The sequence below is a fragment of the Streptomyces sp. NPDC001315 genome, assembly GCF_042896175.1.
Classification (GTDB): Bacteria; Actinomycetota; Actinomycetes; order Streptomycetales; family Streptomycetaceae; genus Streptomyces.
Window position 1 is genome coordinate 171,229 of sequence record NZ_JBIAWZ010000005.1, and the last position, 56,552, is coordinate 227,780.

Below are 56,552 nucleotides of genomic sequence, written 5' to 3' on the forward strand. Positions count from 1 at the left end.
GCTCCATGTCACCGGCGCGCAGCACGGCGTCCCGGTCGGGGACCGTCTCACCGAGCAGTTCCGAGACGGTCGTACCGTAGATACGGGCGAGCGCGAGCAGCATCGGCAGCGAGGGCTGGCGCTGCCCGGTCTCCAGACGGGAGAGATGGGCGGGCGACAGCCCGGCGGCGCGGGCCGCGGCCTCCAGAGTCAGGGCGGCCCGGCGGCGCAGGTCGCGCAGCTGAGGCGCGACGGCGGGCAGGGTCTCGGCCGGCCCGGGCATCGGCTCTGCGGTGGGCCCGGTCACCGGCCCGGGCCCGGCTTCGGAGGAGTTCATGCACTCCATTGAGCCCCAGCTTTGCCTCTCCGGCAAATTTATTGCCTCAGAGGCAAAGCACGGCTTTGGAAGCCTAACGGTTGGCGACCGCCTGCTTGATCAGCGTCTTGCTGAAGTCCCACATCAGACCGCCCCCGCTGTGGGCGTCGTCCATCACCTCGGTGAAGGCGTCGACGAACCGGTCCACCTCCCGCTCGCCGATGACCAGCGGCGGGATCAGCTTGATCACCTCCAGATGGTCCCCGGAGACCTGGGTGAGGATCCGGTGCCGTTGGAGCAGCGGGACGACCACCATCTGCGCGAACAGCCCCTTGCGCGCGGCCTGGAGCATGGTCCAGCGGCTGCGCAGCTTCAGCGACTTCGGCTTGCCGAACTCGATGCCGATCATCAGGCCCCGGCCGCGGACGTCGGCGAGCAGCTCGTACTTGTCGGTCAGCGCGGCGAGCCGGGACCTCAGCTGCTCCCCGGTGGCTCGGGCGTTCGCGACGATCTGCTCGTTCTCCATGACCGCCAGCACGGCGAGCCCGGCGGCCATCGCCTGGGCGTTGGATCCGAAGCTCGCCGAGTGGACCAGCACCCGGTCCATCGACGAGTAGACCTTCTTGAAGATCCAGTCCTTGCCGAGCGTGGCGCCCACCGGCACATAGCCGCCGGAGAGCGCCTTGGCCACGCACACCAGGTCCGGCTCGACGCCGTCCTCGTGCTGGTAGGCGTAGAAGTCGCCGGTCCGGCCCAGACCCGTCTGCACCTCGTCGGCGATGAGCAGCGCCTTGTGCCGGTGCAGCAGCTCCTGGGCGGCGCGCAGATAGCCGGGCGGGGCCTCGTGCACGCCCTTGCCCTGGATCGGCTCGACGACGAGGGCCGCCACGTCCCCCTTCTTCAGCTCCCGGGCCAGGGCGTCGAGATCGCCCAGCGGAACCGCCGTGTCGGGCAGCAGGGGCGAGAAGCCGTCCCGGAAGCCGGACTCGCCGTTCACGGACAGCGAGCCGGTGGTCAGCCCGTGGAAGGCGTGGTCGCAGTACAGGATCCGCGGCCTGCCGGTGGCGTACCGGGCGAACTTCAGCGCGGTCTCGACCGCCTCCGTTCCGCTGTTGCCGAAGAACACCCGGTCCAGGTGCGGGCTGTGCGCGAGCAGCTTCTCGGCCAGCAGCCCGGGCAGCGGCTGGCAGTCGAAGCGGGTGAGGTCGGCGAGGCCGGCGTCGAGGACGTCGTGCAGCGCCTTGCGGACGACGGGGTGGTGGCGCCCGAGGCCCATCACCCCGAACCCGGCGAGCATGTCCAGGTAGTCGTCACCGTCCGCGTCCCAGAAGTACGCGCCCTCGGCCCGCACGTAGACCTTGTCGAAGCCGATGGTGTGCAGCATGCGCGGGAGCTGGTGGTTGAGGTGCTTGGTGTGCAGCTCGTAGCGCTCGGCTCCGCGCTCGGCCAGCAGCGCGGCGAGGTCGAACTCCTCGGTCATTCGGGTTTCTCCTTGACTGCCAGGCTTGCGCTGATCCGTCCGGCGACCTCGACCGGCGTGAGGCCGATGTCGGCGAGCACCTCGCCGCGCTTGGCGTGCGCGAGGAACTGCTCCGGGATGCCGAACCGTCGTACCGGTACGTCCACGTCGGCGTCGCCCAGCGCCAGCGCGACCGCGGCGCCCACCCCGGCCGCACGGCTGTTGTCCTCGACGACGGCCACCAGACGGTGTTCGGCGGCGAGGCCCGGGAGCGCCGGGTCGACGGGCTTGACCCAGCGGGGGTCGACCACGGTGCAGCCGATGCCGCGGGCTTCGAGCAGCTCGGCGGCCTGGAGGCAGACCGGCGCCATGACACCGACGGCCACCAGCAGCACCTCGGGCGTCTCCGGGCCGCGGTGCAGGACGTCGATACCGCCCACATGACCGATCGCCGGAATCTGCGGCCCCACCGACTCCTTCGGGAAGCGGACCAGTGTCGGCGCGTCGTCCACGGCGACGGCCTCGCGCAGCTGGGCGCGCAACTGGTCGGCGTCGCGCGGCGCGGCGATCCTGAGGCCCGGGACGACCTGGAGGACGGACATGTCCCACATGCCGTTGTGCGAGGCGCCGTCGACGCCGGTGACGCCGGCCCGGTCCAGGACGAAGGTGACCCCGCAGCGGTGCAGCGCCACATCCATCAGCAGCTGGTCGAAGGCACGGTTGAGGAAGGTGGCGTAGACGGCGACCACGGGGTGCAGCCCGCCGGTCGCCAGGCCGGCCGCCGAGACGGCCGCGTGCTGCTCGGCGATGCCGACGTCCCACACCCGGTCCGGGAAGCGTGCGGCGAACTTGCCGAGGCCCACCGGGTGCAGCATGGCCGCGGTGATCGCCACGACGTCGTCCCGCTCCTCGCCGATCCTGACGATCTCGTCGCCGAACACCGAGGTCCAGGACGGCCCGCCGGACGGCGTGAGCGGCTCGCAGGTGAGCGGGTCCATCACGCCGACGGTGTGGAAGTGGTCCTCCTCGTGGGCGAGGGCGGGTTCGTAGCCACGTCCCTTCTCGGTGAGGCAGTGGACGAGGACCGGCCCGTGGAAGCGCTTGGCGCGGCGCAGCGCGGACTCGACGGCCTTGAGGTCGTGCCCGTCGATCGGTCCGACGTACTTCAGCCCCAGGTCCTCGAACATGCCCTGCGGCGCGAACGCGTCCTTGAATCCCTTCTTCGCGCCGTGCAGCGACTCGTAGAGCGTGTGCCCGACCACCGGGGTCCGCAGCAGTACGTCCTTCCCCCAGGCCAGGGCCTTCTCGTAGCCGTCGGTCGTGCGCAGGGTCGCCAGGTGGTTGGCGAGGCCACCTATGGTCGGGGCGTAGGACCGTTCGTTGTCGTTGACGACGATGATCAGCGGCCGGTCCCTGGCGGCAGCGATGTTGTTCAGCGCCTCCCAGGCCATGCCGCCGGTGAGCGCGCCGTCGCCGATGACCGCGACGACATGCCCCTTCTCCCCCTGCACCTGGCGGGCCTTGGCGAGGCCGTCCGCCCAGCCGAGCGCGGTGGAGGCGTGGCTGTTCTCGACGATGTCGTGCTCGGACTCCTCGCGCGAGGGATAGCCGGACAGTCCGCCCTTGCTGCGCAGCTTGGAGAAGTCCTGACGTCCTGTCAGCATCTTGTGTACGTAGCTCTGATGGCCGGTGTCCCAGACGATGCGGTCCACGGGTGACTCGAAGACCCGGTGGAGCGCGATGGACAGTTCCACCACCCCCAGGTTGGGCCCGAGGTGTCCGCCGGTCCTGGCGACCGCGTGCACCAGGAACTCCCTTATCTCTTCGGACAGTTCACCGAGTTCCGCCTCGGACAGCGCCTTAAGGTCGCGTGGTCCCCGGATGCTCTCCAGAATCGTCACGCTCGGGCCCCCTTCGGTCCGGCTGTTCAGCTCACGGTGACGGCCGGCTCCCCCGCCGCGACGCCGTCCTGCTCCATCTGCTCGGCGATCTTCATCGCCTCCTCGATGAGGGTCTCCACGATCTTCGACTCGGGGACGGTCTTGATGACCTCGCCCTTGACGAAGATCTGGCCCTTGCCGTTGCCGGAGGCGACCCCCAGATCCGCTTCCCGCGCCTCGCCGGGGCCGTTCACCACGCACCCCATGACCGCGACGCGCAACGGAACCTCCATGCCCTCGAGGCCCGCGGTGACCTCGTCGGCCAGCTTGTAGACGTCGACCTGGGCTCGGCCGCAGGACGGGCAGGAGACGATCTCCAGCCGCCGCTGCCGCAGGCCCAGGGACTCCAGGATCTGGATGCCGACCTTGACCTCCTCGACCGGCGGGGCGCTCAGCGACACCCTGATCGTGTCGCCCACGCCCTGCGACAACAGCGCGCCGAAGGCGACCGCCGACTTGATCGTGCCCTGGAAGGCCGGGCCCGCCTCCGTCACGCCCAGGTGCAGCGGATAGTCGCACTGCGCCGCCAGCTGCCGGTACGCCTCGACCATCACGACCGGGTCGTTGTGCTTGACGGAGATCTTGATGTCCCGGAAGTCGTGCTCCTCGAAGAGCGACGCCTCCCACAGCGCCGACTCCACCAGAGCCTCGGGGGTCGCCCTGCCGTACTTCTGGAGCAGGCGCCGGTCCAGCGAACCCGCGTTGACCCCGATACGGATCGGGGTGCCGTGGTCCTTCGCCGCCTTGGCGATCTCCTTCACCTTGTCGTCGAACTGCTTGATGTTGCCGGGGTTCACCCGCACCGCCGCGCACCCGGCCTCGATCGCCGCGAAGACGTACTTCGGCTGGAAGTGGATGTCCGCGATCACCGGGATCTGCGACTTGCGGGCGATGGTCGCGAGCGCGTCCGCGTCGTCCTGCGTAGGGCAGGCGACCCGGACGATCTGGCAGCCGGACGCGGTGAGTTCCGCGATCTGCTGCAGGGTGGCGCCGATGTCCGACGTACGCGTCGTCGTCATCGACTGCACCGACACAGGGGCCCCGCCCCCGACGGCCACCGGCCCGACCTGGATCCGCCGCGACAGACGCCGCTCGGCGATCGGCCGGGCCGGTACCTCGGGAACGCCCAAGGAGACGGCCGTCATGACGTCACTCCCGGTTTCCGGCGACCGTCTCGCGCATGGCGCGCAGCGACTCCTTCAGTGACCCCATGGTGGCGAGGACGGCGGTGGGCTCGTAGCCGCAGTGCGCCATGCAGTTGGCGCAGCGCGGGTCCTTGCCGCGGCCGTACTTGTCCCAGTCGGTGTCCTCGATCAGCTCGCGGTACGTCGGCACGTACCCGTCGCTCATCAGGTAGCAGGGACGCTGCCAGCCGAACAGCGAGTAGTTCGGGATCGCCCACGCGGTGCACGGGAAGTCGACCTTGCCCTCCAGGAAGTCCAGGAAGAGCGGGGAGTGGTTGAGCCGCCAACGCCTGCGGTTGCCGCCCGCGAAGGCCTTCTTGAACAGCTCGCGGGTCTGCTCCACGCCCAGGAAGTGCTCCTGGTCGGGCGCCTTCTCGTAGGCGTAGGCGGGCGAGATCATCATCTCGTCGACCTTCAGGTCGTCGTTGAGGAAGTTGAGCACCTCGATGATGGTCTGCGGAGTGTCGGTGTTGAAGAAGGTCGAGTTGGTGGTCACCCGGAAGCCGCGCCGCTTGGCCTCCTTGATGGCCTCCACGGCCTCGTCGAACACGCCCTCCTTCGCAACGGACTCGTCGTGCCGCTCACGCAGCCCGTCGATGTGCACGGCGAAGGCGAAGTAGGGAGAGGGCTTGAACTTGTCCATCTTCTTGCGCAGCAGCATGGCGTTGGTGCAGAGAAAGACGTACTTCCTCTTGGCCACCAACTGGCGCACGATCTCGTCGATCTGAGGGTGCATGAGAGGCTCGCCACCGGCGATGGACACCATGGGCGCACCCGATTCGAGCACCGCCCCGACGGCCTGAGCGACCGGCATGCGCTGCTTGAGCACGCCGGCCGGGTGCTGGATCTTGCCGCAGCCCTCGCACTTCAGGTTGCACGCGAAGAGCGGTTCCAACTCCACGATGAGGGGAAATTTGTCCCGCTTACGGAGCTTTTGTTCAGCCAAGTATGTAGCTACCTTGATGGACTGACGCAGCGGCATGGCCATCTGGCTCACCTCCGGGGGAGCAGCGAAGAACGGTGCCATTCAAAGAAAGCGGGAAGTACGGAACGAAGGACGCGGAAAGCTGATATTCCACCGCGCACCGTGCCGATCCGGACGAGTTCATGTTCAGGAGCGTCCACGACCACCCGTACGGCCGCAACCGGGCGCTCTCCCACCCGCACGGCGCTCAGGAGCGTGGCGGCCGACTCCATGTCGACCGCGATCGCGCCGGTCGCGAGCAGATCGGCCCGCTCCGGTCCGCGCACGACGTGGTCGGACCCGATGAGGGGCCCGACGTGGACGGTACGCCCGGGCAGGGTACGCACGAGTTCCTTGACGAGCAGGTCGGTCCCGACACACGGGACGTTTCCGCGCGGGTCCCGGGTCTCCTCGGCGACCACCAGGTCACCGGGGTGCATCCCCGGGGCGAGCCCCGCGCAGAAGCCGGTGGCCAGCACGGCGGCCTCGGCGAGCGACGGGTCGGCCAGGACCCGGGCGACCGAGCGTTCGGCCGCCCGGGGCCCCATGCCCGTACGCAGGACGGTGACCGGCCCGCCCACGCTGCGGTCACTCATGCGCAGGGCGAGGTGCTCGATGCCGAGCGCGCAGGCGATCAGCAGCGGGGCCGGGGCGGGCTTGGCGCTCATCAGCCCCCCTCGGCCCCGGAGAAGGGCTCCCCGTGCACGTACCGGCCGAGCGCGGTGAGCGGGAAGACCTGCCGGTAGAGGTGGTAGTTGATGGAGAAGTCCCAGGGGAAGCCGGTGCCGGTGAAGTACGGCTCGTCCCAGGAACCGTCCGCCCGCTGGGTGGTCGCGAGCCACTCGACGGCGCGCTCCACGGCCTTGGAGTTGCGCTCCCCCGCCGCGAGCAGCGCGAGCAGCGCCCACGCGGTCTGCGAGGCGGTGGAGGCGCCCTTGCCGCTCCACTCCTTGCTGTCCTGGTAGGAGCGCAGGTCCTCGCCCCAGCCGCCGTCGTCGTTCTGGACCGACTCCAGCCAGACCACGGCCCGCCGGATCGCCGGGTGCGAGGCGGGGAGGCCGGCGGCGGTCAGGGCGGGCACCACGGAGCCGGTGCCGTAGACGTAGTTGACGCCCCAGCGTCCGAACCACGAGCCGTCCGGCTCCTGTTCGGCCAGCAGCCACTGGATGCCGCGCCGGGTGCGCGGGTCGTGGGCCATGCCCTCGAACGCGAGCATCTCGACGACGTGCGCGGTGACGTCGGCGGACGGCGGGTCGATGACCTCGCCGAAGTCGCAGAACGGCAGCCGGTTGGGGAACGGGCTGGTGTTGTCGACGTCGAAGGCCCCCCACGCCCCGTTCTTCGACTGCATGCCGAGGTTCCAGCGCACTCCGCGCCCGATCGCCTTCTCGACGCGCTCGGGGTCGTGGTGCCTGATGCGGCGCAGCGCGAGGACGACCTCGGCGGTGTCGTCGATGTCGGGGTAGTTGTCGTTGTGGAACTCGAACGCCCAACCGCCCGGCGGGAGTCCGGGCCGCTTGACCGACCAGTCACCGGGCCGCACGATCTGCTCGCCGAGCATCCAGTCGGCGGCCTTGACGAGTTGCGGGTGGTCGGCGGGGAGCCCCGCGTCGGCGAGGGCGATGGCCGCCAGGCAGGTGTCCCACACCGGCGACTGGCAGGCCTCGATCATCCGGGCGCCGTCCTCGCGCCAGACGGCGAAGCGGTCCAGCGACTGAAGGCCCGCGCGCATCACGGGGTGTTCGAGGTCGTAGCCGAGCAGGTACAGCGCGATGACCGAGTACACGGCCGGCGGCTGGATGCCGCCCCAGCAGCCGTCGTTCTCCTGCCGCTCGATGATCCAGCGGGCCGACGCGTTCACGGCCGCCCTGCGCAGCCTGCGCGGCGCGACCTTGCGCAGCGCGTGCAGGGCCTTGTCGAGCCGCTGGAAGGCGCCGTCCCAACTCGCCACCGGCGCCAGGGGCTTGGGCGGGTTGGGGTGGGCGGGGTCGGTGTGCAGCTCGTCGAGCGGGAAGGGCGCGGGGCGCACCGGGCGCTTCGCGGAGACGATCGTCAGGGGGACGATGGTCTGCCGGGCCCAGCACCCGAAGTCGTAGATGTTGAGCGGCATCCACTTGGGGAAGTAGATGAGTTCCGGCGGGAGTTCGGGCAGGTCCTCCCACTTCCACCAGCCGAACAGGGCCAGCCAGATCCGGGTGAAGACCCGGGCGGCGGCGATGCCGCCCTGCTCGCGGATCCAGGCCGACGCCCTCGCCATGTGCGGTTCGTCCGGGGCGTCGCCGGCCAGGCGAAGGGCGACGTACGCCTCGATGGTGGTGGAGAGTTCGCCCGGGCCGCCGTAGAAGGAGGCCCAGGTGCCGTCCTCGCGCTGCTCGCCGCGGATGAAGAGTCCGGCCGCCCGGGTCGTCACCTCGTCGCCGATGCCCAGGAACTGGCGCAGCAGCAGGTCCTCGGCGTCCATCGTGACGTTCGTCTCGAGGTCGCCCTTCCACCAGCCTTCCGCGTCCTGCCGGGAGAGCAGGAAGTCGGTGGCGCGCTGCACCGCGCGTACGGCGGCTTCTTGTACCCCGGCCGCCTCGGAGGTGGTGATGTCGGTTTCGGTGGCCGCGGCAGCGCGGGGCGGGAGAGCCCCGGTGCTTCCGTCGGTCGTCGCTGTCATGGCTTCCCCTTCGTGCAGTCGTTCGAGTCGTGCTGCTGTGGGTCCGCCGTCGGCCGGTGTGCGACTGCTCGCACCACCGGCCGGCGACTACGCGAGGGCTGTTCGACCGATAATGATCATCTCTTTCGTACGACGACGAAGTCGGCGAGCGCCGTGAACCGGGCCCGAACCTGCTCGGGCATGTCGATGGCGTTCAGGGCTTCGATGGCGATGGTGTGCTGCCGACGCGCCTCCTGGGCGGTCCACTCGCGGCCGCCCGCCTCCTCGATGAGGGCGGCGCGGGCCGCGAACTCCTCCTCGGAGAAGTTCGCGAAGTCGCTGCTCTTGGCGTCGGCGGCGAGGATCTCGCCGAGCCGTTCGGAGGCGGTACCGCCCGCCGCGAGCGCGGCCACGACCGGCAGTGACTTCTTGCGCTGGCGCAGGTCGCTCCAGGTCTGCTTGCCGGTGGCCTCCGGGTCGCCCCAGATGCCGAGGAGGTCGTCGACGGCCTGGAAGGCCAGGCCGAGGTGGTAGCCGTACTTCTCCAGGGTGTCGGCGGTGCGGTCGTCCGCGCCGCCGAGCACGGCACCGATGGAGCTGGCGCAGGCCAGCAGGGCGCCGGTCTTGTTGCCCTCCATCTCCAGGCACTCCTCGACGCTGACGCGATCGCGGTGCTCGTAGGAGATGTCCTGCGCCTGACCGTCGATCAGGGCGCGGGTGGCGGTGGTGAGACGGCGGGTGGCCCGGCCGGCCTCGACGGTGCCGAGCTCCAGCAGGACCTCGTTGGCGAGGGCGAACAGGGCGTCGCCGACGAGGATCGCCTGGGCGGGGCCGTGCAGCTTCCAGACGGTGTCGCGGTGGCGGCGCTGTTCGTCGCCGTCCATCAGGTCGTCGTGCAGGAGCGAGAAGTTGTGGACCAGTTCGACGGCGACCGCACCGGGGACGCCGACCTCGGGCGCGGCTCCGGTGACCTCGGCGGAGAGCACGGCGAGCGCGGGGCGTACGGCCTTGCCGCCGTCGCCGGACGTGGGGTTGCCCTCGGCGTCGATCCAGCCGAAGTGGTAGGCGGAAACGGTGTCCATGGGAGGTGCCAGGCGGTCGACGGCCGCTCGCAGCACCGGTGTGGCCAGGGTCCGGCCGCGCTCCAGGAGCGCGGTCACGTCCACCGCGTCGGCAGCCGTCGAGGCCGGGGGCACAGTGGGCACAGTTTCTCCTCTTGTTGCGGTGCCAGGGGTGCGGGGGCCTGCCGGGCCGTGCTGATCGAGCATCAGGCTGCCTCCTCGAAAGCGAAGAGGTGGTGGGGGCGGGGCCGGCCCAGGGCGCTCAGCGCGGCGTCCGCCGCGCTCACACCGCTGCGGACCGCACTCTCCATGGTCGCGGGCCACCCTGTGGCGGTCCACGCGCCGGCCAAGTAGAGGCCGGGGGCTTTGGTGCGGGCGCCGGGACGCAGCCGCCCGACGCCGGGGGTGGGGGCGAACGTCGCCGTGCGCTCCCGGGTCACGAAGAAGTCCCGCACTTCCGCTCCCCGGGTGCCGGGCAGCAGCCGCTCCAGTTCGGGCAGGTAGCGCTCGCGCAGGGCGGCGACGGGCTCGTCGATCTCGTCCCGCGCGGCCGACTGGGAGAGGGCGAGGTACTGGCCCTCGCGCAGCCCGGAGGCCGCCGTACGGTCGAAGACCCACTGCACCGGGGTGCCGAGGGCCGCGAAGAAGGGCTTGTCGAGCACCTTGCGGTCGTACAGGACATGGATGTTGAGGATCGGCGCGGTGCCGATCTCCAGCAGTTGTCCGGGGGCCTCGAGGGCGCCGTCCGGCAGCAGGTCGTACGTCTCGCGCTGCGGTACGGCGAGCACGACCGCGTCGGCTTCCAGCGTTTCGCCGGGAACCTGAACGCTCCACCGCCCGTTTCCGTTTTCAGAGATGGAGGTGACGCGTGTACGGACCTCGGTACGGACGCCCGCGGAGTCGAGCGCCTTGCGGGCCAGGCGGTCATGCAGTTCGCCCAGCGGGACATGCGCCCAGCCGATGTCGGCCGCGCCCGGGTCGGACAGCAGACCGGTCTTGAACACCATCGCGGCGAGTCCGAGGGATGCGTCCCCGGCCACCGCGTTGAGGGTGGCGACCCCCACCAGGTCCCACAGTGCCTCGACGGCACGCGCCGACTGACCGTGCGCGGCCAACCAGCTGCCGAAGTTCTGGGTGTCCAGGGCCGGGTCGGCGAGGTCGAGCCCCTTGAGCGCGAGCGCGGCACGTCCCACCTTGGCCCGCTCGGCGAGCGAGAGATGCGGATACGTCGCCAGGCTGCGCCCAAGATGCAGAGGCACCGGCAACGCGTCGCGGCGCAGTCTGCCCAGGCGTCGGCCCGCGGGCCGGTCCACGTCGACCACGGGCACGTCGAGACGATCCTGCAGCGGCGCCAGCGCCGTCCCCTCGATGCGGTCGAGGAACCAGCGGTATGCGGTGCAGCAGCGCAGGTACACGTGCTGCCCGTTGTCGACGGTCAGGTCGCCGCGCTGGAAGGAGAAGGCCAGGCCACCGAGTCTGGGCCGGCCCTCGACCAGGGTGACGCGCACGCCGGCGTCGGCGAGCGCGAGCGCGGTGGTGATGCCGGCCAGCCCGCCGCCGACCACGACGGCGTCCCGCCTGGCCGCTCCCGTGGTGTCCGCGGGCAGGCCGGGCCGCTGTGCGTCGCTCATCGTGCACCCTCCCCTGCGGACCCGCCGTGCCGCTCCAGCCGTGCGCGGCAGGCCGTCGCAGTCAGGGACGCCGCCCCCGACCGGAGGGTTGCGTGCCGCATTTCTCCGGTGGAATCACTTTGGCCCACGTTGTCCATCAGGTGCGCCTCCTGACGGCTCGTCGGGACACATGCCGGGCGTCGAGGCCGGACAGGCCGCGCACGGCGACGTAGGCCTTCTCCCGTCCGGGCAGCGAGACCCGGCCGCGCAGCACGGCCTCCGGCTCGCGCTCGATACGGTCGAGCAGCCGCCGGTAGATGCCGGCCATGGCGGCGACACAGGCGCCGCTGCGCCGGTCGAGCATGGGGAGCAGCCGGTAGCCCTCGGCGAAAAGGGCGCGGGCCCGTCGCACTTCGAAGTGCACGAGGCCCGCGAAGTCGGAGCCCTCCGGTGGTGTCGGCCCGGCGAACCCGGCCGAGCAGCCGAATTTCGCGAGGTCGTCGGCGGGCAGATAGGTGCGGCCGCCCTCGGCGTCCTCGCGGACGTCTCTGAGGATGTTGGTGAGCTGGAGCGCGAGACCGAGCGTGTCGGCATACTCCGAGGCGCGCTCGGCACCGCGCGCCCCCTGTTCGGTACCGAAGACCCCGAGCGAGAGTCGTCCGATGGCGCCGGCCACGCACCGGCAGTAGACCTTCAGGTCGTCCCAGGTCTCGTAGGTCTCACCGCGTACGTCCATCTGTACGCCGTCGATCAGCTCGTCCAGGCCGCTCAGCGGGATCGGGAAGACCTCGGCGGCGTGCGTGAGGGCGACGGCGACCGGGTCGGTGTCGTCCTCGTCGACCCCGCCCTCACGGATCCGGGTCAGCAGCGCCCTGGTGTCCTCGAGCCTGGCGACCTTGACGTCGTCGGCCAGCGCGCCGTCGCCGATGTCGTCGACACGGCGCGAGAACGCGTACAGCGCCGACATCGCACGGCGCTTGGGCGTGGGCAGCAGCCTGATGCCGTACGCGAAGTTACGGGCCTGCTGTCCGGTCACGGCCTCGCAGTAGCTGTAGGCGGCGAGTACCGGTGCGGACACGTGTTGTTCCGACTCCACGGTCCGGATCACCCCTCTCCTCGCAGAGTCACGCCCACCTCGCGCAGCAACTGGAGCTTGCCGGGCTTGGGCGGGCCGGGAAGTACGTCGTATTCGGCGGCGGCGATCGCGTGGATCGCCGCCCTTCCCCCCGCCACGAACCCCGCGAGCAGCAGCTTCAATCTGCCGTGGACGCTACCCACGAGAGGGGCGCCTTCATTCAGGAGTTCACGGGCGCGTTGCGCTTCGTACGCAACCAGTGCGCGCACCGATGCGCCCGCGGTGGCCGTGGCGAGATCCGCTTCCTGGACATGAAAGCGCTTCATGTCCGCGGCGGGCAGGTAGATGCGGTCGCGGCCGAGGTCCTCGGCCACGTCCTGAAGGTGTTCGACGATCTGGAGCGCCGTGCAGATCGCGTCGGAGAGGCGGATCCGCTCGGGGGTCGAGGTGCCGGTGACGGCGAGGACGAGGCGGCCGACGGGGTTGGCGGACAGCTCGCAGTACGCCAGGAGGTCGTCGTAGGTCTCGTACCGCTGGACGAGCTGGTCCTGGCGGTTGGCGGCGATCAGGCCGAGAAACGGCTCGGGGGTCATCGAGCGGCGGCGGACGGTCGGCTGCAGACGGCGCAGCAGGGGGTGGCGCGGGGTCCCGCCGAACACCCGGTGGAGGTCGGCCTCGAAGGCGTCCAGCAGGACGAGCCGGTCCTCGGCCGCCGCGGGCGACACGCCGAGCAGGCGGGCGTCCGCGCCGCCGGGGGCCAGGTCGCCGTCGCCGATGTCGTCGACGAGGCGGGCGAAGCCGTAGACGGCCATGAGGTCGGTGCGCCAGGCCCTGGGGAGGAAGAAGGGGGCCACCGGGAAGTTCTCCCCCGCGGCCTTGTCGAGCGTGCCGCGCTCCGGATCACCGGCGTGGGCCGTGTCGGTTCCCGTCACCGCGGGCTGCCCTGGGCGGGGACGGCACATGCTGCGCTGAGCTGGGGAGTTTCCGTAGCCATTGCCGTCACATCTCCCGTTCTACACCGCCGACCCAATGCACACTATTTCGGACACGCCGCCCGGCCGTCCGCGCGGCTGCCCTGAGAAAGGGTGTCGCGCATTATCGCCCCACTTGCCGTGTTTCGGGACCTGTACAGCTTACGTTGTACAACGCGGGGAGGTTCCGGGGGGTCTCCCGCAGATCACAACAACACACCGATTGGCGTCAAGATTCCTAAGCCGAGCCGGAGTTGACGTTTCCTTTGCAGACGCGGGGCCCCGCCGGAACAGTTCCTGCGGGGCCCCGGGCGATTCGGGCTACTTGCCCGTGAACTTCTCGTACTCCTTGAGGACCTCGTCGGTCGGTCCGTCCATGCGGAGCTCGCCGCGTTCCAGCCACAACACGCGGTTGCAGGTGTCACGGATGGACTTGTTGCTGTGACTGACCAGAAACACCGTGCCGGCCTCCTTGCGCAGCTCCCGGATGCGCTCCTCGGAGCGGACCTGGAACTTGCGGTCGCCGGTGGCCAGCGCCTCGTCGATCATCAGGACGTCGTGGTCCTTGGCGGCGGCGATGGAGAAGCGCAGGCGGGCCGCCATACCGGAGGAGTAGGTGCGCATCGGCAGGGTGATGAAGTCGCCCTTCTCGTTGATGCCGGAGAAGTCGACGATCCCCTGGTAGCGCTCCTTGATCTCCTCGCGGGACATGCCCATGGCGAGCCCACCCAAGATGACGTTCCGCTCACCCGTGAGGTCGTTCATCAGGGCCGCGTTGACGCCGAGCAGCGAGGGCTGGCCGTCGGTGTACACCCTGCCCCTCTCGGGCGGCAGCAGGCCGGCGATGGCCCGCAGCAGGGTGGACTTGCCGGAGCCGTTGGAGCCGATGAGGCCGATGGCCTCGCCCCGGTAGGCGACGAAGGAGACACCCCGCACGGCGTGCACCTTGCGTACGCCCCGCTCCTCACCGCGTTTGACGATGCGGCTGAGGGCGGCGGTGGCGCTTCCCTTGCCGGTCTTGGCGCCGTTGACGCGGTAGACGATGTGGACGTCGTCCGCGATGACCGTCGGGACCCGGTCGCCGTCGTACTGCTCAGCCACGGCCGTACCTCTCCTCCGCCTGCCAGAAGTAGATGAAACCGCCGACGGCGAACAGCGCCGCCCAGCCGCCCGCGGCCGCCCAGACGTGGTCGGGGAGGTTCTCGGAACCGTAGCCGTCGATCAGGGCGAAGCGCATCAGATCCATGAAGATCGCCGCCGGGTTCCACTGCAGGACGGTGGCGACCCACTGCGGCTTGTCGGCGAGCATGACCGGGATGGAGAACATCACGCCGGACGCGTACATCCACGTCCGCATCACGAACGGCATGAGCTGCGCCAGGTCCGGGGTCTTGGCGCCGGCCCGGGCCATGATCAGGGCGAGGCCGGTGTTGAAAAGGAACTGCAGCGCGAGGACCGGCACGATCAGCAGCCAGGACAGGCTCGGGTAACTGCCGAAGCCGACGGCCACGATGAACAGCACGACCATCGAGTACAGCAGCTGCTGGAGCTGTTGGAGGGCGAAGGAGACCGGCAGCGAGGCGCGCGGGAAGTGCAGGGCGCGGACCAGGCCGAGGTTGCCGGAGATCGCGCGCACGCCCGCCATCACCGAGCTCTGCGTGAAGGTGAACACGAACACGCCCGTGACCAGGAACGGGATGTACACGTCCGTCGGCAGGCCCCGGCTGGCCTTGAGGATCAGACCGAAGATGAAGTAGTACACGGCCGCGTTCAGCAGCGGTGTGGCCACCTGCCAGAGCTGGCCGAGCTTGGCCTGGCTGTACTGGGCGGTCAGCTTCGCCTGCGAGAAGGCGAGGATGAAGTGCCGGCGTCCCCAGATCTGGCGGACGTACTCCCCGAGCGAAGGCCGGGCACCGCTCACGGCCAGCCCGTACTTCGCGGCGAGCCGCGCCGCCGTGAGGCCCTCGTCGGGCGACGGGGCCGCGCTCACCGCGACTCCGCCGTCATGGCTTGTCTCACTCACAAGTGGAAACTTTCGTCTTCGAGATGCTCAGCCTGTGCGGGCCTGGCACGAGCCCGGACCGTGCGCGGCCCGCATGCTCTCAGGAACGAGCTTGTCAGATGACCGGGGGCCGGCCCAGTCGGGTCAGCCGCCACACCGTACGCCACTTCATGGGCCGGCGGGGTCCGCAGGATGTGGCCCAGCCCTCTCTGAATCCGCCGAACCAGGCCTTCAGGGCCGACCGCGAGGGGCGGCGCAGCAGCGTCAGCAGCAGCCACACGCCGAGGTAGACCGGGACCAGGGGCGCGGGCAGGTTGCGGCGGGCCAGCCAGACGCGGTTGCGGGCGACCATGCGGTGGTAGACCGCGTGCCGCGAGGGCGCGGTCGTCGGGTGGTACAGCACCATGTCCGACCGGTAGTCGATCATCCAGCCCGCGTCGAGGGCCCGCCATGCCAGGTCGGTTTCCTCATGGGCGTAGAAGAACTCGTCCGGGAGCCCGCCGGCTTCGGCGAAGACCTTCGTACGGACGGCGTTGGCGCCGCCGAGGAAGGTGGTGACCCGGGAGGAGCGCATCGGGTCGGCGGCGCGCAGTCGCGGCACGTGACGGCGCTGGGTGAGCCCGGTCTCCGGGTCCGCGATGCGGAAGCTGATGATGCCGAGCTCCGGGTCGGCCTCGAAGGCCTGCCGGCACAGCTCGGCGGTGTCGTGCTGGGCGAGGAGGCCGTCGTCGTCGAGGAACAGCAGTATGTCGACGTCACAGCCACTGGGGCCGAAGGCCTCGATGCCGACGTTGCGACCGCCGGGGATGCCGAGGTTCTCGGGCAGCTCCACCGTGCGCACGCCCTCAGGGACGTCCGGTACGGGTGAGCCGTTGCCGACGACGACCACCTCGACGCGGTCACCGTCCTGCTTGGCGACCGAGTCGATCAGGGCCCTGAGTTCGTCGGGGCGGTTGCCCATGGTGATGATGACCGCGCCGACCTTCATGCCGCTCACTTCAGCCTGCTGGAGGCGAGGATGGACACGAGGTGCAGCACGGTCTGCAGCAGCGCGATGCCGGCCAGCACCGCGACGCCCAGCCGGGAGAAGAACAGGTCGCCGCGGACCTGGTCCACGATCGCCAGGACCAGGATCAGCAGCGACGCCTCGATGCCGAGCACCAGCCGGTGGAACTTCAGCGCGGCGGCGGCCCGGCGGGCCAGTGCCATGCCGGACGAGCGCGGCTCGGACGCCGCCTCCTTGACGGGCGGCAGCCCGCCCTGGTGGCGGGCGACGCCCACGAGGTCGGTCTCGGCCTTGATCAGGATCGCGCCGAGGGCGGCCAGGGTGCCGAGGAACGCCCAGAGCCAGTCGATCCGCCCGGAGCCCCACAGATCGGCGGCGCGCAGGCCGAAGCCGACGAGCACCGCGGCGTCGGTCAGATAGGCACCGACCCGGTCCAGGTAGACCCCACCGAGCGAGAACTGCTTCTTCCAGCGCGCGATCTCGCCGTCGACGCAGTCCAGCAGCAGGTACAGCTGGACACACACCACGCCGAGCACGGCGCCCGTGATCCCCGGCACCAGCAGGGCCGGGGCCGCGAGGACGCCGAAAACGGTCATCAGGTACGTGAGCTGGTTGGGCGTGACCCTGGTGTTCACCAGGTAGCGGTCGACCCGCAGGGACACCTCACGCATGTAGAGGCGTCCCATCCAGTGCTCACCGCTGCGCCGGTCCTTCACCCCTTCGGGATGGACGACCGGGCGGAGTTCAGCTACCGATGGCCTTGACATAGTCGGCGTAGATGTCCTTGATCTGTTCGGTCTTGAGGTCGAGGTGTTCGAGGATCGTGTAGCGGCCGGGCCGGGTCTCCGGAGCGAATTCGACGGCCCGGACGAACTCGTCCGTGGTGAAGCCGATCTCCTCCGGGAGCACCGGCAGCCCGTGCCGACGCAGCACCTCGGCCATGTAGGCCGACTCCTCGTGGGAGCCGCGCAGGTACATCGCGAAGGCCGCGCCCAGTCCGCACTGCTCGCCGTGGGCGGCCGCCCGCCTGGGGAACAGCAGGTCGAAGGCGTGGTTGATCTCGTGGCACGCGCCGGAGGACGGGCGGGAGTCGCCCGACACCGACATCGCGATGCCGCTGAGGACCAGCGCCTCGGCCAGCACCTGGAGAAAGCCGTTGTCGCCGATGCCGCCCGGGTGCCGGAGCACCGCCTCGCCCGCCTGACGGGCCATGGCGGCGGCGAGGCCGTCGATCTTCTCACCCTTGACGCGGTTGGCGAGCTCCCAGTCCGCGATCGCCGAGATGTTGGACACGGCGTCACCGATACCGGCCCGGACGAAGCGGGCCGGGGCCTCACGGATGACGTCGAGGTCGATGACGACCGCGATCGGGTTCGGCACACCGTAGGAGCCGCGGCCCGCGTCGTTGTCGAGGGTGGCGACCGGCGAGCACAGGCCGTCGTGCGCGAGGTTCGTGGGCACCGCGACCAACGGGAGGCCGACGCGCGCCGCGGCGAACTTGGCACAGTCGATGATCTTGCCGCCGCCGAGGCCGACGACGGCGTCGTAGTGACCGGCCTTCATGTCGCCGGCCAGCCGGATCGCGTCGTCGAGGGTGCCGCCGCCGACCTCGTACCAGGTGGCGCCGGGCAGCGAGGGCGCGATGCGCTCGCGCAGCCTCGCTCCCGAACCGTTGCTGACCGCGACGGCGAGCTTGCCGGAGTGCGAGACGCGTTCGTCGGCGAGCACGGAGCCCAGGTCGTCGAGGGCACCCGGGCGGATGTCCACGACGACCGGCGAGGGGATGAGCCTCGTCAGTACTGGCACGCGATCTCCCGCCCCTTGGCCAGATCGTCGTGGTTGTCGATCTCGACCCACTTGACGTCGCCGATCGGCGCCACGTCGATCCGGAAGCCGCGGTTCACGAGCTCCTGGTAACCGTGCTCGTAGAACTGCTGCGGGTCGGTCTCCCACACGGTCTTCAGCGCGTCGGCCAGCTCGGGAGCGGCGTCGCCCTCGATGAGGGTGACGCCGATGTACTCGCCGGTGGCCTCGGCGGGGTCCATCAGCTTGGTGATCTTCGTCATGCCCTTCTCGGGGTCGACGACGACCTTCATCTCCTCGTCGGCCAGCGACTTCACGGTGTCCAGGGCGAGGATGATCTTCTTGCCGTCGCCGCGGGCGGCAAGCAGCGTCTTCTCCACGGAGACCGGGTGCACGGTGTCGCCGTTGGCGAGGATCACGCCGTCCTTGAGGGCGTCACGGCCGCACCACAGGGAGTAGGCGTTGTTCCACTCCTCGGCCTTGTCGTTGTCGATGAGGGTGAGCTTCAGGCCGTACTTCTGCTCCAGGGCCGCCTTGCGCTCGTACACGGCCTCCTTGCGGTAGCCGACGATGATCGCGACCTCGGTCAGACCGATCTCGGCGAAGTTGCCGAGCGTCAGGTCCAGGACCGTGGGTTCGCCCTCTATGCCCGCGGGCCCCACCGGCACCAGCGCCTTCGGCAGGCTGTCGGTGTAGGGGCGCAGACGCCGTCCGGCGCCGGCCGCCAGCACGAGGCCGATCATGCGGGTTCTCCTTCATCGTGTACGGCGGGGGCCCCGGAGGACACCCAGAAGCGGATGCTCTCGACGAGCACCACGAGGGCGACGAGCACGGCGAGCACCGTGAGCGCGACCTTGAACTGCGTGGCGGTGAGCAGCGTGGCCAGTACGGCGACGAGCAGCGTCCGCCCCTCCTGCCCCCCGATGGCGCGCACCAGCCAGGCTGACGGCGCTCCGGCGTTGCCGCGGATGCGGTACACCGTGTCGTAGTGATGGTAGGCGACGGCGGCTACCAGCCCGAAAGCCGCCGGTAGCGCCCCGTTCACGTCCGCCTGCGCGGCGAGGATCAGGACGGTGCCGTACTCGGCGGCGCGGAAGAACGGGGGGACCAGCCAGTCGAGGGCGCCCTTGAGGGGGCGGGCGACGGCGTCGGCGGACAGCAGGACGTACACGACGGCGGCCACGACGAGCGAGAGGCCCGGCCCGTCGAGCCAGGCCGCGAGCGCCAGCAGGACGCCGCCGACGAGGGCGGGGAGGGGGGCCGGAATGCGTATGCCGGACGGCAGGACGCGCACGAGCAACTCGGCCAGGGGCCCGCTGTCGGCGAGGTCGGTCAGCGCCTGCGCCGCCCGGTCGGTGCGCCGCGCCTTGCGCGTGACCGACCGCAGCAGACGGCCCGCCGTGGTGTACGTGGCGGCGAAGGCGCAGCCTATGAGCAGGGCGTAGAAGGTGATGCGCGGGGTGGTGGCCGCCGTGAGGACGGCGATCATCGCCCATCGTTCGCCGATGGGCAGCACTATCATCCGCCGCACCCAGACCGTCCAGCCGACGCTGTCCAGCTTGTCGGAGAGAGCGGCGGTGGGGCTGGTGTTGGCGTCGGCGTCGTGGTTCGCCTCGTTGAAGGAGAAGTCGACGACATGCCGGCAGGTCTGCAGGACCATCGCGCCCAGGGCGAGGGCCCAGACGTCGTCGCCGCCGCGGGCCGCGCCCAGGGCGAGGCCGGCGTAGTAGGCGTACTCCTTGGCCCGGTCGAAGGTCGCGTCCAGCCAGGCGCCGAGCGTCGAGTACTGCAGGGAGTAGCGGGCGAGCTGGCCGTCGGTGCAGTCCAGCACGAAGGAGGCGATCAGCAGGACGCCGGCCGCGACGAAGCCGCCCCGGGTGCCGGTGGCCGCGCACCCCGCGGCGATCAGCGCGGTGAGCAGTGAGGCGGTGGTGACCTGGTTCGGGGTGAGGCCACGGCGGGCGCACCAGCGGGCGATGTAGCGCGAGTACGGGCTGATGAAGTACGTGGTGAAGAAGCCGTCGCGGGCCTTCACGGCCGACTTCAGGCGTACGGCCTCCTCGTCGACCGCGGCGACGGCCTGCCGTGCCTCGTTGCGGGCCTGCGGGTCGGCGGGGACCGCGGCGACGAGGCTGCCGAGCTCGGGGCGGCGGACGTCGGCGCCGTCGGCGTCCAGGGCGGTGACGATGCGGTCGGCGAGGCTGTCGACGTCCTCCACGCTCGACTGCGCTCGCGCGGGGGCACCCCCACGCGCCGTACCGCCGCTCGCGGAGTTCTCCCGGGCCACGGCGCGGGTCAGGGCCTGGCGGCCCGCGGGCTGGGCGGTCACGGCGCCCGGCACCGCGGCGAGCGGGAAGCGGGGGTCGGTGAGGCCCAGACGCAGCGCGTGGACATGGCCCACGAAGCGGGCGTCGACGACGGCGACCCGCTGCTCACCCGGAACCTGGGCGAGGAGGGTCTCCGCGTCGGCGGCGTCGGAGGCGACCCGGACGTCGAAGCCCAGTGACCGCAGATCGGTCTCGATCGACGATCCGGGGACCGGCTGGCCGGTGAGGATGGCGGTCGACAACCGAACTCACTCCCTGGGTGCCGACGCGTCCGCGTCGGTCATGTGCGCGATGGGGGCGCCCCTTGGCTGCACCAGGCGGGCGGCATGTCGGCAGAGGCTATCGGATGCCGGGAAGGCCGTGTTCACCGCCCGTTCACGGTCCGATCGACGCGGTCTGCCCCGGCCTTTGCCTGCCTTTGCCGAGATCATCATGGGTGATGGGCGGCCCGGCCCACAAACCCGCGCCCGCAGACCGGGCATCGGGGACATCGCGAGCGCCGCGCCGTCCGGCATAGGGTGGACGACCATGACATGGCTGATCACCGGCGGAGCCGGATACATCGGGGCGCATGTGGCACGGGCCATGGCCGAGGCCGGAGAGCACGTCGTGGCGCTGGACGACCTCTCCGCGGGGGTGCCCACGCGGCTTCCGGCGGGCATCCCGCTCGTCGAGGGCTCCGCGCGCGACGGCGACCTGCTGAAGCGGGTCTTCGCCGAACACGCGGTGACCGGTGTGGTGCATCTCGCGGCCCGCAAGCAGGTGGCCGAGTCCGTCGCCCAGCCGACCCGCTACTACCAGGAGAACGTGGGCGGTCTCGCCACGCTGCTGGAGGCGGTCGCCGGGGCCGGGATCGGACGGTTCCTGTTCTCGTCGTCCGCGGCCGTCTACGGAAACCCGGATGTGGACCTCATCACGGAGGACACTCCGTGCGCTCCGGTGAACCCCTACGGCGAGACCAAGCTGGCCGGGGAGTGGCTGGTGCGGGCGGCGGGCCGGGCGCACGGCATCGCGACGGCGTGCCTGCGCTACTTCAACGTGGCGGGCGCGGCGGCGCCGGAGCTGGCCGACACCGGTGTCTTCAACATCGTCCCCATGGTGTTCGACCGGCTCACCCGGGGCGAGGCCCCGCGGATCTTCGGCGACGACTATCCGACACCCGACGGCACCTGCGTCCGTGACTACATCCACGTCGCCGATCTGGCGGAGGCCCACCTGGCGGCCGCCCGCCGGCTGTCCGCGCCCGGCGCGGCGGGCGATCTGACGGTGAACATCGGCCGGGGCGAGGGCGTCTCGGTGCGCGAGCTGGTCACGCTCATCGGCGAGGTCAGCGGCGACACCCGGCCGGCCCTCGTCGAGGCGCGGCGCCCCGGGGACGCCCCGCGCGCGGTCGCCTCAGCCACCCGGGCCGCCCAGGAGCTGGGCTGGACGGCCCGGCGTGGAGCGCGCGAGATGGTCGAGTCGGCTTGGCAGGGCTGGCTGCTGCACCACGGCCACTGAGGCCCCACAGACCCTGACCTGCGCTTCGTTTACGCAGGTCAGGGCACATGACAACGGTGTTCAGTGCCGCGTTGCCCGATACCCCCCACCCGTAGTTCACTGTGGTCCCGGGACGATCACAGGAGGCGTTTCCCATGGGGGCTGGGCACGATCACGGGCACGCGCACGGACACGGCGAAGCGGTCACCGGCACGGCGGCCGCCGCGTACCGGGGACGGCTGCTCGTCGCCCTGTCGATCACGCTCGGCGTCATGGTGGTGGAGATCGTCGGCGGGGTGCTCGCGGACTCCCTGGCGCTGGTCGCGGACGCGGCGCACATGGCGACGGACGCACTGGGCCTGGGCATGGCCCTGGTGGCCATCCACGTGGCGAACCGGCCGCCGAGCGCCCGCCGCACCTTCGGGTACGCCCGCGCCGAGATCCTCGCCGCGCTCGCCAACTGCCTGCTGCTGCTCGGCGTCGGCGGCTATGTCCTGTACGAGGCGGTCCAGCGCTTCCTCACGCCCGCCGACACCGAGGGCGGGCTGATGATCGTGTTCGGTCTGATCGGCCTGGTCGCCAACATGATCTCGCTGACGCTGCTGATGCGCGGCCAGAAGGACAGTCTGAACGTGCGCGGCGCGTTCCTGGAGGTGGCGGCGGACGCGCTGGGTTCCGTGGCGGTGATCGTCTCGGCGGTGGTGATCCTCACCACGGGCCGGCAGGCGGCCGACCCGATCGCCTCGCTCGTGATCGGCCTGATGATCGTGCCGCGCACGGTGAAGCTGCTGCGCGAGACCCTCGACGTGCTGCTGGAGGCGGCGCCGAAGGACGTCGACATGGCGGACGTGCGGGCTCACCTTCTCGCGCTGGAGGGTGTCGAGGACGTCCACGACCTGCACGCCTGGACGATCACGTCCGGTATGCCGGTGCTGTCCGCGCACGTCGTGGTGCACTCCGACGTCCTGAGCGCGATCGGCCACGAGAAGATGCTCCACGAGCTCCAGGGCTGCCTGGGCGACCACTTCGACGTGGCGCACTGCACCTTCCAGCTGGAGCCGGGCGGGCACGCGGAGCACGAGGCACGGTTGTGCCACTGAGACCGGCCGCCGCCGGAACGCAGCGGTCCGGCGCGCGCTCGCGTCCTTGAGTCCACAACCCGACGTTCGCGCGGCCCCGGCCCGGACGGTTCCCCGGCCACCCCGCCGGGCACGATCACTTATCGGGCCCCGTCTCCCGGTGTCCGACCGGTGCCGGACGCACCCCCGCCCCCTTCGCGGGACATGCGGTCGTGCCGCGAAGTGCCGGGAGTGCCGGATTCGTACGGCAGACTTGGGGGCGCGAGGACCGATGCTAAGGATGGGTATGCCGATCACACCTGCCGCCGCGACGCACAGCTCGTCGAACGGCACCGCGGACGCGATTTTGCTGGAACTGGTCGACGAGAACGGTGTGACGATCGGCACCGCGGAGAAGCTCGCCGCCCATCAGCCGCCGGGACAGCTGCACCGCGCCTTCTCCGTGTTCCTCTTCGACGAGCACGGGCGGCTGCTGCTCCAGCAGCGGGCGCTGGGCAAGTACCACTCCCCCGGTGTGTGGTCCAACACCTGCTGCGGCCACCCGTACCCCGGTGAGGCGCCCTTCGCGGCGGCCGCTCGACGGACGTACGAGGAGCTCGGTGTCTCGCCGACACTGCTCGCGGAGGCGGGCACGGTCCGCTACAACCACCCGGACCCGGAGTCGGGCCTGGTCGAGCAGGAGTACAACCACCTGTTCGTCGGCCTGGTGCAGTCCCCGCTGCGGCCGGACCCGGAGGAGGTCGGCGACACGGTCTTCGTGACCCCGGCCGAGCTGGCGGAACGGCATGCGAAGGACCCGTTCTCCGCCTGGTTCATGACCGTGCTGGACGCGGCCAGGCCCGCGGTCAGGGAACTGACGGGACCGTCGGCCGGCTGGTGAGCCCCGCGGTCAGATCAGCCGGACGGGTTTGAGCGGCAGGGCGGCCCAGATCACCTTGCCGCCGCTCGACGTGTGCTCGACGTCGCACACTCCGCCCGCCTCGCGGGTGATCTCGCGGACCAGGAGCAGTCCGCGGCCGCCGACCTGGCCGTGGTCGGCCTCCAGGGCCGTCGGGCGGTAGGGGTGGTTGTCCTCCACCGACACCCGCACCCACTCGGCTCCGACGGCCACCTCCACGGCGAGCATCGGCGACAGCAGCGCCGCGTGCTTGACGGCGTTGGTCACCAGCTCCGAGACGATCAGCAGCAGGCCCTGGACCAGGTCGTCGGAGACCGGTACGCCCTGGCGGTACAGCAGGTCCCGCACGGCGTGCCGCGCCTGCGGGACCGAGGCGTCGACGGCGGGGGCGGTGAACCGCCAGACACCCTCGTACGGCAGCGGATCCGGCACTCTCGGTTCGAGGGGCTGGTCTGTCGCGCCTTCCGGTGCGCCTCCTGGGCGTGGGCCGGTCCCGCGCCCGTGGTTCTCCATCGTCCGGTCGCCACCCTTGCGCTCGATTGTCACCACACGTCGAGTGTTGGTAACGCACCGCTCCGTGCCGGAGAACTGGCCAGAAGTCAGCGATTATCGAGCACCTCTGGCCGTTGGCGTACGACATCGTCGGTTGCGAGACCGAATCTGTCCTGGTCGCGCCGACTTCGCGAACTATTCGGGTTGTACGGGTTTGGTGGCGGCACCGACCACCCTGATGGATCACGCGTTCCACGCCTGCGGCTAGCATCCGCCGCATGGAGCCCCAGCTGCTGCACAGCGTCACCGATTCGGTCGCCACCGTCGTCATCCACCATCCGGCCAAGCGCAACGCCATGACGGCCGCGATGTGGCGGGCGCTGCCCCCGCTGCTGGACGCCATGGCCGCCGATCCCGGCGTACGGGCCCTGGTGCTGACCGGGGAAGGGGGCACGTTCTGCGCGGGGGCCGACATCTCCACCCTCCAGGGCTCGCCCGAGGAGGCGCAGCGGCTGGCCGTGCTCGCCGAGGAGGCGCTGGCCGCCTTCCCGAAGCCGACGCTGGCCGCGGTGCGGGGGCACTGTGTGGGTGGGGGCTCGCAGCTGGCGGCGGCCTGCGATCTGCGGTTCGCGGAGGAGGGCGCGCTGTTCGGGGTGACGCCGGCGAAGCTGGGGATCGTCTATCCCGCCTCCTCCACCAGGAGACTGGCGTCGCTGGTCGGTCCGGCCGCCACCAAGTACCTGCTGTTCTCCGGCGAGTTGATCGACGCGGAGCGGGCGCTGCGCACGGGTCTGGTCGACGAGGTGCTGCCCGTGGGCGAACTCGGCAAGCGGGTCGCGGAGTTCACCCGCATCCTGTCGTCGCGCTCACAGCTGACCCAGGCCGCGGCGAAGGAGTTCGCGAACGGACGCACCGACCGCGACGCGCATTGGGCGCAGCGGGCGCGCGAAAGCGACGACACCGCGGAGGGCGTCGCCGCGTTCCTGGAGCGCAGGCAGCCGCGCTTCACCTGGACCACGTCAGGATGAAGCGGCTCCGCGCGCGCAGCTCGGCGACGATGTGCTCGGGTGCCTTCTCGGGGGAGCCCGCGTCGTAGGGCGGCTGCGGGTCGTGTTCGGTCCCCAGTTGGACAGCGTCTCTGGACCTCTTGAGGATCCTGGGTCGTCGCGCGGCCCCGAAAGGTGGAAGCGGTAACGAGCGCGGACGAGTCCGGGCCGATCCTTGGGTGGGGTCGACCTCGATCGCCGGGTGGTCGCGGGCGAGCTTGCCGCAGTAGGCCCAGTGGGGCGTCGCACGGTGGCCGTCCAGCAGGCCCGCCGCGGCGAGCAGGATCGCCCGGGTGCAGACGGAGACGAGGCGTTCGGCGCGCGAGGTTCGCTGCGCCGTGCGGTCGATTCCTGGCGGGCCGGAGGACGGCCGCAACGACGGGTTCCCCGCCTTTCCTGCCATCGACGTGCCGGCGTCCTGCCAGGGAGGATTCGACGCAGCGCCGCTCCGTCACCCCGCCCTGAGCCCCCGTTGTCGGTGCCACCTGCCACAATTGCCGCGCAACCTCAGTGGAGAAGGCGGTACGGGATCGTGACGACACCCCTCGTAGGGTCCATCGAAGGCAGGATCGCCGAGGAGCTCGGCGTACGGGAGCGGCAGGTCAAGGCTGCCGTGGAGCTGCTCGACGGCGGTTCGACGGTGCCCTTCGTCGCCCGCTACCGCAAGGAAGCGACCGAGATGCTCGACGATGCGCAGCTGCGCACGATCGAGGAGCGGCTGCGCTATCTGCGGGAGCTGGAGGAGCGGCGGACGGCGATCCTGGAGTCGGTGCGCGAGCAGGGCAAGCTCACCGAGGAACTTCAGGCGCAGATCCGGGGTGCCGAGACCAAGGCACGCCTGGAGGACATCTACCTGCCGTACAAGCCCAAGCGGCGCACCAAGGCGCAGATCGCGCGCGAGGCGGGCCTCGAGCCGCTCGCCGAGGGGCTGCTCGGCGACCCGACCGTGGCGCCCCTTGCCGCGGCCGCCGCGTTCGTCGACGCCGACAAGGGCGTGGCCGATCCGCAGGCCGCGCTGGACGGCGCCCGCGCGATCCTCACCGAGCGGTTCTCGGAGGACGCCGACCTCATCGGCGAGCTGCGCGAGCGCATGTGGGTACGCGGCCGCCTCGCCGCCAAGGTCCGGGAGGGCAAGGAGGAGGCGGGCGCCAAGTTCGCCGACTACTTCGACTTCGCCGAGCCGTTCACCGAGCTGCCCTCGCACCGCGTCCTGGCGATGCTGCGTGGTGAGAAGGAGGAGGTCCTCGACCTCGTCCTGGAGCCGGAGGAGCCGACGGAGGGTCCTTCGTCGTACGAGGGCATCGTCGCGCACCGCTTCGGGATCGCCGAGCGCGGGCGCCCCGGCGACAAGTGGCTGACGGACACGGTCCGCTGGGCGTGGCGCACCCGCCTTCTCGTCCACCTCGGCATCGACCTGAGGCTGCGGCTGCGTACGGCCGCCGAGGACGAGGCGGTCAACGTCTTCGCGGCGAACCTGCGGGACCTGCTGCTGGCCGCCCCGGCGGGCACACGCGCGACGCTGGGCCTGGACCCCGGTTTCCGTACGGGCGTGAAGGTGGCCGTGGTCGACGCGACCGGCAAGGTGGTGGCGACCGACGTCATCTACCCGCACGTCCCGGCCAACAAGTGGGACGAGGCCGTCGCCAAGCTCGCGCGGCTCGCCGAGGAGCACGCGGTCGAGCTGATCGCCATCGGCAACGGCACGGCGTCCCGCGAGACCGACAAACTCGCCGGTGAACTCATCACCAGGCATCCCGAGTTGAAGCTCACCAAGGTGATGGTGTCCGAGGCGGGCGCGTCCGTGTACTCGGCCTCCGCCTTCGCCTCGCAGGAGCTGCCCGACATGGACGTGTCGCTGCGCGGCGCGGTCTCCATCGCGCGCCGGCTCCAGGACCCGCTGGCCGAGCTGGTGAAGATCGACCCGAAGTCGATCGGTGTCGGCCAGTACCAGCACGACCTGTCCGAGGTGAAGCTGTCGCGTTCGCTGGACGCGGTGGTCGAGGACTGTGTGAACGGCGTCGGCGTGGACGTGAACACGGCATCCGCCCCGCTGCTCTCGCGCGTGTCCGGCATCTCCTCCGGGCTGGCCGAGAACATCGTGGCCCACCGGGATGCGAACGGCCCGTTCAAGTCCCGTTCCCAGCTGAAGGGCGTGGCCCGGCTCGGTCCCAAGGCCTACGAGCAGTGCGCGGGCTTCCTGCGGATCCGGGGCGGAGACGACCCGCTGGACGCGTCCAGCGTGCACCCGGAGGCGTATCCGGTGGTGCGGCGCATGGTGAAGACCTCGGGGCAGGAGGTGGCCTCGCTCGTCGGCAACACCTCCGTGCTGCGGTCGCTGAAGCCGAACGACTTCGTGGACGAGACGTTCGGTCTGCCGACGGTGACCGACATCCTCAAGGAGCTGGAGAAGCCGGGGCGCGACCCGCGGCCCGCCTTCAAGACGGCCACCTTCAAGGAGGGCGTCGAGAAGATCTCCGACCTCTCCTCCGGGATGATCCTGGAGGGCGTCGTGACGAACGTGGCGGCCTTCGGGGCGTTCATCGACGTCGGCGTCCATCAGGACGGTCTGGCGCACGTCTCCGCGCTGTCGAAGACGTTCGTCAAGGACCCGCGGGACGTCGTGAAGCCCGGCGACATCGTCAAGGTGAAGGTCCTCGACGTGGACATTCCGCGCAAGCGCATCTCACTGACGCTGCGGCTGGACGACGAGGCGGCGCCGCAGGACGCCGAGCGGACCTCCGGTGGGGGCCGTCAACAGCGGGGCGGGCGTCCGCCTCAGCAGCGGCAGCAACAGCGGCAGGGACAGGGCCAGCAGGGGCAGGGCCAGCAGCGGCAGGGGCGTGGTGGGAGCGGCGGTGCCCGTCAGGCACCCGCCCCGGCCAACAGCGCGATGGCCGACGCGCTGCGCCGGGCGGGGCTGCTGGACCAGAAGAAGGGCAGGAGCTGAACCGACGGGCCCGACCCCCGACGTCGTACGGGGCCGGGCCCGTCACACCGGACAGCGGCAGGGAGGTCAGCGTTCCGTCACCTTGCCGTCCGCCACCTCCAGGCGGCGTGTCACGTGGACCGCGTCCAGCATGCGGCGGTCGTGGGTGACCAGCAGGAGCGTGCCCTCGTAGGCGTCGAGGGCCGACTCCAGTTGCTCGATGGCCGGCAGGTCGAGGTGGTTGGTCGGCTCGTCGAGGACGAGGAGGTTGACGCCCCTGCCCTGGAGCAGGGCCAGCGCCGCGCGGGTGCGTTCGCCGGGTGACAGGGTCGACGCCTGGCGCAGCACGTGGTCCGACTTCAGGCCGAACTTGGCCAGCAGGGTGCGGACCTCGACCGGTTCGGTGTCGGGGACCGCCGCGCAGAACGCGTCCAGCAGGGACTCGGAGCCGTGGAACAGCAGGCGGGCCTGGTCGACCTCGCCGACCAGGACGCCGGAGCCGAGGGCGGCATGGCCCGCGTCCAGCGGGACGCGGCCGAGGAGCGCGCCGAGCAGGGTCGACTTGCCGGCGCCGTTCGCGCCGGTGACCGCGACCCGGTCCGCCCAGTCGATCTGGAGGGACACCGGGCCGAACGTGAAGTCGCCGCGCCGTACCTCGGCGTCCCGCAGGGTCGCCACGACCGCGCCCGAGCGCGGTGCCGCGGCGATCTCCATGCGCAGGTCCCACTCCTTGCGCGGTTCGTCGACGGTCTCGAGCCGTTCGATCATGCGCTGGGTCTGCCGGGCCTTCGCGGCCTGCTTCTCGCTGGCCTCGCTGCGGAACTTGCGGCCGATCTTGTCGTTGTCGTTGTTCGCCTTGCGCCGGGCGTTCTTGACGCCCTTGTCCATCCAGGAGCGCTGCATCTGGGCGCGGTCCTGGAGGGCGGCCCTCTTGTCGGCGTACTCCTCGTAGTCCTCGCGGGCGTGCCTGCGGGCCACGTCCCGCTCCTCCAGGTAGGCCGCGTAGCCGCCGCCGTAGAGGTTGATCTGCTGCTGGGCGAGGTCGAGTTCGAGGACCTTGGTGACGGTGCGGGTGAGGAACTCGCGGTCGTGGCTGACGACGACGGTGCCGGCGCGCAGGCCGGTCACGAAGCGTTCGAGGCGCTCCAGGCCGTCGAGGTCGAGGTCGTTGGTGGGCTCGTCGAGCAGGAAGACGTCGTAGCGGGAGAGGAGGAGGGAGGCCAGGCCCGCGCGGGCGGCCTGGCCGCCGGACAGGGATGTCATCGGCTGCTCCAGGCCGACGCCGAGGCCGAGCGAGTCGGCGACCTCCTCGGCCCGCTCGTCCAGGTCGGCTCCGCCCAGGCCGAGCCAGCGTTCCAGGCTCGTCGCGTAGGCGTCGTCGGCGCCCGGGGCGCCGTCGACCAGCCCCTGGGTGGCCTCGTCCATCGCCAGCTGGGCCGCGGCGACCCCGGTGCGGCGGGCGAGGAACTCCCGCACGCTCTCGCCGGGCCGCCGCTCCGGCTCCTGCGGGAGATGGCCGACGGTCGCCGTCGGCGGGGAGAGCCTGAGCTCACCCTGCTCCGGTGTGCTCAGTCCGGCGAGCAGGCGCAGCAGCGTGGACTTGCCGGCGCCGTTGGCACCGACGAGACCGATCACGTCACCGGGCGCGACGACGAGGTCGAGCCCGGTGAAGAGGGAGCGGTCGCCGTGTCCGGCGGCGAGGTTCTTGGCGACGAGGGTGGCAGTCATCAGGTCGTCGATCCTACGACAGGGCCTGGCGGCCGGATGGCGGACCGGTCAGCGGGGCATCGCCTCCACCAGCACGCTTCCCGACGTCCTGGCCACGACGAAGGACGCGCCCCTGACCGCCTTCGCGTCGAGGGCGATGCGGTGCCGGCCGGGTTCCAGGACGCCGTCGAAGACCTCGTGCGTGTGGGCGCGGGAGAGACGGTCGAGGCGGTACGTGGTCAGTCGGACCCGGCAGGACGAGGTGACCTCGACGCCCGCCTCTCCGTCGGCGGCGACCAGCCGGGTGAGGCGGCGCTGACCCGCGGGGCTGCGGTCCAGGGCGTGTTCGATCTGGGCGACGAGCAGCGGGACGATCGGGGCGAGGCCCTCGACATAGGCGACGTCGAGTCCGGCGCGCTCGAAGGAGCCGCGCACGGCGGCGCGTTCCGCCGCGCCCACCGTGGCGCCGAAGGCGACGGCGCCGTAGGCGCGCAGCTCGTCGGCGGGGACGTCGTGTGCGTCGCGGGTGATGTCGGCGCCGATGCCGATGGTGCGCAGGGCGGCGGCGAGCTTGGCCAGGACGGCGACGCGGGCGCCGATCAGCAGCACCCGGCGGCGGCTCGCGTGGTCGTGGCCGTTCAACAGGGAGTGCAGAGCGGCTCGGTACTCGCGGCCGTGGAAGCGGAAGGGGCCGATGCCGTGGTAGCCGTTGAGCTCCAGGTCGACGTCCTGCTCCGTCTGCCAGGCGAAGTCCCGCCAGACGTAGTCGTCGCCGTGTCTGTCGATGACGGCGGTGACCGCGCCGCAGGCGAGGTCGGCGCACTCGGGGCAGCCGTAGATGACGTACCGTCCGCCGGGCAGTGGCGCCTGTGCCTCCAGGAGGAGGTTGCGCACCTGCTCGGTGAAGATCGCGGGCGGGACGTCGGAGGCGAGCGGGGAGACGGCGTCGAGGTCGGAGAGCTGGTACAGCAAGGGGCGTCCGTCCACGACGAAGTCCAGGAAGTCCCGGTGGATCTGGTAGCCACCGTCGGCGAGCACCGCACCGGCGCGCATCGCCGGGGCCAGTCCGAAGGTCACGTACTCGGCAGACATGCTGTGAGTATTCCCAGAGTCGCGGCGTTCTGAGCACGGCATGACAGATTCCGCTAACGTCCCCGCGTGGCACGTGGATCGAGTGACGATGTGATCGTGATCGGCGGCGGGGTGATCGGGCTGACGACGGCCGTCGTGCTGGCCGAACGCGGCCGGCGGGTGCGGGTGTGGACGCGGGATCCCGTCGAGCGGACCACCTCGGCCGTCGCCGGCGCGCTGTGGTGGCCATACCACATCAAGCCCGTCGCGTCGGCGCGGGCGTGGGCACTGCGGTCCCTGGACGTGTACGAGGAGCTGGCCGAGCGGCCCGAGACGACCGGCGTACGCCTGGTCGAAGGGGTGCTGGGCGAGACGGACCTCGACGAGGTGGCCGGCTGGGCGTCCGCCCGGCTGCCGGGCCTGCGTGCGGCGACGGCGGACGAGTACGCCGGGACGGGAGTGTGGGCGCGGCTGCCGCTGATCGACATGGCGGCGCATCTGCCGTGGCTGCGGGAGCGGTTGGTGAAGGCGGGCGGCTCGGTCGAGGAGCGTACGGTGTCCGACCTGGCGGAAGCGGAAGCCCCGGTCGTCGTCAACTGCACGGGGCTGGGCGCCCGCGGCCTGGTGCCGGACCCCTCGGTACGGCCCGTGCGGGGGCAGTTGGTCGTCGTGGAGAACCCCGGGATCCGCACCTGGCTCGTCGCCACGAACGCCGCGGGCGAGATGGCGTACTTCTTTCCGCAGCCGGGCCGGCTGCTCCTGGGCGGCACCGCGGAGGACGACGTCTGGTCCGCGGAGCCCGATCCGGCGGTGGCGGAGGCGATCGTACGGCGGTGTGCGGCGCTGCGGCCGGAGATCGCCGGGGCGCGGATCCTGGGGCACCGGGTGGGCCTGCGGCCCGCGCGCGAGACCGTACGGCTGGAGCGTGAACCCCTGCCGGACGGACGGGCGTTGGTGCACCACTACGGCCATGGTGGCGCGGGCGTGACGGTGGCCTGGGGATGCGCGGAGGAGGCGGCCGCGCTGGCCGCCTCCTCCTGAGCGTTCACGGGATCCGAGCGCCTACGGGATCTGAGCACTCACGGGAGGAGCGTCTACGGGATCCGGTGGGCGTTCAGCGGTGCCCGTACGCCGTCCAGGGTTCCGGCGTCGACCGCTTCGGCCGCCGATCCGGCCGTGGCGTGCGCGAAGGCGGCCGCGCCGCCGACCAGCGGGACCCGGGCCGAGGTGCGGGACAGGTCCAGGGTGAGGGTCGGGGTGGTGGAGGGCGGGTCGATGAGGTCCTTGTCCGTGCCCGCCACGATCAGCGCCAGGCGGTGTCCCTTGGGCACGACGTGGTCGGTGGCGGCCAGGTCCAGGGTGATCGTGTACGCCTTGCCCGGGGTGAGCGGGACGCCCTTCAGGTCGGAGGCGTAGTTGCCGAGATCGGCCCAGCCGCGGCTGAGGACCGTGTAGTCGACGGCGGCGGTCTTCGCCTGGGTCTCCTTGAAGCAGGCGCTGTCGCCGGTGCTGCTCACGCCCCAGCAGGTGCGGTCGGTGAGGGTGGTGATGCCCTCGCCGCTCGCCGCGTAGTCGCGGATGGTGTCTGGGCCGAGGTCGACCAGGACGGCGGAGAGGTGGGCCGTCGCGGTCGTCGGGGTCGCGGTGACGGTGACCTCGGAGGAACCGGACAGGCGCAGGTCGCCGGTGAGGGGACCGGTCACGAAGCCCGCCTTGTCCGGCGTGGCGGTGTCGATCTGCGCGGCCCAGTCGGTTTCGCTGAGCCGCGGGTTGTCGGTGAAGGTCTCGGTGCCGGTGCTCTTGCTCAGGCCGAGGGTACCGACGCCCGCCTCGGAGCCGTTCGCGGGGCGCAGGGTCGTCGCCAGGGTGCCGCGCGGGGGCCAGACCGTCGAGGTGGCCCACTGGTCGGGGTGGCCTTCGATGTCGGCCATGGGCTCGCGGTCGATGCCGTTGTCGTAGCCGAGGAGTTCGTGGTCGAACCAGCGGTGCAGGGTGTCGACCCAGGCGGTGCGGCGGAAGTCGAAGGGGTCGACGTGGCCGGTCCGGGACAGCCAGATCTTGCGCTCGACGCCCTCGTCGGCGAGGGCGTCCCACCACTGGCCGAAGTTCTTGGTGCGGACGTTGAGGTCCTGGAGGCCGTGGACGAGGAAGACGCTAGCCTTCACCTTGCTCGCGTCCTTGACGTAGTCGCGCTCGGTCCACAGGCCGGTCCAGTCGCCGGTGCGCGGGGCCTCGTCGACGAGTTTCTGCTGCACGGCGGCGCACTTGGTGCGGGCGTCGGGGCTGTCGACGTAGTCGGAGAGCCAGTCGGGGCCGGAGTCGTAGAGCGGGGCGCCCTTGGCGAAGTAGTAGTCGTACCAGGAGGAGATGGCGCTGATCGGGACGATGGTCTTCAGGCCCTTGACACCGGTGGCGGCGACGCCGTTGGCGATGGTGCCGTCCCAGCTCTTGCCGATCATGCCCGTGCTGCCGTCCGTCCAGCTCGCCCGCACCTTGGTCGTGCCGGTGCGGGTGGTGTACGCCCTCGCCCGGCCGTTCAGCCAGTCGATCACGGCCTTCGCGGACTGGATGTCGGAGCGGCCGCCGACGTCGACGCAGCCGTCGGAGCGGTTGGTGCCGGCGAGGTCGACGCCGACGAAGGCGTAGCCGCGGGGCACGAAGTAGTTGTCGTAGAACAGCGGCATCTGGACCACGTTGCCGGCGGCGTCGTACGTCTTCTTCTGGCTCTCGTTGCCGCGGCCGCAGCAGGAGTAGTAGGGGCTGGCGTCCATGATGACGGGCACCTTGCGGCCCTGCTCGGCCGCTTCGCGGGGCCGGACGATGTCGGCGGCGACGCGGTCGGTCTTCCCGTCGCCGTCGCCGTCGAGACCGGTGTCCACCCAGACGGCCTCACGGACGGCGTCGGCGTAGGAGTAGACGGGCCTGCTCTCCCGCGGGGCGCCGTGGGCCGCCGCCGGAGTGAGGAAGGCGGCCATGAGGGCGGCGACGGCCGCTGTCGCGAGCGTTCTCCAGGTCGTGAAGCGCATGCGTTTTGGCATGCGCGGACGGTACATCGGTCAACTCCCGTGCAGAAGACGGCAACCGGACGCCCTTGGGACGGGGCAGAGTGGTGGGACCGTTCGGCTCGTGACGGCCGAATGGCGATCGTGTGACAGCGGGGAGCGTCGACACGCGTGGGGGCACAGGTACTCAATAGGCTCCGAACAGACTTCGTGCCCCTACGACTTGGAGCTTTCGTGCACCGCAGAATCATCGCGCCGGGCGCACTCGCTGCGGCTTCCGTGTTGCTGGCGATCCCGGCATCCGCCGCGAGCCACTCCCCCGGCGCACCGGGCATCGGCGACCCCTACTACCCGGCCTACGGCAACGGCGGATACGACGTCTCCCACTACGACATCCGGCTGACGTACCAGCCGGCCACGGACGAGCTGGAGGGTACGGCGACGATCCTGGCGAAGACCACACAGGACCTGTCGCGCTTCGACCTGGACTTCCTGCTCGACGTGAGCGAGGTGCGCGTCAACGGCGCCAAGGCGACGTTCGCGACCTCCGGGCAGCACGAGCTGGTGGTCACCCCGAAGTCCCCGCTCGCCAAGGGCACGCCGGTCACGGTCGTCGTCCGCTACAGCGGAGTGCCGTCCACGAAGAGCGCGTACGGCTTCTCCACCTGGCACCGCACCCCGGACGGCGCCGTCGCGGCCGACGAGCCCGAGTCGGCCTGGTGGTGGTTCCCGAGCAACGACCACCCGCTCGACAAGGCGACCTACGACGTGTCCGTGGCCGTGCCGGACGGCACCCGGGCCATCTCCAACGGCACGCTCCAGTCGACGAGTTCACGCCTCGGCTGGACCCGCTACAACTGGCGCTCCAACAAGCCGCAGGCGACCTATCTGACCACCCTGGCCATCGGTGGGTTCGACATCACGACCGGCACGTCCGACGGCGGCGTCCCCGTCGTCAACGCCTACAGCGAGGACCTCGGCGACAACGACGGGGCGGCACGGGCGAGCGTGGAGCGCACCGGCGAGCTCGTCGACTGGCTGAGCGGCTACTTCGGGCCGTATCCCTTCAGCTCCGCGGGCGGCTACGTGCCCAACACGACCACCGGGTTCGCGCTGGAGACCCAGACCCGCGTCTACTACAGCCCACGGCAGTTCGCGAACGGCTCCAACACCTCGGTGGTCGTACACGAGCTGGCGCACCAGTGGTACGGCGACTCCGTGTCCCTGAAGGGCTGGAAGGACATCTGGATCAACGAGGGCTTCGCGCGCTACGCCCAGTGGTTGTGGTCCGAGCACGAGGGCGAGGGCACGACCCAGGAGCTCGCCGACTACGTGTACGCCTCGCACCCGGCCGACGACGCCTTCTGGACCGTCGAACCCGGTGACCCCGGCCCGGACAACCAGTTCGACATCGCCGTCTACGACCGGGGCGCGCTGGCGATCCAGGCGCTGCGCAACGAGATCGGCGACGACGCGTTCTTCGCCGTCCTGAAGGGCTGGCCACAGGAGCACGCGTACGGCAACGCGTCGGTCGCCGACTTCCAGGCGTACGCCGAGCGGGTGTCCGGGAAGTCCCTCACCGCGCTGTTCGACGCCTGGTTGTTCCAGCCGTCGAAGCCGGCTGCGCCGACGGCCTCCCTGGCGAAGGCCTCCTCGGTTCCCGTGCAGCCGAGGTCATGGAAGAAGATCGCGGCTACGAACGACGTGCACGAGAACTGATCGTCGCGGTGTGAGCGGCTCGGGGCCGGTGCCCCGGGCCGCCCAGCGCCCTAGCGTGTGGTGGTCCACGCCTCCGGCTCGCCGACCCGGGCGAGGAGTTCGTCCCGGCCGATCGCGTCGGCCTGCGTGGCCGGCACGGTGCAGGCGTGGGCGCCGGCCACCGCGCCGTACCGGGCGCACCGCTGCGGCGCCTCGCGGTTCAGCCAGCCGAAGAGGAACGCGGACGCGAAGGCGTCGCCCGCGCCGTTGGAGTCCACCACCGGCGACGCGGGCGCGACCGCCGGTATGTGGGTCAGCTCGTCGTCGGCCAGCAGATAGGCGCCCTCGGCTCCGGCCGTGGCGACCACCACCTCGGCCCGGCCGCGGTCGGCGATGCGGCGCATGGTCCGCTCGGGGTCGGACAGCGCGGTCGTGGACAGGAAGACGACGTCCGCGCTGTAGGCGAACGGCTCCTGGTAGGGGTTCTCGCCGTCCCAGTTGTGCAGGTCGGTGGAGATGCTCACGCCGGCCTCGCGCAGCAAGGGCAGCGCGTGGGCGCAGGGCTGGGTGATGGACACGTGCGCGTGGCGGCTCGCCTCGGCCAGGGCCCGGACCGTGGCCTCGGGGAGGCGGTCGTCGGCGTGGCCGCGGCTCGTGTCGTACAGGGACAGGCGGCGGCCGTCCGGGCTCACGAGGTTGACGGCGCGCTTGGTGCCGGCGGGCTGCGGGATCTCGGTGAGGGCGATGCCCTTCTCCCGGTGCAGGGCGCGCACCAGGTCGCCCTCGGGGTCGTCGCCGAGCAGGTCGAGGTGGTGGGTGCGCAGGCCGAGGGCGCTCAGACCGAGGGCGACGAAGTCGCCGGTCTGTCCGGCGCGGGCCCTGATCCCGCTGTCGATCATGTAGCTGTCGGCGTACGGGAGCGGCAGCTCCGGCACGTACACGATCGTGTCCACGCCCGCGCCGCCCAGCACGAGGACGTCGGTGTCACGGCTCAACTCGGCCCCTCCCCATGGTCGTACACCGTCACTTCGATGCCCCGCTTCACCAGCCGCTCGGCGATGAGCGGCTCGATGCGGGACCACTTCCCACCGGCCAGGCCGCAGCCTATCCGGGGCATGTGGACGGAGGCGCCCCTTTCGATCACCCGGTCGGCGAGGCGGCCCAGCGCGGCGTCGATCGCCTCGTAGCGCACGGGGACGCCCTTGCTGCCTATGGGGGTCCCCCCGCGCGAGCGAAGCCGAGCGTGGGGGACCATGCCCCGCTGACCCACCATGTTGGCCACCCATACATACGGCTCGACCTGGACGAGCTGGACCGCGCCCAGGCCGGAGTCGTTCGACGCGCGGGCGCGGTGCCAGGCGCGGTACGCCGCCTCCGGCTCGGGCCAGCGGCGGGACACGGCCAGGACGAAGCCCTTTCCCCATCCCCCGATGTCGTTGCAGACATGGGCGATCACCTTGACGCCCTTGACCGACGGCACGGTGGCGTCACCCCGGACATACGTGATCTCCGACATGACGCCATTGTGGGCGCAGGCACTGACAGTGGCCGTGACCAGCTAGTTCGTGTGCTTCGAGAGCTCGGTCAGCTCCTGGTCCGCGGACTGGCCGACCCTGCGTCGCAGCGCGAACCAGCCGCCGACCAGCAGGACCGCGATCACGGGGATGAGCAGGAGCGTCTTGCGGCCGACCTCGGCGTCGTTCCACATCAGGCCGAGCACGGCGAGCAGGAAGGCGATCGTGACGATCTCCGTGACGGGACTGCCGGGCAGCCGGAAGGAGGGCCGGACGACCTGGCCGACCTTGGCCCGGCGGACGAAGACCAGGTGGCAGATCATGATGATCACCCAGGTGCTGATGATGCCGAGGGAGGCCACGTTCAGCACGATCTCGAAGGCCTGGCTCGGCATGAGGTAGTTCAGGCCGACGCCGAGCACGCACACCGCGCAGGTCAGCAGGATGCCGCCGTAGGGGACCTGGCTGCGGTTCATGCGGGCGGTGAACTTCGGCGCGGAGCCCGCCATCGCCATGGAGCGCAGGATGCGGCCGGTGGAGTACAGGCCGGAGTTCAGCGACGACATGGCGGCGGTCAGGACCACGAGGTTCATGACGTCGCCGGCCGCCGGGATGCCGATCTTCGACAGGACCGTCACGAACGGGCTCTGGTCGGCCGAGTACACCGAGCCGGGCAGCAGCAGGGCGAGCAGGACGACCGAGCCGACGTAGAACAGGCCGACCCGCCACATGATCGAGTTCACCGCGCGCGGGACGACCTTCTCCGGCTCGGCGGTCTCACCGGCGGCGACGCCGACCAGTTCCAGGGCGGCGTACGCGAAGATCACGCCCTGCATGACGAGGACGACCGGCATCGCACCGTGGGGGAGGAACCCTCCGTGGTCGGTGATCACGTGCAGGCCGGGCGTGCTGCCGCCCACGTCGTGCTGCGTGGCCAGCAGGAAGATGCCGATCAGCATGAAGCCGACGAGCGTGGCGACCTTGACGATCGCGAACCAGAACTCCATCTCGCCGAAGATCTTCACCGAGATGAGGTTGACGGCCAGGACCACCGCCAGCGCGATCAGGGCGAGCAGCCACTGGGGGATGCTCGTGAACATGCTCCAGTAGTGCGTGTAGAGCGCGATCGCGGTGATGTCGGCGATGCCGGTCGTCGACCAGTTCAGGAAGTACATCCAGCCGGCGACGTAGGCGCCCTTCTCGCCGAGGAACTCGCGCGCGTACGACACGAAGGAACCGGAGGACGGGCGGTACAGGACCAGCTCGCCGAGGGCGCGCACGACGAAGAAGGCGAAGACGCCGCAGACGAGGTAGGCGAGCGCGAGGGCCGGGCCCGCGTTGTGGAGGCGGCCGCCTGCGCCCAGGAAAAGTCCGGTGCCGATCGCGCCGCCGATCGCGATCATGTTGACGTGGCGGTGCTTGAGGTTCTTGCTGTAGCCGGCGTCGCCCGCGTCCGCGGGCGTCCCGGTCGCCTGGGGGTGGGCGGCGACCTGTGCCGTGTGCACGGCGTCCTTGGTCACGGGTGGTACCACTCTCTGGTGCTCCCGGGCATCGCGGGCCCGGGCTTCCGTATGGGCAGAGGCCGTGCCTGCCGTTGGTGTCGCGGCACAGGCCGAGCCAGCACCTTCCCAGACGGATCGGACCCCATGCGATGGTTCACGTCACATGGCGTCACTTCTCACACGGTCGTCACATGGTGCGACGCACGGTCCCCGATCATGCGATGCCCAGGTCGCCGAAGGCGCGATGCGCGGGGCCGATGGTGCGATCCAGGTGTCACAGCACCGGTGAGACAGCGATACTGCTGCGCATGACGACCGACGCCGAGGAGCCGACCCTCACCATCGACGAGCTGGCCGCCCGGGCGGGAGTCACGGTCCGCACGGTGCGGTTCTACGGCACCAAGGGTCTGCTGCCGCCGCCGGTGATCGGTCCGCGCCGGGTGGGGCACTACGGCCGGGAGCACCTCGCGCGGCTGGCACTGATCGAGGAGCTGCAGCACCAGGGCATGACACTGGCGGCGATCGAACGCTATCTGCGCCGGCTGCCCGCGGACCTGAGCGCGCACGACCTCGCCCTGCACCGGGCGGTGGTCGCGTCCTGGGCGCCGGACGTGGTGGAAACGGTGTCCCGTGAGGAACTGCGGCGCCGGGCGGGGCGGCCGCTGGACGAGGAGGACGTGGACCGGCTGGTGGCGATGGACGTCGTCGAGCGGGCCGGGGACGGCTACCGCGTCGACCTCGGGCTGCTGCGGCTCGGTGTGGAGCTGCTGGACGTGCCGCTCGCCCAGGAGTCGATCCTCGCGGCCAGGAACGTGCTACTGGAGCACTCGCGCGCGGCGGCGCACGAGCTGTCCCAGCTGCTGCGCGGCGAGGTCTCGGAGCGCGACGCCCGGGCGGTGAAGTCGCTGTCCGCGCACATGCAGCCGCTGATCGTGCAGGCGCTGCTGACCACCTTCCAGCGATCGCTCAGGCAGGAGCTGCGGGAGTGGCTCCCGGGCACGCCCCCGGCCTAGGTCCTGTCCGGTCTCCCCGTCCGGGCTGTGGCGCCCGGACGGGGAGACCGGGCCGCTCGGCGGCAGGTCAGCGCGCGTCCGTGAAGGTCTCCCCCTGGTCCGCCTTCTCCACCAGCAGGGCGGGCGGGGTGAAGCGGTCTCCGTAGCGCTCGGCGAGTTCACGCGCGCGTGCCACGAATCCGGGCAGGCCACCTTCGTAGCCGTTGATGTACTGCAGGACGCCGCCGGTCCAGCCGGGGAAGCCGATGCCGAAGATCGAGCCGATGTTGGCGTCGGCGACGGACGTCAGTACGCCCTCCTCGAGGAGCTTGACGGTGTCGAGCGCCTCGGAGAAGAGCATGCGTTCCTGCATGTCCTCGAACGGGATCTGGCGGCCGGGCTCGGTGAAGTGCTCTCGCAGCCCGGGCCACAGGCCTGCGCGCCTGCCGTCCTCCCCGTACTCGTAGAAGCCGGCGCCGCCGCTGCGGCCGGTGCGGCCGAACTCGTCGACCATGCGGTCGATGACCGCCTCGGCGGGGTGCGCGGGCCAGGTGCCGCCGGCCTCCTCGACGGCCCGCTTCGACTCGTTGCGGATCTTGCGGGGCAGGGTGAGCGTGAGCTCGTCCATCAGGGACAGCACCTTCGCCGGGTAGCCCGCCTGGGCGGCCGCCTGCTCGATGGACGCGGGCTCGATGCCCTCGCCGACCATCGCCACGCCCTCGTTGATGAAGTGCCCGATCACCCGCGAGGTGAAGAAGCCGCGCGAGTCGTTGACGACGATCGGCGTCTTCTTGATCTGCCGGACCAGGTCGAAGGCGCGGGCGAGAGCCTCCTCGCCGGTCCGCTCGCCCTTGATGATCTCGACGAGCGGCATCTTGTCGACGGGCGAGAAGAAGTGCAGCCCGATGAAGTCGGTCTGGCGTTCGACGCCTTCGGCGAGTGCGGTGATGGGGAGCGTGGAGGTGTTGGAGCACAGCAGGGCGTCGGGCTCGACGATGTGCTCGATCTCCTGGAACACCTTGTGCTTGAGCGCCGTGTCCTCGAAGACGGCCTCGATCACCGCGTCACAGCCCGCCAGGTCCCTCGGGTCGGCGGTGGGGGTGATGCGGGCGAGCAGTTCGTCCGCCTTGTCCTGGGTCGTGCGGCCCCGGGAGACCGCCTTGGCGCACAGCTTCTCGGAGTAGCCCTTGCCCTTGACGGCCGCCTCCAGCGAGACGTCCTTGAGGACGACGTCGATGCCCGCGCGGGCGCACGAGTAGGCGATGCCCGCGCCCATCATCCCGGCGCCGAGCACGGCGACCCTGCGGACCTGGCGGGGTTCGACGCCCTTGGGCCGGTTGGCGCCGGAGTTGACGGCCTGGAGGTCGAAGAAGAAGGCCTGGATCATGTTCTTCGAGGTCTGGCCCGCCGCCAGTTCCACGAAGTAGCGGGCCTCGATGACCTGGGCGGTCTCGAAGTCGACCTGGGCGCCCTCGACGGCGGCCGCGAGGATGTTGCGCGGGGCCGGGTAGGGGGCACCGTTGGTCTGCTTGCGCAGGTTGGCGGGGAAGGCCGGCAGGTTCGCCGCGAACTTCGGGTTGGCCGGGGTGCCGCCGGGGATGCGGTAGCCGGGCTTGTCCCAGGGCTGCTGCGACTCGGGGTTGGCGTCGATGAAGGCGCGGGCCTTGGCGAGCATGTCCTCGGGCGTGGCCGCCACTTCGTGGACGAGTCCGTTGTCCAGGGCGCGCTGCGGGCTGTACTGGGTGCCCTGGAGCAGCACCTTCAGCAGTGCGTCGGTGATGCCGAGCAGGCGTACGGTGCGGACGACGCCGCCGCCTCCGGGGAGCAGGCCGAGGGTGACCTCGGGGCAGCCGATCTTGGAGCCGGGGGCGTCGAGAGCGATGCGGTGGTGGCAGGCGAGGGCCAGTTCGTAGCCGCCGCCCAGGGCCGCGCCGTTGATCGCCGCGACGACCGGCTTGCCGAGGGTTTCGATGCGGCGCAGGTTCCGCTTGATCTCGAGGCCGCCGTCGAGGAGCTCCTGGGCGGTGTCGGGCGTGACCCGGATCAGGTCGCGCAGGTCGCCGCCCGCGAAGAAGGTCTTCTTGGCGGAGGTGACGATGATGCCCCGGATGGAGTCCTTCTCGGCCTCCAGGCGGTCCGTGATCACGGCGAGCGACTCGCGGAACGCCTGGTTCATGGTGTTCGCGGACTGGTCGGGGTCGTCGATCACGAGGGTGACGACGCCGGTGCGGTCCTGTTCCCAGCGGATGGTGGTGCTCTTGGTCATGACAGGTGTCTCCGTAGAAGTCTGAGGTCCGCCGGGGAGTTACAGGCGCTCGACGATGGTGGCGATGCCCATGCCGCCGCCCACGCAGAGCGTGGCGAGGCCGTACCGCTTGTCCTGGCGCTCCAGTTCGTCGACGAGGGTGCCGAGGATCATCGCGCCGGTGGCACCGAGCGGATGGCCGAGCGCGATCGCGCCGCCGTTGACGTTGACCTTGTCCAGGGACAGGCCCATGTCCTTCACGAAGCGCAGGACGACGGCCGCGAAGGCCTCGTTGATCTCGACGAGGTCGATGTCGTCGATGGTCAGGCCGGCCTTGGCGAGGGCCTTGCGGGTGGCGGGCGCGGGCCCGGTGAGCATGATGGTCGGCTCGGAGCCGGAGACGGCCGCCGAGACGATCCGCGCGCGCGGGGTGAGCCCGTACCGCTCGCCGACCTCCTTCGAGCCGATGGCGACGAGCGACGCGCCGTCCACGATGCCGGAGGAGTTGCCCGCGTGGTGGACGTGGTCGATCTTCTCCACCCAGTGGTACTTCTGCAGGGCCACGGCGTCGAAGCCGCCCAGCTCGCCGATGTCGGCGAACGACGGCTTCAGCTTGGCCAGCGAGTCGGCGGTGGTGCCGGGGCGCGGGTGCTCGTCGTGGTCGAGGACGACGAGGCCGCTGCGGTCCTTCACGGGGACGACGGAGCGCTCGAAGCGGCCCTCCTTCCAGGCCGTGACCGCGCGTTCCTGGGAGAGCGCCGCGTACTCGTCGACGTCCCGCCGTGAGAAGCCCTCGATGGTGGCGATGAGGTCGGCGCCGATGCCCTGCGGCACGAAGTTGACGGCGAGGTTGGTCATCGGGTCGTTGAACCAGGCGCCGCCGTCGGAGGCCATCGGCACCCGGGACATCGACTCGACGCCACCGGCGAGGACGAGGTCCTCCCAGCCCGACCGCACCTTGGCGGCGGCCATGTTGACGGCCTCCAGGCCCGAGGCACAGAAGCGGTTCTCCTGGACGCCCGCGACCGTGTCCGGCAGTCCGGCGGCGACGGCGGCGATCCGTGCGATGTCGGAGCCCTGGTCGCCGACCGGGCCGACGACACCGAGCACGATGTCGTCGATCGCAGCCGGGTCGAGGCCCGGGAAGCGGTCGCGGATCTCGTGGATGAGTCCGACGACCAGGTCGATGGGCTTCGTGCCGTGCAGGGCCCCATTGGCCTTGCCGCGCCCGCGCGGGGTGCGGATCGCGTCGTACACGTACGCTTCGGTGCTCACTGACAAGCCTTTCAACGAGGGTTTTCTGCCGAGCGGTATCAGGGGCGTCGGAACCGGGCGTCCATCAGGCGCCGTCCGCCAGGAGTCCGGGTATCTCCCAGTCGCGGGCCACGTCCGCCGTGTCGGCACCCGGTTGCGCGGGGCCGGTGCGAACGGCCGTGGGTGTCGCGGAGAAGCGGGGGGCGGGGGCCGGCTGGGTGATGCCGCCGTGGTCGGTGAAGGTGCCGCGGGCGGCGAGGTGCGGGTGGTGCGGGGCCTCGCGCAGCGACAGAACGGGGGCCACGCACGCGTCGGAGCCCTCGAAGACGGCCGTCCACTCGTCCCTCGTACGGGTCAGGAAGCGGGCCGCGACCGCCTCGCGCAGCTCACCCCAGCGGGTCCAGTCCTTACGTGCCGGACCGAAGTCCTTCAAGCCGATGAGGTCCAGGAACTCCTCGTAGAACTGCCGCTCCAGAGCGCCGACCGCCATGTACTTCCCGTCAGCGGTCTCGTACGTGCCGTAGTACGGGCAGCCGCCGTCGAGGAGGTTGGCCCCGCGCCGGTCCTGCCAGCCACCCGCGGCGAGCATGCCGTGGATCATCGCGGCGAGGTGGGAGGCGCCGTCGACGATGGCGGCGTCGACGACCTGCCCGGTGCCGCACGCGCGCGCGTGATGGAGGGCGGCGAGGACGCCGACGACCAGGTAGAGGGAGCCGCCCGCGTAGTCGCCGACCAGGTTGGCGGGCACGGTCGGCGGCTCGTCCGGGTCGCCGATCATGCCCAGGGTGCCGGTGAGCGCGATGTACGCGACGTCGTGCCCGGCACGATGGGCGAGGGGGCCCTGCTGGCCCCAGCCGGTCATCCGGCCGTAGACGAGCCGCGGGTTGCGGGCGTGGCAGGCCTCGGGGCCGACACCGAGGCGCTCGGCGACGCCGGGCCGGTAGCCCTCGATGAGGATGTCGGCGCGGGAGGACAGGTCGAGGACGCGGGCGGGTCCGTCCGCCGCCTTCAGGTCCACGACCACGGAGCGCTTGTTGCGGTTGGTGATGTCGTACGCCGGGTCGATCGCGAGTCCGGGGCCGACAGGGCGGTCCACCCGGACGACGTCGGCGCCCAGGTCGGCGAGGAGCATGGCGGCGAACGGGCCGGGCCCGATCCCCGCGAGCTCGACCACGCGCACCCCCGAGAGCGGGCCGCTCTCCGGTGTCGTTGCCGCTGTCATCCAGCCCCCTGAAACCGTGACCGTGACACAAGTGATGTAACACCAATGATGCTAAGAACACGTTCTACGCAGCACAAGACCTGGGCGAGCAAGCGCTTAGCCAAGTATGTACGGCGCGTCGCGGGTCCGCCGCCCGACAGCGCGCTCGGCCGCGCCGTCATCGCCCGTCCAGCTCCGCCGTCACCCGGTCGGACCTGCGAGGCGGGCGGACTCGCGCACTTTCTCCCACTTCTTCAGGGCTCTGCTGCGCTCGGCCACCTGGCACCTCCGGGCTCGTCGTCGGGCTCCGCACTCCTCACGCTAGCCTCAGCCACCGACAGCGGCGCGGCTGCACGAGGCAAGGGGTGTCATGAGCAGGCTGACCAGGACGGACCGTCCGTACGACATCGTGCTCTTCGGAGCCACCGGCTTCGTCGGGACGCTCACCGCGGAGTACCTGGCCGCCCACGCGCCCGAGGGCCTGCGCTGGGCGATCGCCGGCCGCGGTGAGCGCAAGCTGGACGAGCTGCGCGACCGGCTGCCCGGCGGCAAGGAGATCGGGCTGCTGCGGGCGGACGTGTCCGACCCGGCCTCGCTGCGCGAACTCGCCGAGCACGCGCGCGTGGTGGCCACGACCGTCGGCCCCTACATCAGTTACGGCGAGGAGCTCGTCGCCGCCTGCGCGGAGAGCGGCACGGACTATCTCGACCTCACGGGTGAACCGGAGTTCGTGGACCTCATGTACGTCCGCCATGACGCACGCGCGCGTGAGACCGGTGCGCGGCTGGTGCACGCGTGCGGTTTCGACTCGGTCCCGCACGACCTGGGCGCGCTCTTCACGGTGCGGCAGCTCCCGGAGGGCGTGCCGCTGACGGTGGACGGCTTCGTGACGGCGGACGCGACCTTCTCCGGCGGCACGTTCGCCTCGGCGCTGAACCAGTTCGCCCGCGGACGGCAGATGGTGGCCGCCGCACGGGACCGCGGACGGCACGAGCCGCGGCTCATGGGCCGCCGGGTCTCGGCACCGACGGGCGCGCCCCGGTTCGCCGGGGAGATCGGCGCCTGGGCGCTGCCCCTGCCGACCATCGACCCGCAGATCGTTCGGCGCTCGGCGAAGGCCCTCGAGCGCTACGGCCCCGACTTCCGCTACCGGCACTACGCAGCCGTACGGCACCTGCCCGTCGCGGTGGGCGGAGTCGCCGCGGTGGGTGCGCTGGCCGCGGCCGCCCAACTCCCACCCGCACGGCGCTGGCTGTCCGGCCGCCTCAAGCCCGGGGACGGGCCGAGCGCGGAGAAGCGGGCGAGGAGCTGGTTCTCCGTGCGCTTCGTCGGCGAGGGCGGCGGCCGGCGAGTGTTCACCGAGGTCGCCGGCGGCGACCCCGGGTACGACGAGACGGCGAAGATATTCGCGGAGTCGGCGCTCTCCCTGGCCTTCGACGACCTCCCGCCGACGGCCGGGCAGGTCACGACGGCGGTGGCGATGGGCGACGCGCTGACGGAGCGGCTGCGCCGGGCGGGGATCACCTTCCGGGTGGCGGCCGCCTTCTGACGGACGGGAGGTGCCTTCCGACGAACCGGACGGCACCTTCCGGGGAAGCGAACGGTACCTTCCGACGAACCGGACGGTCTTACAGCGGCCACTCCGCCACGGTGTAGATCATCCCGCCGATCCAGGCGAGCCCCGCCAGCACGGCGAGGATCAGCGCGGCCGTCACGGCACGCTCGACGGGCCGGTTCGGGTCGGCGAGGGGCTTCGGGGAGCGGTGCGTCGTCATGCGGCCAGCCTGCCGGTCACGCGGGCCGGGCCACATCCGTACAGATACTCAGAACAACTGCTCGGAGCGGGTACTCGGCAGCCGGACTTGCACCACTACGCCCTGGAACCCGGCGAAGGATCCGACGCCGGCGACTCCGTCCACGACGCGGAGTTACCGCGAGGTGGGCGCCTGGCGCGTCGTCGCCTCCCGAAGCGCCCGCCGGCACAGCGCGTCCGCCCTGCGGGTGGTCTCGGGGAGCCGGTGGGCGGGGGTGAGCGCGAGGGTGTGGGCGCAGGCGTTGTCCAGGCTCACCCGGTGGCCGACGGAGACGAAGACCGGCTTGACGGAGTCCCTGGTACGCAGGGCGCGGCCGACCTCCTCGCCGCCCGCCATGAGCGGCGCCGAGGTTCCGCGCCGGGTACCGGGATCGTCGTACGTGAAGGTGAACGGGTTCTTCGCGACGCCGATCGTGGGCAGGCCGGTGAGGACGCCGAGGTGGCTGGCGAGGCCGAAGCGGCGGGGGTGGGCGAGGCCGTAGCCGTCGCAGACGACCAGACCGGGCGGGCGGGGCAGGGCGTCGAGGGCGGCGAGGACCGTGGGGATCTCGCGGAAGGCGAGCAGGCCGGGCACGTACGGGAAGGAGATCCGGCCGACGGCCGTGGCCTCGGCGAGGACGTCGAGGCTCGCCGCGTCCAGGACGACGGCCGCGGCCGCGACGACGTCCCGCTCGTCGTCGTAGGCGACGTCGACGCCTGTCACGTACCCCGTCCCGGGCGGCGGTCCCGGCTCGCCGAGCACCACCCGCCCGCGCAACTCGTCCTGGACGGCGCGGGCCTCCTCCTCGGTCCCGGGCCAGCCCGCGGGAATGCGTACGGTCGTCATGGTGACCACGAGCGTACGGCCCGCTGAGCCGCGACCGGCCGTTCAGTCCTCGCGGCCGAGGGCGCGCTGCAGTTCACTCTTGTTCATGTCCGAACGGCCGTGGATGTTGCGCCGCTTGGCCTCCTCGTAGAGCTGGTCGTAGGTGGGCCCGTGGGAGCCCTTGCCGGACCGCTGGCCGCCCCTCCTGCCGGACGACATGTCCTGGGTCGAGGTGCGGCTGGCGGTCTTCGACTCGCCGGACCGGGCACGTTCCTTGTTCACCGTCCGTGCAGCGATCTCCTTGGCGCGCTCGGTGCTCTCGCCCCGGTCCTGCGCGCTCTCCTTGATGTGCTCGTACTGGCGTTCCCGCTTGGGGCTCGAACCGCGTGGCATGTCGGGTCACTCCTTTCACGACTGGGAGCCGAGTACCCAGTTCGCGCACCATGCGCCTCCCCCGGTCGGGTTCACTTCTCCAGCCGGGCCACGCGCCCCTTCTCGCCCGCGGCCCAACAGCCCAGGTCGGGAGCGCAGTCCACGGTGTCGTACGAGCCCGTGTCGAGCGTCCGCCAGGTGCGGCCGCCGTCCGTCGTCAGGTCCGTGCCGGTGGGGCCGACCGCGAGGGCGGCCGTGCGGCTGTGCGGGAGCCAGGTGACGCCGGAGCGGTAGGCGGGCGGAGGCGTGGTGGCGGACTGCCAGGTGCGGCCGTCGGAAGTGCGTGCCGCCGCCTGCGGGGACGGCTGGTCCGCGCGGTAGTCGCCGCCCACGGCGAGGCCGTGCGTACGGTCGCGGAAGGCGAGCGCGAAGACGCCGCGGGCCGGGTCGCCGGCCGGGACGGGGGTGTCGGCGGCCGTCCAGGTCAGGCCGCGGTCCGCCGAGTGCAGTACACGCGCGCGTGCACCCCCGCCGGTGGCGAGCCAGGCGTCCCGCGGCCCGGACGCGACCAGACACTGACCGCTCGCGGCGAAGCCCGCCTCGCCGTCCAGGGCGGCCGGCATGCCGTCGCTCGGCAGGACCTCCCAGGTCCGGCCGCCGTCGCCGGTGGACAGCATGCGGAACTTGCCGTCCACGGGGTCGCTCATCGCCAGGCCGTGGCGGTGGTCGAAGAAGGTGAGGCAGTCGTAGAAGGCGTTCGCGTCGGTGTTGCGGAAGGACTCCGTCCAGGTCGTTCCGCCGTCGTCGGTGCGGTACACGCGCGACGCCTCGCCCTCGCCGATGGCCAGCACCACGGCGCGTCGCGCGTCGAACGCCTCGATGTCCCGGAACTGCAGGTCGGCCGCGCCCGGCGGCGAGACGTTCCGCCAGCTCGCCCCACCGTCGGTGGTGCGCAGGACCGTGCCCCCGGTGCCGGACACCCAGGCGGTGTCCGGGCCGACGGCGGACAGTCCGCGCAAGCGCGCCTCGGGAACACCGGTGTCCTTCGGCGCCCAGTGCGGGGACCGGTGCGCCGGCGCGTGCGCCTGGGCCGGTACGGCGGCGAGCGCGGCCAGCGCGACCCCGCACACCCCCGCGGCCAGCAGCCGCTGTGTCCGTCTCGTGCGTCTCGTCTTCCCCAAGTGACCCGAGCGTCTCATGGCGGGCGAAGCTAGCCGACTCACCCGGCCGCGTCCAGAGTGCCTCCGGTCGCCCCAAGTGCCTTTCGGGGCACGGGAGAAGCTCCCCGTCACTCCCGTGATTGAAGGCGGTGACCGAGGTCACTCGGAATCCGGGTGCACGGATCGGCCGGTTCCGACGTCTCTTTAAGTGCCCGGTCCCGTCCGCCCGGAAGTCCGTCCGCCCGAAGTCCGCCCAGCCGTCACCGCCCGTCCAGCCGTCACTAGGGAGCAAGGCGTTGTCCACCGTCATCGAGCAGCCCGTAGAGGCCCGTCTCGTCGCCGCCGCACCGCGGATGCCGAACATTCCCGCCACCCTGCACTACGACCGGCGTGACCCGTTCGCGGTCCGCATGTCCTTCCCGGCCCCGGCCACCCTGGAGGGCGTCGACGTCTGCTGGACGTTCGCGCGTGACCTGCTGACGGCCGGGCTCGACGGCCCGGAGGGCCACGGCGACGTGCGGGTGCGGCCGTACGGGTACGACCGCACCGTCATGGAGTTCCACGCGCCCGAGGGCACCGCCGTCGTGCACGTCCACTCGGCCGAGATCCGCCGGTTCCTCCGGGCCACGAGCGAGCTGGTGGCCGTCGGCCTGGAACACCTCCACCTCGATCTGGACCACGACCTTGCGGAGCTGATGCGGGACGCCTGCTAGCGCGTGCCCCCCAGCAGGGCGTTGAGCTCGCCGTAGTCGATGCCCCCGGCCAGCGCGTCGTACGTCCCCGTGCCGAGCAGCTCCCGTGCGGCGCGGCGGACCACGGCGTGCGCGGCCTGGGCGATGCTCGAACCGGCGCTCACGCGCGCGACGCCGAGCCCGGCCAGTTCGGCGACCGGCAGGGCGCCGGGACCGACCAGGACGTTCAGCGGACCCTCCACGCCGTCGGCGAGGAGCTTGACGGTCTCCGGGTCGACGGCCCCGGGGACGAAGATCCCGTCGGCGCCCGCCGCGAGGAACGCGGCGGCCCGTTCCAGGGTGAGATCCACTCCCCCGGCTCCCCGCAGGAAGGTGTCGATACGGGCGTTGACGAACAGCGGCACGCCCTCCGCGTCTGCGGTGGTACGGGCGGCGGCGATGCGCTCGGCCTGCTCGGCGACCGGCCGCAGCGGCTCTGCACCGTCGTACAGCGCGTCCTCGATGTTCACGCCCACGGCGCCCGCCGCGAGCACCGCGCGGACGGTCTCGGCGACGCCCTCCGGGTCCTGCGCGTAGCCGCTCTCGATGTCCGCGCTCACCGGCACACGCACCGCGGAGGCGACCGCCGCCACGGCGGCCACGGCCCGGTCGCGCTCCAGCCGGTCGCCGTCCGCCGCCCCCAGGGCCCAGGCCAGCCCGGCGCTGGTGGTCGCCACCGCGGCGGCTCCGGCGTCCTCGACGATGCGGGCACTCGCGGTGTCCCAGGCGTTCGGCAGCACGAGCGGGCGCCCGGGGACATGCAGGGCGCGGAAGGCGAGGGCGCGGTCACGAAGGGTGCTCGGGTTCGTCATGGGGACCACTCAAGCAGCGGCACCGCGGGGTCGGCTGGCAGGAATCCGACATCAACGTGAGTACTCACCCGCGCGCGTTAATTCGATTGACGCTCCCTGAGGGGTGCTCGTACGGTGCAGAGCGTTCCTGTTGCCGTCGATTGGAGAAGGACGTTGCTCGTCTGAGGTCCTGAGACACCGCTGCACACACCTGAGGTGTGTCTGCCGTGCGACCTCGGCGTCCAAGCCGTCCTCCCGGAGTTCCGGCACAAGGCTTCTGTTGGTTGCCCCGTGGTGTCTCGACACGCGCTTGCCCTGACCGCATCAAGCAACCGCGAGGCCTGTATGTCCGCTTCCGTCACCTGTACGTCCCTCTCCTTCGCCTGGTCCGACCGCACCCCCGTCTTCGACGGCCTGGACGCCGCCTTCGGCCCCGGCAGAACCGGACTCGTCGGCGTCAACGGATCCGGGAAGTCCACCCTGTTGAAGCTGATCGCCGGAGAGCTCGCCCCCGCCGACGGAACCGTCCGCGTCGCGGGCGAGGTCGGCTACCTCCCGCAGAACGTCACGCTCGACACCGCGCTGCGCGTCGACGAGGCGCTCGGCATCGCCGCCCGGCGGGCCGCGCTGCACGCCATCGAGGCGGGCGACGCGTCCCCGGAGCACTTCGACGTCGTCGGCGACGACTGGGACGTCGAGGAGCGCGCCCTCGCCACCCTCGGCGAACTCGGCCTCGGCCACATCGGCCTGGACCGCACGATCGGCGAGGTCTCCGGCGGCGAGTCGGTGCTCCTGCGGCTGGCCGCACTGCTGCTGAGCCGGCCGGACGTCCTCCTCCTCGACGAGCCCACCAACAACCTCGACCTGTACGCGCGCCGGAGGCTGTACGCGGCCGTCTCCGCCTGGCCGGGAGTGATGGTCGTGGTCAGCCACGACCGCGAACTCCTGGACCGGGTCGACCAGATCGCGGATCTGCGCTCCGGTGAGATCGTCCGGTACGGCGGCAACTTCTCGGCGTACGAGGAGGCGCTCGCCACCGAGCAGGACGCCGCCGAGCGCATGGTGCGGGTCGCGGAGGCCGACCTGCGCAAGCAGAAACGCGAACTGGCCGACGCACAGGTCAAGCTGGCCCGGCGCAAGCGGTACGGGCAGAAGATGTTCGAGCAGAAGCGCGAGCCGAAGATCGTCATGGGGGCGCGCAAACGCGCGGCGCAGGAGTCCGCGGGCAAGCACCGCATCATGCACGAGGAGAGGCTCGCCGAGGCGCGCGAACGGCTCGACGAGGCGGTGGAGGCCGTACGGGACGACGACGAGATCCGTGTCGACCTGCCGTACACGGCCGTACCGCCGGGCCGGAACGTGCTCACCCTCCAGGACCTGGAGCTCGCGTACGGCGCGCGCGTGGCCGGCGGCCTCGACCTGCGCGGTCCGGAGCGGGTCGCGCTGATCGGGCGCAACGGCGCGGGCAAGACGACGCTGCTGCGCACGATCGCCGGGGAGCTGGCGCCGGTCGCGGGTGAGGTGAAGCCGCATGTCCCGCTGCGGTTCCTGCCGCAGCGGCTCGACGTCCTCGACGGCGAGCTGACGGTCGCCGAGAACGTGGCCCGGTTCGCGCCGGGCGCCACGAACAACCGGATCCGGGCCCGGCTGGCCCGCTTCCTGTTCCGCGGCGCCCGCGCCGACCAGAAGGCGGCGACGCTGTCCGGCGGCGAACGCTTCCGGGCCGCCCTGGCCGCGCTGATGCTGGCGGAGCCCGCGCCGCAGCTGCTGCTGCTCGACGAGCCGACGAACAACCTCGACATGGCGAGCGTGCGGCAGCTGACGACCGCCCTGGAGTCCTACGAGGGCGCGCTGATCGTGGCCGGTCACGACCTGCCCTTCCTGGAGTCCCTGGGCATCACCCGCTGGCTGCTGCTGGACGGAGAGCTGCGGGAGACCACGCCGGAGGAGGTCGGGTAGCCGCTGCGGGCCCCGGCGCCGTGTTTCAGGAGGGCCACAGCCTGACAACGGGGGTGTTGTCCGCGCGGACCCGCCCTGCATGATGGCGGACCGGCGCCGCATCATGGGTGCCGAGTACACACAGCCGATACGGAGACCCCTCGTGCCCAGCAAGAAGGCCCTCGTCCGCCGCCCCAGCCCGCGCCTCGCCGAAGGACTGGTGACCCACATCGAGCGGGAGAAGGTCGACGTCGAGCTCGCGGTCGAGCAGTGGGAGGCGTACGTGGCGGCGCTGCGTACGCACGGCTGGGAGACGATCGAGGTGGACCCGGCCGACGACTGCCCCGACTCCGTCTTCGTCGAGGACACGGTGGTCATGTACAAGAACGTGGCCGTGATCACCCGGCCCGGCGCCGAGGCCCGGCGCGAGGAGACCGTCGGGGTCGAGGAGGCCGTGGCCCGGCTGGGCTGCTCGGTGAACTGGATCTGGGAGCCGGGCACGCTGGACGGCGGCGACGTGCTGAAGATCGGCGACACGATCTACGTCGGCCGGGGCGGGCGCACCAACGCGGCCGGCGTACAGCAACTGCGGGCCGCCTTCGAGCCGCTGGGGGCGCGGGTCGTGGCGGTGCCCGTGAGCAAGGTGCTGCACCTGAAGTCGGCCGTCACCGCGCTACCCGACGGGACGGTTGTCGGGCACATCCCGAAGGTGGACCGGCCGTCGCTGTTCCCGCGTTTCCTGTCCGTGCCCGAGGAGTCCGGCTCCCACGTGGTGCTGCTCGGCGGCGGCAAACTGCTGATGGCCGCGAGCGCGCCGAGGACGGCGGAGCTGCTCACCGATCTCGGCCACGAGGTGGTCGCGGTGGACATCGGCGAGTTCGAGAAACTCGAGGGTTGTGTGACATGCCTCTCGGTACGACTGCGGGACCTGTACGCCTGACCGGGTGAACCGGCTCCTCGTTCAGCCCCGGACCTGCGGGTGCCGGGGCTGCCGCATACGCGCGGGACAGCGGCTCGGAGCACCCGGGAAGGTGGGCTGATCAGCAGTCTTTACACAGCACTTAACCTACGGCAACGTAACCTACGGCTTCGTAGCCTACGATTCCGTAAGTTCCGGCACCGCTCGCCGACTCGTTCCACCTTGCATCGCGTCCCCCCTGGAGTTTTCCCGTGACGATCACCTCCCCGCACCTCGGCAGCCCTGCTGTGTGGACCGACGCCAAGCTCTTGTACGCGCTTGAGGAAGTCGTCGAGACGGAGCTCAACCGTCACCTGAAGGTCGCCAAGGACTGGATGCCGCACGAGTACGTGCCCTTCAGCGACGGCCGCAACTTCCCCGGCATCTTCGAGGACGGCGAGGCCTGGGGCAAGGAGCAGTCCAAGGTCACGGAGATCGGCCGCATCGCCCTGGTGGTGAACCTCCTCACCGAGGACAACCTGCCCAGCTACCACCACGAGATCGCCTCCCTGTTCGGCCGGGACGGCGCCTGGGGGACCTGGGTGCACCGCTGGACGGCGGAGGAGGGCCGGCACGGCATCGTGATGCGGGACTACCTGCTCACCTCGCGCGCGGTCGACCCGGACAAGCTCGAGCAGTTCCGCATGGCGCACATGAGTGAGGGCTTCGAGTCGGACAACCGCCACTCGATGCTGCACTCGGTGGCCTACGTCGCCTTCCAGGAGCTGGCGACCCGCATCTCGCACCGCAACACCGGGCACCAGTCCGGCGACCCGGTCTGCGACCGCATGCTGGCCCGCATCGCGACCGACGAGAACCTCCACATGGTCTTCTACCGGAACCTGCTGAAGGCGGCCTTCGAGCTGGCCCCCGACCTGACCATGCAGGCGGTACGCGACGTCGTCGTGGACTTCCGCATGCCCGGTCACGGCATGCCCGGCTTCGAGCGGGCCGCCGCGCAGATGGCGATCGGCGAGGTCTACAACCTGCGCATCCACCACGACGACGTCATCCAGCCCGTCCTGCGTTTCCTGAAGGTCCTGGACATCGACGGCCTCGGCCCCGAGGGCCGCCGGGCCCAGGAGGAACTGGCCCTGTTCATGGGCGGACTCGACGCGGAGGCCTCGAAGTTCGACGAGAAGCTCGCGGCCCGCAAGGCGCGGATGGCGGCGCGGGCCGCGAGCTGACCGCGGCTCACGCGCGGCGGGCCGATTTCCCGGTGCGGCCCGCCACGGACCTGCGGCATCATGCCGCCCCGCGCCACCACAGCGCCGCCATCGCCGCGGCGCCGGTCGCCGAGAGGCCGGCACTGCGCACTCCTGCGCGCCGGTCGCCCGGATTTCAGCGGGGCGTACGCCTGAGCTGCAGCCGTTCCTTCTCGGACAGGCCGCCCCAGACGCCGAAGCGTTCGTCGTTGGCGAGGGCGTAGTCGAGACAGGCGGAGCGCATCTCGCACATGCCGCAGATGAGCTTCGCCTCCCGCACCGAGCTGCCCGGCTCGGGAAAGAAGAAGTCGGCTCCGGTCTCCGCGCAGAGGGCCCGGGCCTGCCAGGCGAGGTCGGGCGTGGCGATGGTGTCGATGTGCATGGCCAAAATCGTGCCGGGCGGCGAAAAACGTTCGATCAACGCGCGATCAACGCGGCGGTTTCAGGGCCTCCGGCCGCCCCGATGATGCCCCGCGAGACACGGCGGCGCACGGCGGCGCGCGGGGCGGTGGGAAACAATCGGAACACCCGCCGTAACGGATGGTGACTGCGGCGAGCGTCGGCATTCCGCCGCCTCCCGCCGTCTTCCGTCCCGCCGCTCCGGCAGCGAGTGTCAGTGGGCGGTGCAAGACTCGGCGGTGCAGGCAACGGGACCCCTTCAAGGAGTGCGCAGATGCTCACCACCCGTTTCGTCAACGGTTCCCCGAACTGGCTCGACCTCGGCACGCCCGACATCGAGGGTGCCACCTCCTTCTACCACGCGCTCTTCGGCTGGCGGTTCCAGTCGGCGGGGCCCGAGGCCGGCGGCTACGGCTTCTTCCAACTGGACGGCAGGACCACGGCCGGCGGCATGCAGACCACGGCGGAACAGGGCCCGCCGTCGTGGAACGTGTACTTCCAGAGCGCGGACGCTGAGGCCACCGCGAAGACCGCCGAACAGGCGCACGGCACCGTGCTCTTCCGGCCGATGGACGTCATGGGCCAGGGCCACATGGCGATCCTCGCCGATCCGGCGGGAGTGCCGTTCGGCATCTGGCAGCCGGGACAGACCAAGGGCGTGGACGTGGCGAACGAGCAGGGTTCGCTGTGCTGGGTCGAGCTGTACACGCCGGACATCGCGGCGGCGGCCGCGTTCTACAACAAGGTGCTCGGCCACGAGACCTCGGCCGTCCCCTTCCCCGGCGGCACCTACACGTGTATCAACCCCGCCGGTGCCGGGGAGGACGCCATGTTCGGCGGACTGGTCCCGCTGGCCGACGACCCGACGGAGGCGGAGAGCGGCCCGTACTGGCTGCCGTACTTCGAGGTCTCCGACACCGACGCGGCCGTCGCCAAGGCGCAGGAGCGGGGCGGCACGGTCCGTATGGCCGCCACGGACGTGCCGGACGTGGGTCGCATCGCCAAGCTCGCCGACCCGTACGGAGCACGCTTCGCGGTGATCAGGAGCGCGCCGCAGCAGGCCTGAGGCGACAGGCTGGGCGGAGGCGACGGACTAGGCGGAGGCGCGGCGCACCAGGGTCGTCGGCAGGACGACGGCGGCCGGTGCGCCGGTCTCGGCCTGGTGGGTGGTGCCGCGGTCGAGGCGGCGCAGCAGGAGACGGGCCATCAGCCGGCCCATCTCCTCGATGTCCTGACGGATCGTCGTGAGCGGCGGGTCGGTCTGCTCGGCGACGGGCAGCATGTCGTCGAAGCCGATCACTGCGATGTCCTCGGGCACGCGCCGGCCGCGCTCGCGCAGGACGCGCAGGGCGCCGGAGGCGGTGAGGTCGTTGGCGGCGAACACGGCGTCCAGGTCGGGGCAGCGGTCGAGGAGTTCACCCATGGCGCGTTCACCGCCGGCAGGGGTGAAGTCGCTCTCGACGACCAGCCTCGGGTCGGCGTCCACCATGACGTCCCGGAACCCGTCGAGCCGGTCCGCCGCGGACGTCTGGTCGAGAGGGCCGGTGATGTGCGCGATCCGGGTGCGGCCGAGGCCGACGAGATGGCGCACGGCCTCGCGGGCGCCGCCGCGGTTGTCGCTGTCGACGTAGACCGGACCTGGCGTGCCGTCGGTCCAGCCCGGGCGGCCGCCGAACACGGTCGGCACTCCGGCACCCTGGATCAGCCCGGGCAGTGGGTCGTCGAGGTGCAGTGAGAACACCAGGGCGCCGTCGACGTGCCCGCCCGCGAGATAGCGGCCGACGCGGGCGTGGTCGTCGCGACCCTCGGTGAGGAGCAGTACCAGCTGACTGTCGTGGGCCGTCAGCTCCTTGCTGATGCCGCGCAGTTGCAGTGCGAAGAAGGGATCGGCGAAGACGCGGGTCTCCGGTTCGGCGATGACGACGGCGATCGCCTCGTG

General features: G+C 71.2%; 51 protein-coding genes (2 of these 51 only partly in view). 14 read left to right on the forward strand and 37 right to left on the reverse strand.

Annotated elements, in window-relative coordinates; genetic code table 11:
• From ACFY16_RS16865 to ACFY16_RS16955, 19 genes are all read right to left on the reverse strand, one after another.
• Window positions 1-316: the 5' portion of a helix-turn-helix domain-containing protein gene (locus tag ACFY16_RS16865; protein WP_390647880.1), read on the reverse strand. 338 nt of this gene lie to the left of the window's left edge; the window shows 316 of its 654 coding nt (coding positions 1-316); it begins with the start codon at window positions 314-316; the stop codon falls past the left edge of the window.
• A gap of 73 nt (window positions 317-389) precedes the next feature.
• On the reverse strand, window positions 390-1,775 hold the full coding sequence (locus ACFY16_RS16870) for an aspartate aminotransferase family protein (protein WP_390647881.1): 1,386 nt from the start codon (window positions 1,773-1,775) through the stop codon (window positions 390-392).
• Window positions 1,772-3,655, reverse strand: a complete 1,884-nt coding sequence (gene dxs / locus ACFY16_RS16875) for a 1-deoxy-D-xylulose-5-phosphate synthase (RefSeq protein ID WP_390647882.1) — start codon at window positions 3,653-3,655, stop codon at window positions 1,772-1,774. The genes ACFY16_RS16870 and dxs overlap by 4 nt, the downstream gene beginning before the upstream one ends.
• A gap of 26 nt (window positions 3,656-3,681) precedes the next feature.
• Window positions 3,682-4,839 (reverse strand): flavodoxin-dependent (E)-4-hydroxy-3-methylbut-2-enyl-diphosphate synthase, encoded by a 1,158-nt coding sequence (gene ispG / locus ACFY16_RS16880; RefSeq protein ID WP_390647883.1) that lies wholly within the window; start codon window positions 4,837-4,839, stop codon window positions 3,682-3,684.
• A 4-nt stretch (window positions 4,840-4,843) separates the two neighbouring features.
• Window positions 4,844-5,866: an adenosyl-hopene transferase HpnH gene (hpnH, locus tag ACFY16_RS16885; RefSeq protein ID WP_390647884.1), complete on the reverse strand. Its 1,023-nt coding sequence runs from the start codon at window positions 5,864-5,866 to the stop codon at window positions 4,844-4,846.
• 5 nt (window positions 5,867-5,871) lie between these two features.
• Window positions 5,872-6,510: a 1-hydroxy-2-methyl-2-butenyl 4-diphosphate reductase gene (locus ACFY16_RS16890; RefSeq protein WP_390647885.1), complete on the reverse strand. Its 639-nt coding sequence runs from the start codon at window positions 6,508-6,510 to the stop codon at window positions 5,872-5,874.
• Window positions 6,510-8,501, reverse strand: coding sequence for a squalene--hopene cyclase (gene shc / locus ACFY16_RS16895; RefSeq protein WP_390647886.1), 1,992 nt, complete (start codon window positions 8,499-8,501; stop codon window positions 6,510-6,512). The genes ACFY16_RS16890 and shc overlap by 1 nt, the downstream gene beginning before the upstream one ends.
• Window positions 8,502-8,617: 116 nt before the next feature.
• Complete coding sequence (locus ACFY16_RS16900; protein ID WP_390647887.1) at window positions 8,618-9,748, reverse strand: polyprenyl synthetase family protein; 1,131 nt, start codon at window positions 9,746-9,748, stop codon at window positions 8,618-8,620.
• Window positions 9,748-11,172 (reverse strand): hydroxysqualene dehydroxylase HpnE, encoded by a 1,425-nt coding sequence (gene hpnE / locus ACFY16_RS16905; protein WP_390647888.1) that lies wholly within the window; start codon window positions 11,170-11,172, stop codon window positions 9,748-9,750. Before hpnE ends, ACFY16_RS16900 begins: the two co-directional genes overlap by 1 nt.
• Window positions 11,169-11,309, reverse strand: a complete 141-nt coding sequence (locus tag ACFY16_RS16910; RefSeq protein ID WP_390647889.1) for a DUF6380 family protein — start codon at window positions 11,307-11,309, stop codon at window positions 11,169-11,171. The genes hpnE and ACFY16_RS16910 overlap by 4 nt, the downstream gene beginning before the upstream one ends.
• Window positions 11,309-12,259 (reverse strand): presqualene diphosphate synthase HpnD, encoded by a 951-nt coding sequence (gene hpnD / locus ACFY16_RS16915; RefSeq protein WP_390647890.1) that lies wholly within the window; start codon window positions 12,257-12,259, stop codon window positions 11,309-11,311. Before hpnD ends, ACFY16_RS16910 begins: the two co-directional genes overlap by 1 nt.
• Window positions 12,256-13,158 carry a squalene synthase HpnC gene (gene hpnC / locus ACFY16_RS16920; RefSeq protein WP_390647891.1) on the reverse strand — a complete coding sequence of 301 codons (903 nt, stop codon included), beginning with the start codon at window positions 13,156-13,158 and terminating at the stop codon, window positions 12,256-12,258. The genes hpnD and hpnC overlap by 4 nt, the downstream gene beginning before the upstream one ends.
• A gap of 360 nt (window positions 13,159-13,518) precedes the next feature.
• Entirely contained in the window at window positions 13,519-14,298 is a 780-nt protein-coding gene (locus ACFY16_RS16925) for an ABC transporter ATP-binding protein (protein WP_390647892.1), read from the reverse strand.
• Window positions 14,291-15,220 (reverse strand): ABC transporter permease, encoded by a 930-nt coding sequence (locus ACFY16_RS16930; protein WP_390647893.1) that lies wholly within the window; start codon window positions 15,218-15,220, stop codon window positions 14,291-14,293. Before ACFY16_RS16930 ends, ACFY16_RS16925 begins: the two co-directional genes overlap by 8 nt.
• 94 nt (window positions 15,221-15,314) lie before the next feature.
• Window positions 15,315-16,187, reverse strand: a complete 873-nt coding sequence (locus ACFY16_RS16935) for a glycosyltransferase family 2 protein (RefSeq protein WP_390648187.1) — start codon at window positions 16,185-16,187, stop codon at window positions 15,315-15,317.
• 5 nt (window positions 16,188-16,192) lie between these two features.
• Window positions 16,193-16,972, reverse strand: a complete 780-nt coding sequence (locus tag ACFY16_RS16940) for a CDP-alcohol phosphatidyltransferase family protein (protein WP_390647894.1) — start codon at window positions 16,970-16,972, stop codon at window positions 16,193-16,195.
• On the reverse strand, window positions 16,950-18,011 hold the full coding sequence (locus ACFY16_RS16945; protein WP_390647895.1) for an iron-containing alcohol dehydrogenase family protein: 1,062 nt from the start codon (window positions 18,009-18,011) through the stop codon (window positions 16,950-16,952). The genes ACFY16_RS16940 and ACFY16_RS16945 overlap by 23 nt, the downstream gene beginning before the upstream one ends.
• Window positions 17,999-18,751, reverse strand: a complete 753-nt coding sequence (locus ACFY16_RS16950; RefSeq protein WP_390647896.1) for a sugar phosphate nucleotidyltransferase — start codon at window positions 18,749-18,751, stop codon at window positions 17,999-18,001. The genes ACFY16_RS16945 and ACFY16_RS16950 overlap by 13 nt, the downstream gene beginning before the upstream one ends.
• On the reverse strand, window positions 18,748-20,577 hold the full coding sequence (locus ACFY16_RS16955) for a DUF5941 domain-containing protein (protein WP_390647897.1): 1,830 nt from the start codon (window positions 20,575-20,577) through the stop codon (window positions 18,748-18,750). Before ACFY16_RS16955 ends, ACFY16_RS16950 begins: the two co-directional genes overlap by 4 nt.
• Before the next feature lie 286 nt (window positions 20,578-20,863).
• Here ACFY16_RS16955 and galE point away from each other — a divergent pair, with 286 nt between their 5' ends.
• The 3 genes from galE (at window position 20,864) to idi (ending at window position 23,773) form a co-directional block, all read left to right on the forward strand.
• Complete coding sequence (gene galE, locus ACFY16_RS16960) at window positions 20,864-21,835, forward strand: UDP-glucose 4-epimerase GalE (protein WP_390647898.1); 972 nt, start codon at window positions 20,864-20,866, stop codon at window positions 21,833-21,835.
• A 134-nt stretch (window positions 21,836-21,969) separates the two neighbouring features.
• Entirely contained in the window at window positions 21,970-22,914 is a 945-nt protein-coding gene (locus ACFY16_RS16965) for a cation diffusion facilitator family transporter (RefSeq protein WP_390647899.1), read from the forward strand.
• Between the two features lie 265 nt (window positions 22,915-23,179).
• Entirely contained in the window at window positions 23,180-23,773 is a 594-nt protein-coding gene (gene idi / locus ACFY16_RS16970) for an isopentenyl-diphosphate Delta-isomerase (RefSeq protein ID WP_390647900.1), read from the forward strand.
• 9 nt (window positions 23,774-23,782) lie between these two features.
• Here the strand turns inward: idi and ACFY16_RS16975 are convergent, their stop codons facing one another.
• A complete protein-coding gene (locus ACFY16_RS16975; RefSeq protein WP_390648188.1) occupies window positions 23,783-24,304 on the reverse strand; it encodes an ATP-binding protein in 522 nt (173 codons plus the stop codon).
• 257 nt (window positions 24,305-24,561) lie between these two features.
• Between ACFY16_RS16975 and ACFY16_RS16980 the strand changes: the two genes are divergently transcribed.
• A complete protein-coding gene (locus ACFY16_RS16980; RefSeq protein WP_390647901.1) occupies window positions 24,562-25,311 on the forward strand; it encodes an enoyl-CoA hydratase/isomerase family protein in 750 nt (249 codons plus the stop codon).
• Here the strand turns inward: ACFY16_RS16980 and ACFY16_RS16985 are convergent.
• Complete coding sequence (locus tag ACFY16_RS16985; protein WP_390647902.1) at window positions 25,289-25,732, reverse strand: hypothetical protein; 444 nt, start codon at window positions 25,730-25,732, stop codon at window positions 25,289-25,291. The two genes, ACFY16_RS16980 and ACFY16_RS16985, sit on opposite strands and share 23 nt — an antisense overlap.
• A 129-nt stretch (window positions 25,733-25,861) precedes the next feature.
• Here ACFY16_RS16985 and ACFY16_RS16990 point away from each other — a divergent pair, with 129 nt between their 5' ends.
• Window positions 25,862-28,276 (forward strand): Tex family protein, encoded by a 2,415-nt coding sequence (locus ACFY16_RS16990; protein WP_390647903.1) that lies wholly within the window; start codon window positions 25,862-25,864, stop codon window positions 28,274-28,276.
• 66 nt (window positions 28,277-28,342) lie between these two features.
• Here the strand turns inward: ACFY16_RS16990 and ACFY16_RS16995 are convergent, their stop codons facing one another.
• Together ACFY16_RS16995 and ACFY16_RS17000 are read right to left on the reverse strand one after the other, a co-directional pair.
• Window positions 28,343-29,983 carry an ABC-F family ATP-binding cassette domain-containing protein gene (locus tag ACFY16_RS16995; RefSeq protein ID WP_390647904.1) on the reverse strand — a complete coding sequence of 547 codons (1,641 nt, stop codon included), beginning with the start codon at window positions 29,981-29,983 and terminating at the stop codon, window positions 28,343-28,345.
• 48 nt (window positions 29,984-30,031) lie between these two features.
• On the reverse strand, window positions 30,032-31,054 hold the full coding sequence (locus tag ACFY16_RS17000) for an oxidoreductase (RefSeq protein ID WP_390647905.1): 1,023 nt from the start codon (window positions 31,052-31,054) through the stop codon (window positions 30,032-30,034).
• A 66-nt stretch (window positions 31,055-31,120) separates the two neighbouring features.
• Between ACFY16_RS17000 and ACFY16_RS17005 the strand changes: the two genes are divergently transcribed.
• The gene (locus ACFY16_RS17005; protein WP_390647906.1) at window positions 31,121-32,074 is read left to right on the forward strand and encodes an FAD-dependent oxidoreductase; all 954 of its coding nucleotides are present in this window, start codon (window positions 31,121-31,123) and stop codon (window positions 32,072-32,074) included.
• Between the two features lie 53 nt (window positions 32,075-32,127).
• On the opposite strand, the gene ACFY16_RS17010 is transcribed toward ACFY16_RS17005, so the two are convergent.
• The gene (locus ACFY16_RS17010) at window positions 32,128-34,071 is read right to left on the reverse strand and encodes a Xaa-Pro dipeptidyl-peptidase (RefSeq protein WP_390647907.1); all 1,944 of its coding nucleotides are present in this window, start codon (window positions 34,069-34,071) and stop codon (window positions 32,128-32,130) included.
• 198 nt (window positions 34,072-34,269) lie between these two features.
• Between ACFY16_RS17010 and ACFY16_RS17015 the strand changes: the two genes are divergently transcribed.
• On the forward strand, window positions 34,270-35,754 hold the full coding sequence (locus tag ACFY16_RS17015; protein WP_390647908.1) for a M1 family metallopeptidase: 1,485 nt from the start codon (window positions 34,270-34,272) through the stop codon (window positions 35,752-35,754).
• A 50-nt stretch (window positions 35,755-35,804) separates the two neighbouring features.
• On the opposite strand, the gene ACFY16_RS17020 is transcribed toward ACFY16_RS17015, so the two are convergent.
• From ACFY16_RS17020 to ACFY16_RS17030, 3 genes are read right to left on the reverse strand one after another with little or no spacing between them, the layout of a single operon-like run.
• Window positions 35,805-36,728 (reverse strand): adenosine kinase, encoded by a 924-nt coding sequence (locus tag ACFY16_RS17020; protein ID WP_390647909.1) that lies wholly within the window; start codon window positions 36,726-36,728, stop codon window positions 35,805-35,807.
• Window positions 36,725-37,249 carry a macro domain-containing protein gene (locus ACFY16_RS17025; protein WP_390647910.1) on the reverse strand — a complete coding sequence of 175 codons (525 nt, stop codon included), beginning with the start codon at window positions 37,247-37,249 and terminating at the stop codon, window positions 36,725-36,727. Before ACFY16_RS17025 ends, ACFY16_RS17020 begins: the two co-directional genes overlap by 4 nt.
• 42 nt (window positions 37,250-37,291) lie before the next feature.
• Window positions 37,292-38,767: an amino acid permease gene (locus tag ACFY16_RS17030; RefSeq protein ID WP_390647911.1), complete on the reverse strand. Its 1,476-nt coding sequence runs from the start codon at window positions 38,765-38,767 to the stop codon at window positions 37,292-37,294.
• Between the two features lie 290 nt (window positions 38,768-39,057).
• Here ACFY16_RS17030 and ACFY16_RS17035 point away from each other — a divergent pair, with 290 nt between their 5' ends.
• Window positions 39,058-39,762 carry a MerR family transcriptional regulator gene (locus ACFY16_RS17035; protein ID WP_390647912.1) on the forward strand — a complete coding sequence of 235 codons (705 nt, stop codon included), beginning with the start codon at window positions 39,058-39,060 and terminating at the stop codon, window positions 39,760-39,762.
• Window positions 39,763-39,829: 67 nt separating this feature from the next.
• On the opposite strand, the gene ACFY16_RS17040 is transcribed toward ACFY16_RS17035, so the two are convergent.
• The 3 genes from ACFY16_RS17040 to ACFY16_RS17050 all read right to left on the reverse strand — a co-directional run bounded on the left by ACFY16_RS17040 (window position 39,830) and on the right by ACFY16_RS17050 (window position 44,462).
• Window positions 39,830-42,007: a 3-hydroxyacyl-CoA dehydrogenase NAD-binding domain-containing protein gene (locus ACFY16_RS17040; RefSeq protein ID WP_390647913.1), complete on the reverse strand. Its 2,178-nt coding sequence runs from the start codon at window positions 42,005-42,007 to the stop codon at window positions 39,830-39,832.
• Between the two features lie 39 nt (window positions 42,008-42,046).
• A complete protein-coding gene (locus tag ACFY16_RS17045) occupies window positions 42,047-43,261 on the reverse strand; it encodes an acetyl-CoA C-acetyltransferase (RefSeq protein WP_351136806.1) in 1,215 nt (404 codons plus the stop codon).
• 64 nt (window positions 43,262-43,325) lie between these two features.
• Window positions 43,326-44,462, reverse strand: a complete 1,137-nt coding sequence (locus tag ACFY16_RS17050) for a CaiB/BaiF CoA transferase family protein (RefSeq protein WP_390647914.1) — start codon at window positions 44,460-44,462, stop codon at window positions 43,326-43,328.
• Window positions 44,463-44,811: 349 nt separating this feature from the next.
• Here ACFY16_RS17050 and ACFY16_RS17055 point away from each other — a divergent pair, with 349 nt between their 5' ends.
• Complete coding sequence (locus tag ACFY16_RS17055; RefSeq protein WP_390647915.1) at window positions 44,812-45,990, forward strand: saccharopine dehydrogenase family protein; 1,179 nt, start codon at window positions 44,812-44,814, stop codon at window positions 45,988-45,990.
• A gap of 79 nt (window positions 45,991-46,069) precedes the next feature.
• Here the strand turns inward: ACFY16_RS17055 and mmpA are convergent, their stop codons facing one another.
• The 4 genes from mmpA to ACFY16_RS17075 all read right to left on the reverse strand — a co-directional run bounded on the left by mmpA (window position 46,070) and on the right by ACFY16_RS17075 (window position 48,612).
• Window positions 46,070-46,216 (reverse strand): morphogenic membrane protein MmpA, encoded by a 147-nt coding sequence (mmpA, locus tag ACFY16_RS17060; RefSeq protein ID WP_390647916.1) that lies wholly within the window; start codon window positions 46,214-46,216, stop codon window positions 46,070-46,072.
• Window positions 46,217-46,369: 153 nt separating this feature from the next.
• Entirely contained in the window at window positions 46,370-47,080 is a 711-nt protein-coding gene (locus ACFY16_RS17065; protein WP_390647917.1) for an endonuclease V, read from the reverse strand.
• 42 nt (window positions 47,081-47,122) lie between these two features.
• On the reverse strand, window positions 47,123-47,452 hold the full coding sequence (locus ACFY16_RS17070) for a plasmid stabilization protein (RefSeq protein WP_390647918.1): 330 nt from the start codon (window positions 47,450-47,452) through the stop codon (window positions 47,123-47,125).
• Between the two features lie 71 nt (window positions 47,453-47,523).
• Entirely contained in the window at window positions 47,524-48,612 is a 1,089-nt protein-coding gene (locus ACFY16_RS17075; RefSeq protein ID WP_390647919.1) for a WD40/YVTN/BNR-like repeat-containing protein, read from the reverse strand.
• A gap of 275 nt (window positions 48,613-48,887) precedes the next feature.
• Between ACFY16_RS17075 and ACFY16_RS17080 the strand changes: the two genes are divergently transcribed.
• On the forward strand, window positions 48,888-49,304 hold the full coding sequence (locus ACFY16_RS17080) for an SsgA family sporulation/cell division regulator (protein WP_390647920.1): 417 nt from the start codon (window positions 48,888-48,890) through the stop codon (window positions 49,302-49,304).
• Here the strand turns inward: ACFY16_RS17080 and ACFY16_RS17085 are convergent.
• Window positions 49,301-50,134, reverse strand: coding sequence for an isocitrate lyase/phosphoenolpyruvate mutase family protein (locus tag ACFY16_RS17085; RefSeq protein WP_390647921.1), 834 nt, complete (start codon window positions 50,132-50,134; stop codon window positions 49,301-49,303). The genes ACFY16_RS17080 and ACFY16_RS17085 overlap by 4 nt on opposite strands.
• Window positions 50,135-50,458: 324 nt before the next feature.
• Here ACFY16_RS17085 and ACFY16_RS17090 point away from each other — a divergent pair, with 324 nt between their 5' ends.
• The 3 genes from ACFY16_RS17090 to ACFY16_RS17100 all read left to right on the forward strand — a co-directional run bounded on the left by ACFY16_RS17090 (window position 50,459) and on the right by ACFY16_RS17100 (window position 54,196).
• Window positions 50,459-52,072, forward strand: a complete 1,614-nt coding sequence (locus ACFY16_RS17090; protein WP_390647922.1) for an ABC-F family ATP-binding cassette domain-containing protein — start codon at window positions 50,459-50,461, stop codon at window positions 52,070-52,072.
• Between the two features lie 142 nt (window positions 52,073-52,214).
• Complete coding sequence (ddaH, locus tag ACFY16_RS17095) at window positions 52,215-52,991, forward strand: dimethylargininase (RefSeq protein WP_390647923.1); 777 nt, start codon at window positions 52,215-52,217, stop codon at window positions 52,989-52,991.
• Between the two features lie 230 nt (window positions 52,992-53,221).
• On the forward strand, window positions 53,222-54,196 hold the full coding sequence (locus tag ACFY16_RS17100) for an acyl-ACP desaturase (RefSeq protein ID WP_390647924.1): 975 nt from the start codon (window positions 53,222-53,224) through the stop codon (window positions 54,194-54,196).
• A 154-nt stretch (window positions 54,197-54,350) separates the two neighbouring features.
• Here ACFY16_RS17100 and ACFY16_RS17105 read toward each other — a convergent pair whose 3' ends face one another.
• Window positions 54,351-54,596 carry a WhiB family transcriptional regulator gene (locus tag ACFY16_RS17105; protein ID WP_390647925.1) on the reverse strand — a complete coding sequence of 82 codons (246 nt, stop codon included), beginning with the start codon at window positions 54,594-54,596 and terminating at the stop codon, window positions 54,351-54,353.
• 291 nt (window positions 54,597-54,887) lie between these two features.
• On the opposite strand from ACFY16_RS17105, the gene ACFY16_RS17110 reads away from it, so the two are divergent.
• Window positions 54,888-55,679, forward strand: a complete 792-nt coding sequence (locus ACFY16_RS17110) for a VOC family protein (protein ID WP_390647926.1) — start codon at window positions 54,888-54,890, stop codon at window positions 55,677-55,679.
• A 27-nt stretch (window positions 55,680-55,706) separates the two neighbouring features.
• Here ACFY16_RS17110 and ACFY16_RS17115 read toward each other — a convergent pair whose 3' ends face one another.
• Window positions 55,707-56,552, reverse strand: the 3' portion of a protein-coding gene (locus ACFY16_RS17115; protein ID WP_390647927.1) for a LacI family DNA-binding transcriptional regulator. The gene runs 192 nt beyond the window's last position; 846 of the gene's 1,038 nt are visible here — the last part of the coding sequence; its start codon lies off the right edge, out of view; its stop codon occupies window positions 55,707-55,709.

Excerpts from the sequence above, each read along its gene's own strand:
- ACFY16_RS17065 (WP_390647917.1), bottom strand. The coding sequence starts at position 47,080 with ATGACGACCGTACGCATTCCCGCGGGCTGGCCCGGGACCGAGGAGGAG.
- ACFY16_RS16940 (WP_390647894.1), bottom strand. The coding sequence starts at position 16,972 with ATGTCAAGGCCATCGGTAGCTGAACTCCGCCCGGTCGTCCATCCCGAA.
- ACFY16_RS17035 (WP_390647912.1), top strand. The coding sequence starts at position 39,058 with ATGACGACCGACGCCGAGGAGCCGACCCTCACCATCGACGAGCTGGCC.
- hpnE (WP_390647888.1), bottom strand. The coding sequence starts at position 11,172 with ATGAGCGACGCACAGCGGCCCGGCCTGCCCGCGGACACCACGGGAGCG.
- ACFY16_RS16980 (WP_390647901.1), top strand. The coding sequence starts at position 24,562 with ATGGAGCCCCAGCTGCTGCACAGCGTCACCGATTCGGTCGCCACCGTC.
- galE (WP_390647898.1), top strand. The coding sequence starts at position 20,864 with ATGACATGGCTGATCACCGGCGGAGCCGGATACATCGGGGCGCATGTG.
- ACFY16_RS17010 (WP_390647907.1), bottom strand. The coding sequence starts at position 34,071 with ATGCCAAAACGCATGCGCTTCACGACCTGGAGAACGCTCGCGACAGCG.
- ACFY16_RS16985 (WP_390647902.1), bottom strand. The coding sequence starts at position 25,732 with ATGGCAGGAAAGGCGGGGAACCCGTCGTTGCGGCCGTCCTCCGGCCCG.
- ACFY16_RS17025 (WP_390647910.1), bottom strand. The coding sequence starts at position 37,249 with ATGTCGGAGATCACGTATGTCCGGGGTGACGCCACCGTGCCGTCGGTC.
- ACFY16_RS17085 (WP_390647921.1), bottom strand. The coding sequence starts at position 50,134 with ATGACGAACCCGAGCACCCTTCGTGACCGCGCCCTCGCCTTCCGCGCC.
- ACFY16_RS16995 (WP_390647904.1), bottom strand. The coding sequence starts at position 29,983 with ATGACTGCCACCCTCGTCGCCAAGAACCTCGCCGCCGGACACGGCGAC.
- ACFY16_RS17050 (WP_390647914.1), bottom strand. The coding sequence starts at position 44,462 with ATGACAGCGGCAACGACACCGGAGAGCGGCCCGCTCTCGGGGGTGCGC.
- mmpA (WP_390647916.1), bottom strand. The coding sequence starts at position 46,216 with ATGACGACGCACCGCTCCCCGAAGCCCCTCGCCGACCCGAACCGGCCC.
- ACFY16_RS17070 (WP_390647918.1), bottom strand. The coding sequence starts at position 47,452 with ATGCCACGCGGTTCGAGCCCCAAGCGGGAACGCCAGTACGAGCACATC.
- ACFY16_RS16870 (WP_390647881.1), bottom strand. The coding sequence starts at position 1,775 with ATGACCGAGGAGTTCGACCTCGCCGCGCTGCTGGCCGAGCGCGGAGCC.
- idi (WP_390647900.1), top strand. The coding sequence starts at position 23,180 with ATGCCGATCACACCTGCCGCCGCGACGCACAGCTCGTCGAACGGCACC.
- shc (WP_390647886.1), bottom strand. The coding sequence starts at position 8,501 with ATGACAGCGACGACCGACGGAAGCACCGGGGCTCTCCCGCCCCGCGCT.
- ACFY16_RS16910 (WP_390647889.1), bottom strand. The coding sequence starts at position 11,309 with ATGGACAACGTGGGCCAAAGTGATTCCACCGGAGAAATGCGGCACGCA.
- ACFY16_RS16890 (WP_390647885.1), bottom strand. The coding sequence starts at position 6,510 with ATGAGCGCCAAGCCCGCCCCGGCCCCGCTGCTGATCGCCTGCGCGCTC.
- ACFY16_RS17055 (WP_390647915.1), top strand. The coding sequence starts at position 44,812 with ATGAGCAGGCTGACCAGGACGGACCGTCCGTACGACATCGTGCTCTTC.
- ACFY16_RS16975 (WP_390648188.1), bottom strand. The coding sequence starts at position 24,304 with ATGGAGAACCACGGGCGCGGGACCGGCCCACGCCCAGGAGGCGCACCG.
- ACFY16_RS16965 (WP_390647899.1), top strand. The coding sequence starts at position 21,970 with ATGGGGGCTGGGCACGATCACGGGCACGCGCACGGACACGGCGAAGCG.
- ACFY16_RS16900 (WP_390647887.1), bottom strand. The coding sequence starts at position 9,748 with ATGCTCGATCAGCACGGCCCGGCAGGCCCCCGCACCCCTGGCACCGCA.
- ACFY16_RS16950 (WP_390647896.1), bottom strand. The coding sequence starts at position 18,751 with ATGATCGGCCTCGTGCTGGCGGCCGGCGCCGGACGGCGTCTGCGCCCC.
- ACFY16_RS17110 (WP_390647926.1), top strand. The coding sequence starts at position 54,888 with ATGCTCACCACCCGTTTCGTCAACGGTTCCCCGAACTGGCTCGACCTC.
- hpnH (WP_390647884.1), bottom strand. The coding sequence starts at position 5,866 with ATGGCCATGCCGCTGCGTCAGTCCATCAAGGTAGCTACATACTTGGCT.
- ACFY16_RS17040 (WP_390647913.1), bottom strand. The coding sequence starts at position 42,007 with ATGACCAAGAGCACCACCATCCGCTGGGAACAGGACCGCACCGGCGTC.
- ACFY16_RS17105 (WP_390647925.1), bottom strand. The coding sequence starts at position 54,596 with ATGCACATCGACACCATCGCCACGCCCGACCTCGCCTGGCAGGCCCGG.
- ACFY16_RS17090 (WP_390647922.1), top strand. The coding sequence starts at position 50,459 with ATGTCCGCTTCCGTCACCTGTACGTCCCTCTCCTTCGCCTGGTCCGAC.
- ACFY16_RS16935 (WP_390648187.1), bottom strand. The coding sequence starts at position 16,187 with ATGAAGGTCGGCGCGGTCATCATCACCATGGGCAACCGCCCCGACGAA.
- ACFY16_RS17000 (WP_390647905.1), bottom strand. The coding sequence starts at position 31,054 with ATGTCTGCCGAGTACGTGACCTTCGGACTGGCCCCGGCGATGCGCGCC.
- ispG (WP_390647883.1), bottom strand. The coding sequence starts at position 4,839 with ATGACGGCCGTCTCCTTGGGCGTTCCCGAGGTACCGGCCCGGCCGATC.